The 57,026-nt window shown below is 65.1% G+C and carries 51 protein-coding genes, 2 tRNA genes and 1 rRNA gene (1 of these 54 running past the window's edge); 31 read left to right on the top strand and 23 right to left on the bottom strand.

Annotated elements, in window-relative coordinates; genetic code table 11:
• Positions 1–527: the start of a DNA repair protein RecN gene (recN, locus tag GFD32_RS08525; protein ID WP_163576136.1), read on the bottom strand. 1,150 nt of this gene lie to the left of the window's left edge; the window shows 527 of its 1,677 coding nt (coding positions 1–527); its start codon is at positions 525–527; its stop codon lies beyond the left edge, outside the window.
• Positions 528–756: 229 nt separating this feature from the next.
• On the opposite strand from recN, the gene grpE reads away from it, so the two are divergent.
• From grpE to GFD32_RS08505, 4 genes are all read left to right on the top strand, one after another.
• The gene (gene grpE / locus GFD32_RS08520; RefSeq protein ID WP_163576135.1) at positions 757–1,404 is read left to right on the top strand and encodes a nucleotide exchange factor GrpE; all 648 of its coding nucleotides are present in this window, start codon (positions 757–759) and stop codon (positions 1,402–1,404) included.
• Positions 1,405–1,523: 119 nt separating this feature from the next.
• Positions 1,524–3,461 carry a molecular chaperone DnaK gene (gene dnaK / locus GFD32_RS08515; RefSeq protein ID WP_163576134.1) on the top strand — a complete coding sequence of 646 codons (1,938 nt, stop codon included), beginning with the start codon at positions 1,524–1,526 and terminating at the stop codon, positions 3,459–3,461.
• A 105-nt stretch (positions 3,462–3,566) separates the two neighbouring features.
• A complete protein-coding gene (gene dnaJ, locus GFD32_RS08510) occupies positions 3,567–4,715 on the top strand; it encodes a molecular chaperone DnaJ (RefSeq protein WP_163576133.1) in 1,149 nt (382 codons plus the stop codon).
• A gap of 225 nt (positions 4,716–4,940) precedes the next feature.
• A complete protein-coding gene (locus tag GFD32_RS08505) occupies positions 4,941–5,834 on the top strand; it encodes a DMT family transporter (protein ID WP_163576132.1) in 894 nt (297 codons plus the stop codon).
• Here the strand turns inward: GFD32_RS08505 and GFD32_RS08500 are convergent.
• The 3 genes from GFD32_RS08500 to GFD32_RS08490 are packed head-to-tail and all read right to left on the bottom strand — an operon-like array spanning position 5,812 to position 8,739.
• Positions 5,812–6,561: an ABC transporter ATP-binding protein gene (locus GFD32_RS08500; protein WP_163576131.1), complete on the bottom strand. Its 750-nt coding sequence runs from the start codon at positions 6,559–6,561 to the stop codon at positions 5,812–5,814. The genes GFD32_RS08505 and GFD32_RS08500 overlap by 23 nt on opposite strands.
• Positions 6,555–7,622, bottom strand: a complete 1,068-nt coding sequence (locus tag GFD32_RS08495) for a FecCD family ABC transporter permease (protein ID WP_163576130.1) — start codon at positions 7,620–7,622, stop codon at positions 6,555–6,557. Before GFD32_RS08495 ends, GFD32_RS08500 begins: the two co-directional genes overlap by 7 nt.
• Positions 7,612–8,739 (bottom strand): ABC transporter substrate-binding protein, encoded by a 1,128-nt coding sequence (locus tag GFD32_RS08490; protein ID WP_163576129.1) that lies wholly within the window; start codon positions 8,737–8,739, stop codon positions 7,612–7,614. The genes GFD32_RS08495 and GFD32_RS08490 overlap by 11 nt, the downstream gene beginning before the upstream one ends.
• A 356-nt stretch (positions 8,740–9,095) precedes the next feature.
• On the opposite strand from GFD32_RS08490, the gene GFD32_RS08485 reads away from it, so the two are divergent.
• The 6 genes from GFD32_RS08485 (at position 9,096) to greA (ending at position 16,494) form a co-directional block, all read left to right on the top strand.
• Positions 9,096–9,374 carry a DUF2218 domain-containing protein gene (locus tag GFD32_RS08485; RefSeq protein WP_163576128.1) on the top strand — a complete coding sequence of 93 codons (279 nt, stop codon included), beginning with the start codon at positions 9,096–9,098 and terminating at the stop codon, positions 9,372–9,374.
• Positions 9,371–10,279: an EamA family transporter gene (locus GFD32_RS08480; protein WP_240455584.1), complete on the top strand. Its 909-nt coding sequence runs from the start codon at positions 9,371–9,373 to the stop codon at positions 10,277–10,279. Before GFD32_RS08485 ends, GFD32_RS08480 begins: the two co-directional genes overlap by 4 nt.
• A 70-nt stretch (positions 10,280–10,349) precedes the next feature.
• Positions 10,350–11,153, top strand: a complete 804-nt coding sequence (gene dapB, locus GFD32_RS08475; RefSeq protein WP_163576127.1) for a 4-hydroxy-tetrahydrodipicolinate reductase — start codon at positions 10,350–10,352, stop codon at positions 11,151–11,153.
• A gap of 428 nt (positions 11,154–11,581) precedes the next feature.
• On the top strand, positions 11,582–12,727 hold the full coding sequence (gene carA, locus GFD32_RS08470; protein ID WP_163576126.1) for a glutamine-hydrolyzing carbamoyl-phosphate synthase small subunit: 1,146 nt from the start codon (positions 11,582–11,584) through the stop codon (positions 12,725–12,727).
• Between the two features lie 48 nt (positions 12,728–12,775).
• Entirely contained in the window at positions 12,776–16,021 is a 3,246-nt protein-coding gene (gene carB / locus GFD32_RS08465) for a carbamoyl-phosphate synthase large subunit (RefSeq protein ID WP_163576125.1), read from the top strand.
• Positions 16,018–16,494, top strand: coding sequence for a transcription elongation factor GreA (greA, locus tag GFD32_RS08460; RefSeq protein ID WP_163576124.1), 477 nt, complete (start codon positions 16,018–16,020; stop codon positions 16,492–16,494). The genes carB and greA overlap by 4 nt, the downstream gene beginning before the upstream one ends.
• A 118-nt stretch (positions 16,495–16,612) precedes the next feature.
• Here greA and yhbY read toward each other — a convergent pair whose 3' ends face one another.
• Positions 16,613–16,939, bottom strand: a complete 327-nt coding sequence (gene yhbY / locus GFD32_RS08455; protein ID WP_163576123.1) for a ribosome assembly RNA-binding protein YhbY — start codon at positions 16,937–16,939, stop codon at positions 16,613–16,615.
• 169 nt (positions 16,940–17,108) lie between these two features.
• Here yhbY and rlmE point away from each other — a divergent pair, with 169 nt between their 5' ends.
• The 15 genes from rlmE to pnp all read left to right on the top strand — a co-directional run bounded on the left by rlmE (position 17,109) and on the right by pnp (position 32,593).
• A complete protein-coding gene (gene rlmE, locus GFD32_RS08450; RefSeq protein ID WP_240455583.1) occupies positions 17,109–17,756 on the top strand; it encodes a 23S rRNA (uridine(2552)-2'-O)-methyltransferase RlmE in 648 nt (215 codons plus the stop codon).
• Positions 17,757–17,964: 208 nt separating this feature from the next.
• A complete protein-coding gene (ftsH, locus tag GFD32_RS08445) occupies positions 17,965–19,953 on the top strand; it encodes an ATP-dependent zinc metalloprotease FtsH (RefSeq protein WP_163576122.1) in 1,989 nt (662 codons plus the stop codon).
• A gap of 100 nt (positions 19,954–20,053) precedes the next feature.
• Positions 20,054–20,911 carry a dihydropteroate synthase gene (gene folP / locus GFD32_RS08440; RefSeq protein WP_163576121.1) on the top strand — a complete coding sequence of 286 codons (858 nt, stop codon included), beginning with the start codon at positions 20,054–20,056 and terminating at the stop codon, positions 20,909–20,911.
• On the top strand, positions 20,911–22,260 hold the full coding sequence (gene glmM, locus GFD32_RS08435; protein WP_163576120.1) for a phosphoglucosamine mutase: 1,350 nt from the start codon (positions 20,911–20,913) through the stop codon (positions 22,258–22,260). The genes folP and glmM overlap by 1 nt, the downstream gene beginning before the upstream one ends.
• A 73-nt stretch (positions 22,261–22,333) precedes the next feature.
• Positions 22,334–23,083, top strand: a complete 750-nt coding sequence (tpiA, locus tag GFD32_RS08430; RefSeq protein ID WP_163576119.1) for a triose-phosphate isomerase — start codon at positions 22,334–22,336, stop codon at positions 23,081–23,083.
• A 4-nt stretch (positions 23,084–23,087) separates the two neighbouring features.
• The gene (secG, locus tag GFD32_RS08425; protein ID WP_163576118.1) at positions 23,088–23,447 is read left to right on the top strand and encodes a preprotein translocase subunit SecG; all 360 of its coding nucleotides are present in this window, start codon (positions 23,088–23,090) and stop codon (positions 23,445–23,447) included.
• 24 nt (positions 23,448–23,471) lie between these two features.
• Positions 23,472–23,558: transfer RNA gene (locus tag GFD32_RS08420), tRNA-Leu, on the top strand.
• Positions 23,559–23,693: 135 nt separating this feature from the next.
• Positions 23,694–23,770: transfer RNA gene (locus GFD32_RS08415), tRNA-Met, on the top strand.
• Between the two features lie 211 nt (positions 23,771–23,981).
• Complete coding sequence (gene rimP / locus GFD32_RS08410) at positions 23,982–24,443, top strand: ribosome maturation factor RimP (protein ID WP_163576117.1); 462 nt, start codon at positions 23,982–23,984, stop codon at positions 24,441–24,443.
• A 40-nt stretch (positions 24,444–24,483) separates the two neighbouring features.
• Positions 24,484–25,977 carry a transcription termination factor NusA gene (gene nusA / locus GFD32_RS08405; RefSeq protein ID WP_163576116.1) on the top strand — a complete coding sequence of 498 codons (1,494 nt, stop codon included), beginning with the start codon at positions 24,484–24,486 and terminating at the stop codon, positions 25,975–25,977.
• Positions 25,978–26,005: 28 nt separating this feature from the next.
• Positions 26,006–28,564, top strand: a complete 2,559-nt coding sequence (infB, locus tag GFD32_RS08400) for a translation initiation factor IF-2 (RefSeq protein ID WP_163576115.1) — start codon at positions 26,006–26,008, stop codon at positions 28,562–28,564.
• A 12-nt stretch (positions 28,565–28,576) separates the two neighbouring features.
• Complete coding sequence (gene rbfA, locus GFD32_RS08395; RefSeq protein ID WP_163576114.1) at positions 28,577–28,984, top strand: 30S ribosome-binding factor RbfA; 408 nt, start codon at positions 28,577–28,579, stop codon at positions 28,982–28,984.
• Positions 28,984–29,898: a tRNA pseudouridine(55) synthase TruB gene (truB, locus tag GFD32_RS08390; RefSeq protein ID WP_163576113.1), complete on the top strand. Its 915-nt coding sequence runs from the start codon at positions 28,984–28,986 to the stop codon at positions 29,896–29,898. Before rbfA ends, truB begins: the two co-directional genes overlap by 1 nt.
• 101 nt (positions 29,899–29,999) lie before the next feature.
• Positions 30,000–30,269 carry a 30S ribosomal protein S15 gene (gene rpsO / locus GFD32_RS08385; RefSeq protein WP_163576112.1) on the top strand — a complete coding sequence of 90 codons (270 nt, stop codon included), beginning with the start codon at positions 30,000–30,002 and terminating at the stop codon, positions 30,267–30,269.
• A 191-nt stretch (positions 30,270–30,460) separates the two neighbouring features.
• Positions 30,461–32,593, top strand: a complete 2,133-nt coding sequence (gene pnp, locus GFD32_RS08380; RefSeq protein WP_205599066.1) for a polyribonucleotide nucleotidyltransferase — start codon at positions 30,461–30,463, stop codon at positions 32,591–32,593.
• Positions 32,594–32,723: 130 nt separating this feature from the next.
• Here the strand turns inward: pnp and GFD32_RS08375 are convergent, their stop codons facing one another.
• From GFD32_RS08375 to dksA, 11 genes are all read right to left on the bottom strand, one after another.
• Entirely contained in the window at positions 32,724–33,899 is a 1,176-nt protein-coding gene (locus GFD32_RS08375) for an acetyl-CoA C-acetyltransferase (protein WP_163576110.1), read from the bottom strand.
• 160 nt (positions 33,900–34,059) lie between these two features.
• On the bottom strand, positions 34,060–34,440 hold the full coding sequence (panD, locus tag GFD32_RS08370) for an aspartate 1-decarboxylase (protein WP_163576109.1): 381 nt from the start codon (positions 34,438–34,440) through the stop codon (positions 34,060–34,062).
• A 49-nt stretch (positions 34,441–34,489) separates the two neighbouring features.
• Positions 34,490–35,338 carry a pantoate--beta-alanine ligase gene (gene panC / locus GFD32_RS08365; RefSeq protein ID WP_163576108.1) on the bottom strand — a complete coding sequence of 283 codons (849 nt, stop codon included), beginning with the start codon at positions 35,336–35,338 and terminating at the stop codon, positions 34,490–34,492.
• Positions 35,339–35,357: 19 nt separating this feature from the next.
• A complete protein-coding gene (gene panB, locus GFD32_RS08360; RefSeq protein WP_163576107.1) occupies positions 35,358–36,149 on the bottom strand; it encodes a 3-methyl-2-oxobutanoate hydroxymethyltransferase in 792 nt (263 codons plus the stop codon).
• Positions 36,150–36,260: 111 nt separating this feature from the next.
• Positions 36,261–36,758: a 2-amino-4-hydroxy-6-hydroxymethyldihydropteridine diphosphokinase gene (gene folK, locus GFD32_RS08355; protein WP_163576106.1), complete on the bottom strand. Its 498-nt coding sequence runs from the start codon at positions 36,756–36,758 to the stop codon at positions 36,261–36,263.
• Positions 36,755–38,158: a polynucleotide adenylyltransferase PcnB gene (pcnB, locus tag GFD32_RS08350; protein WP_163576105.1), complete on the bottom strand. Its 1,404-nt coding sequence runs from the start codon at positions 38,156–38,158 to the stop codon at positions 36,755–36,757. The genes folK and pcnB overlap by 4 nt, the downstream gene beginning before the upstream one ends.
• A gap of 828 nt (positions 38,159–38,986) precedes the next feature.
• Entirely contained in the window at positions 38,987–40,381 is a 1,395-nt protein-coding gene (locus tag GFD32_RS08345; RefSeq protein ID WP_163576104.1) for a sigma-54-dependent transcriptional regulator, read from the bottom strand.
• Complete coding sequence (locus tag GFD32_RS08340; protein WP_163576103.1) at positions 40,359–43,331, bottom strand: ATP-binding protein; 2,973 nt, start codon at positions 43,329–43,331, stop codon at positions 40,359–40,361. The genes GFD32_RS08345 and GFD32_RS08340 overlap by 23 nt, the downstream gene beginning before the upstream one ends.
• The gene (locus GFD32_RS08335) at positions 43,321–43,497 is read right to left on the bottom strand and encodes a hypothetical protein (RefSeq protein ID WP_163576102.1); all 177 of its coding nucleotides are present in this window, start codon (positions 43,495–43,497) and stop codon (positions 43,321–43,323) included. Before GFD32_RS08335 ends, GFD32_RS08340 begins: the two co-directional genes overlap by 11 nt.
• Before the next feature lie 14 nt (positions 43,498–43,511).
• Positions 43,512–44,405: a tRNA glutamyl-Q(34) synthetase GluQRS gene (gluQRS, locus tag GFD32_RS08330; protein ID WP_163576101.1), complete on the bottom strand. Its 894-nt coding sequence runs from the start codon at positions 44,403–44,405 to the stop codon at positions 43,512–43,514.
• Between the two features lie 77 nt (positions 44,406–44,482).
• On the bottom strand, positions 44,483–44,920 hold the full coding sequence (gene dksA, locus GFD32_RS08325; RefSeq protein ID WP_163576100.1) for an RNA polymerase-binding protein DksA: 438 nt from the start codon (positions 44,918–44,920) through the stop codon (positions 44,483–44,485).
• Between the two features lie 216 nt (positions 44,921–45,136).
• Between dksA and GFD32_RS08320 the strand changes: the two genes are divergently transcribed.
• Complete coding sequence (locus tag GFD32_RS08320; RefSeq protein ID WP_163576099.1) at positions 45,137–46,297, top strand: aminotransferase class I/II-fold pyridoxal phosphate-dependent enzyme; 1,161 nt, start codon at positions 45,137–45,139, stop codon at positions 46,295–46,297.
• Positions 46,297–47,022: a DNA/RNA nuclease SfsA gene (gene sfsA, locus GFD32_RS08315; protein ID WP_163576098.1), complete on the top strand. Its 726-nt coding sequence runs from the start codon at positions 46,297–46,299 to the stop codon at positions 47,020–47,022. Before GFD32_RS08320 ends, sfsA begins: the two co-directional genes overlap by 1 nt.
• A 12-nt stretch (positions 47,023–47,034) precedes the next feature.
• On the opposite strand, the gene GFD32_RS08310 is transcribed toward sfsA, so the two are convergent.
• The 6 genes from GFD32_RS08310 to GFD32_RS08285 are packed head-to-tail and all read right to left on the bottom strand — an operon-like array spanning position 47,035 to position 51,571.
• Entirely contained in the window at positions 47,035–47,493 is a 459-nt protein-coding gene (locus tag GFD32_RS08310) for a DUF4426 domain-containing protein (protein WP_163576097.1), read from the bottom strand.
• 10 nt (positions 47,494–47,503) lie between these two features.
• Positions 47,504–48,121, bottom strand: a complete 618-nt coding sequence (gene metW, locus GFD32_RS08305; protein ID WP_163576096.1) for a methionine biosynthesis protein MetW — start codon at positions 48,119–48,121, stop codon at positions 47,504–47,506.
• Complete coding sequence (gene metX / locus GFD32_RS08300; RefSeq protein WP_163576095.1) at positions 48,121–49,296, bottom strand: homoserine O-succinyltransferase MetX; 1,176 nt, start codon at positions 49,294–49,296, stop codon at positions 48,121–48,123. The genes metW and metX overlap by 1 nt, the downstream gene beginning before the upstream one ends.
• A 46-nt stretch (positions 49,297–49,342) precedes the next feature.
• Positions 49,343–49,936, bottom strand: a complete 594-nt coding sequence (locus GFD32_RS08295) for a YggT family protein (RefSeq protein ID WP_163576094.1) — start codon at positions 49,934–49,936, stop codon at positions 49,343–49,345.
• A gap of 52 nt (positions 49,937–49,988) precedes the next feature.
• Positions 49,989–50,813 (bottom strand): pyrroline-5-carboxylate reductase, encoded by an 825-nt coding sequence (gene proC, locus GFD32_RS08290; RefSeq protein ID WP_163576093.1) that lies wholly within the window; start codon positions 50,811–50,813, stop codon positions 49,989–49,991.
• A gap of 53 nt (positions 50,814–50,866) precedes the next feature.
• Positions 50,867–51,571 carry a YggS family pyridoxal phosphate-dependent enzyme gene (locus GFD32_RS08285; RefSeq protein WP_163576092.1) on the bottom strand — a complete coding sequence of 235 codons (705 nt, stop codon included), beginning with the start codon at positions 51,569–51,571 and terminating at the stop codon, positions 50,867–50,869.
• A 75-nt stretch (positions 51,572–51,646) separates the two neighbouring features.
• Between GFD32_RS08285 and GFD32_RS08280 the strand changes: the two genes are divergently transcribed.
• Complete coding sequence (locus tag GFD32_RS08280; protein ID WP_163576091.1) at positions 51,647–52,681, top strand: type IV pilus twitching motility protein PilT; 1,035 nt, start codon at positions 51,647–51,649, stop codon at positions 52,679–52,681.
• 34 nt (positions 52,682–52,715) lie between these two features.
• The gene (locus GFD32_RS08275; RefSeq protein WP_163576090.1) at positions 52,716–53,858 is read left to right on the top strand and encodes a PilT/PilU family type 4a pilus ATPase; all 1,143 of its coding nucleotides are present in this window, start codon (positions 52,716–52,718) and stop codon (positions 53,856–53,858) included.
• A 12-nt stretch (positions 53,859–53,870) separates the two neighbouring features.
• Here GFD32_RS08275 and GFD32_RS08270 read toward each other — a convergent pair whose 3' ends face one another.
• A complete protein-coding gene (locus tag GFD32_RS08270; protein WP_163576089.1) occupies positions 53,871–55,001 on the bottom strand; it encodes an anhydro-N-acetylmuramic acid kinase in 1,131 nt (376 codons plus the stop codon).
• 116 nt (positions 55,002–55,117) lie between these two features.
• Between GFD32_RS08270 and tyrS the strand changes: the two genes are divergently transcribed.
• Positions 55,118–56,317 (top strand): tyrosine--tRNA ligase, encoded by a 1,200-nt coding sequence (tyrS, locus tag GFD32_RS08265; protein ID WP_163576088.1) that lies wholly within the window; start codon positions 55,118–55,120, stop codon positions 56,315–56,317.
• Between the two features lie 597 nt (positions 56,318–56,914).
• Positions 56,915–57,026, top strand: a 16S ribosomal RNA gene (locus GFD32_RS08260); the annotation flags it as partial.

Raw genomic sequence — 57,026 nt, 5'->3', positions numbered from 1 at the left:
GTGAGCTGTTTGAGACGGCGTCGGCTCTTCTGCCAGCGGTGGAAAGTGTCGGCGAGTTCGGCGACGGCGGTGCGCTGGCCGGCCACATCGTCGAGCAGGCGCTGGTGGGTCTCCTCGCGCAGCAATGCCTGATGGGCGTGCTGGCCGTGAATCTCGACCAGACATTCGCCCAGCGCCTTGAGGTCGGCAATGGTTGCCGGCTGGCCGTTGATCCATGCCTTGGAGCGGCCGGCGGCGGTAACGACGCGACGCAGCAGGCAGTCATCGACGGGCAGCTCGCGAGCCTCCAGCCAGGCCTTTGCCGCTGGCAGCCCGGCGATCTCGAAGCGGGCGCTGACATCGGCGCGCTCGCAACCGTGGCGCACGCTGGCGCTGTCGGCCCGCTCGCCCAGGCACAGTCCCAGCGCACCGAGCAGGATCGACTTGCCGGCCCCGGTTTCGCCGGTGATGGCGGTCATGCCGCCGGTGAGCTCCAGGTCGAGGCACTCGACGATGGCGTAGTCGCGAATGGCTAGCTGCGTGAGCATCGCTCCCTCCTGGTGTCCGGCCCGTGCCGGGGCCTGGATGTCCGTACACTTGAATTGGTTTTATATACAGTAGTTCAGGAGCGTTCTCAATGCACGCGGGACATCTGCAGTGGAGGCTGCCTTGAGATTGACGCGATGGCCCCCATATAGGCGGCAGATTGCCACCTTAATACCGATACCCGTTCATGGCCCGCCATTACGGGCCGAGACACAGTTGCAGGAGACCTTCATGGCCAAGCAATCCCAGACACCGCTGGAAGACGAGCTGGCGAGGCAGGAGCAGGAGGCCGAGGGGCAGCCCGAGCAGGCGCCGGACGAGGCCGGCGCGATCGAGGGTGCCGACGAGGCCGAGGCGCTCGCCAGCGAGGCCGAACCCGCCGACTCCGAGACGAGCGGCGACAACCCCGAGGCCGAAGTGCTGGCTGCCAAGGTGGAAGAGCTCGAGCAGAGCCTGGCCGATGCCAAGGATCAGGCGCTGCGCGCCGCCGCCGAGGCACAGAACGTGCGTCGTCGCGCCGAGCAGGAGGCCGAGAAGGCGCGCAAGTTCGCCCTCGAGAAGTTCGTCAAGGAGTTGCTGCCGGTCATCGACAGCCTCGAAAAAGCGCTCGATGCCATGGGCGAAGATGCCACCGAGGCGCATCGCGAGGGCGTGTCGATGACGCTGAAGATGCAGCTCGACGTGCTGGGCAAGTTCGGCGTCGAAGTGGTCGACCCCCAGGGCGAGCCCTTCGATCCGCAGTACCACGAGGCGATGGCCATGGTGCCCAACCCCGAGATGGAGCCCAACAGCGTCATGGAAGTGGTGCAGAAGGGCTACCTGCTCAACGGCCGCCTGGTGCGCCCGGCGATGGTCGTGGTCAGCCAGAGCGCTGACTGAAGGGCCCAGCGAAAGGGTGGTGGCGGACTTGAAAAGTCATGCCCCGCCCCCCAGATAGACGACAAACCCGCGGCAAGCGCCGCAGACACGGATCAAGGCAACGAATTCGAGGATTTCCTATGGGACGCATCATCGGTATTGACCTGGGGACCACCAACTCTTGCGTGGCCCTGCTCGAAGGCGACAGCGCCAAGGTGATCGAGAACGCTGAAGGCGCCCGCACGACGCCTTCCATCATCGCCTACACTGACGACGGCGAAACGCTGGTGGGCCAGGCGGCCAAGCGCCAGGCGGTCACCAACCCGCACAACACCCTGTACGCCATCAAGCGCCTGATCGGCCGTCGCTTCAAGGACGACGTCGTCCAGAAGGACATCAAGATGGTGCCCTACAAGATCACCGAGGCCGACAACGGCGACGCCTGGGTGGAAGTGAAGGGCAAGAAGCTGGCTCCGCCGCAGGTCAGCGCCGAAGTGCTGAAGAAGATGAAGAAGACCGCCGAGGACTACCTGGGTGAGGAAGTCACCGAGGCGGTCATCACCGTGCCGGCCTACTTCAACGACAGCCAGCGCCAGGCCACCAAGGACGCCGGTCGCATCGCCGGCCTCGAGGTCAAGCGCATCATCAACGAGCCCACGGCGGCGGCGCTGGCCTACGGCATGGACAAGTCGCGCGGCGACAAGACCATTGCCGTCTACGACCTGGGCGGCGGTACCTTCGATATCTCCATCATCGAAGTGGCCGACGTCGACGGCGAGACCCAGTTCGAGGTGCTGGCCACCAACGGCGATACCTTCCTGGGCGGCGAAGACTTCGACCTGGCACTGATCAACTACCTGGTCGATCAGTTCAAGTCCGACAGCGGCATCGACCTGTCCGGCGACAACCTGGCCATGCAGCGTCTCAAAGAAGCCGCCGAGAAGGCCAAGATCGAGCTCTCCAGCGCCCAGCAGACCGACGTCAATCTGCCCTACATCACGGCGGACAACACCGGTCCCAAGCACCTCAACGTCAAGGTGACCCGCGCCAAGCTGGAGTCGCTGGTGGAGGACCTGGTGAAGCGCTCCATGGAGCCGTGCAAGGTCGCGCTCAAGGATGCCGGGCTGTCCGCTTCCGAGATCGACGACGTCATCCTGGTCGGTGGCCAGACCCGCATGCCCATGGTGCAGAAGTCCGTGGCCGAGTTCTTCGGCAAGGACGCCCGCAAGGACGTCAACCCGGACGAGGCGGTGGCCGTGGGCGCCGCCATCCAGGGCGGCGTGCTGGGCGGCGACGTCAAGGACGTGTTGCTGCTCGACGTCACCCCGCTGACGCTGGGCATCGAGACCCTGGGCGGCGTGATGACTCCGCTGATCGAGAAGAACACCACCATCCCGACCAAGAAGACCCAGACCTTCTCGACCGCGGACGACAACCAGACCGCCGTGACCATCCACGTGCTCCAGGGCGAGCGCAAGCAGGCGGGCGGCAACAAGTCGCTGGGCCGCTTCGACCTGGCCGACATTCCGCCGGCGCCGCGCGGCGTGCCGCAGATCGAGGTCGCCTTCGATCTGGATGCCAACGGCATTCTCAACGTCTCCGCCAAGGACAAGGCCACCGGCAAGGAGCAGTCCATCGTCATCAAGGCCTCCAGCGGTCTGACCGAGGATGAGATCGAGCAGATGGTTCGCGATGCCGAGGCCCACGCTGACGAGGACAAGAAGTTCGAGGAGCTCGTCCAACTGCGCAACCAGGCCGACGGCATGGTTCACGCCGCGCGCAAGACCCTCGAGGAAGCCGGCGACAAGGCCAGCGACGACGAGAAGCAGAAGATCGAGAGCGCCATCGAGGAGCTCGAGGAGGCCGTCAAGGGCGACGATCAGGAAGCCATCCAGGCCAAGCTGGATGCCCTGACCGAGGCCTCGGGCAACCTGGCGCAGAAGCTTTACGCCGAGCAGGCCGATGCCGAGCAGGCGCAGCAAGCCGGTGATGAGCCTGGAGAAGGCGCCAGCAAGCCCGACGAAGACGTGGTCGACGCCGAGTACGAGGAAGTCAACGACGACCAGAAGAAGCAGTAACCGCCGGACCTGGCCCAGGACGACGGCAGCGCGGGGGTATGACTCCCGCGTTGCCGTTTCCGCGGCTCGGGCGGTCACTGCCTAGACCAGGAGGCGCAAGGACTCATGTCCAAACGCGATTTTTACGAGGTGCTGGGCGTCGAGCGGGATGCCGACCAGAAAGACATCAAGAAGGCCTACCGACGCCTGGCCCAGAAATACCATCCGGATCGCAACCCGGATGACGATACGGCGGCGGAGAAGTTTCGCGAAGTCTCCGAAGCCTACGAAGTGCTGGCCGATAGCGAGAAGCGCGCCGCCTACGATCAGTTCGGCCACGCCGGGGTCGACGGCCAGGCCGGTGGGTTCGGTGGCCAGGGTGGCTTCGGCGGTGCCGGTGCCGGCGGTTTCAGCGACATCTTCGGCGACGTTTTCGGCGACATCTTCGGTGGCGGCGGGCGGCGCAACCCCAACGCGCCGCAGCGCGGCAGCGACCTGCGCTACAACCTCGAGCTCGACCTGGAGAGTGCCGTGGCCGGCACCAGCGTGGACATCCGCGTGCCGCGCCACATCGAGTGCGAGCGCTGCGACGGTGCCGGTGCCGAGCCGGGCTCCAGCAAGGAGACCTGCCCGACCTGTCACGGTCACGGCCAGGTACGCATGCAGCAGGGCTTCTTCGCCGTGCAGCAGACCTGCCCCACCTGCCACGGCAGCGGCCAGCACATCAAGGTGCCGTGCCACAAGTGCCACGGCGAAGGCCGGGTACGCGAGACTCGCACGCTCTCGGTGAAGATTCCCGCCGGCGTCGATACCGGCGACCGCATCCGCCTCAACGGCGAGGGCGAGGCCGGGATCAACGGCGGCCCGCCGGGCGATCTCTACGTTCAGGTGCACATCAAGCCGCACCACATCTTCCAGCGCGACGGGCGCCACCTGCAGTGCGAGGTGCCGATCAACTTCGTCGACGCCGCACTCGGCGGCGAGCTGGAGGTGCCGACCCTGGACGGCCGAGTCAAGCTCAAGATCCCGCCCGAGACCCAGACCGGCAAGCTCTTCCGCCTGCGCGGCAAGGGCGTCAAGCCGGTGCGCGGCGGCCCGCCGGGCGACCTGCTGTGCAAGGTGGTGGTCGAGACCCCGGTGCATCTCAACGAGGAGCAGAAGGACTTGCTGCGCAACTTCCAGGAGAGCCTCGACGGCAGCAACAGCCGCCACTCCCCGAAGAAGACCAGCTTCTTCGACGGCGTGAAGAAGTTCTTCGAGGACATGAAGCCGTAACGGCTAGCCTTGGTGGGATGGCTGCACACGGCCCCGACATCTTGCGATGTCCGGGGCCGTGTCGTTTCTGGTCCATGCGTAGCCCAAGGGCTGGCAAGACATAGGGTATGCTGCATTGATAATCGGAGTTATTGGCTTGACGTCTAGGGGCACAGGCAGTGGCGTTGGATAGCTGGTGGGGCGAAAATGCCCTCTTTTTACTCGTACCCGCAGGCAATCGTTTTCATGGACGACCTGGCTGACCGGCCCCTGGCCGGCATTACGCTCCGGCTGTTGTCGGGGGTGCTCTTCACGGCGATGATGGTGTGCGTTAAGGCGGCCAGCACGGTGGCCCCGCTGGGGCAGGCCGTGTTTTTCCGTTCGGCCTTCGCACTGCTGCCCATCGTGGCCTTCATGGCCTGGCGTCGGGAGTTTCCCGCAGGCCTGGCTACCCGTCGGCCTGCGGGACATCTGCTGCGTTCGGGGCTTGGCGCGGCAGCGATGTTCGCCTCCTTCGCGGCGCTGGCGCTCTTGCCCGTGGCCGAGGCGACACTGCTGGCGCAGTTGACTCCTGTATTGATGGCGCTGGGTGGCGTGTTGCTGATGGGGGAGCGGTTTACCGTTCACCGTGGTGGGGCGCTCTTGCTGGCGATGGCCGGCGTGGCCGTTCTGGTGCTGCCTGAATTGGGGGGCGACGGCGCTTCGCTGAAGGGATATGCCCTGGGACTTCTCGCGGCCTTTCTCTCGGCGGGGGCGCTACTGACGGTAAGGCGCATTTCGCGCACCGAAACGCCGGGAGCCATCGCCTTCTACTTCATCCTGGTGTCGGCGCTGGCGGGCTTGGCTACCTGGCCGTTTGGCTGGGCTGCCCTTGCCGGGCCGGAGTTGGGACTGTTGGTGCTTTCAGGCTTGTTCGGCGGTGCGGCGCATATCTGCATGACCTTGGCGCTACGCTATGCCGAGGCTTCGCGGCTGGCGCCTTTCGAGTATTTGGCCTTGATCTGGCCGGTGGTGGCCGACCTGGCGATCTTCGGGCTGGCGCCCTCCGCCGGCTTTCTGCTGGCCCTGCCCCTGGTGCTGGCCGGGGCAGGCCTGGCGGTGCTAGAGGGGCGCAGGATCAGATGGCTTCTTCGACGATGAGCTGGGGCCACCCCTTGGAACAGGCTTCGATGCGCGACTCCACCCGATAGACTCGCCGCAGCAGCTCTGGGGTGACCACCTGGTCCGTGGGGCCGCAGGCGATCAGTCGACCACTCTCGAGTATCATCGCCTGATCGGTAAAGCGCAGGGCATGTCCCAAGTCATGGAGTGCCACCAAGATCAGCATCTTGCGCTCCCGGGCCAGCCGTCGCAGCACCGTCAGCAGGCCGATCTGGCGATTGAGGTCCAGCGCCGAGGTGGGCTCGTCGAGCATCAGGATCTCGGGCTCCTGCACCAGGGCCTGGGCAGCGCTCACCAGCTGTCGCTGGCCGCCGCTGAGATCGCCGATGTCGCGTTCGCTGAGATCTTCGATGCCCAGTTCATTCAGGGCCTGGTCGACCCGAGCCAGATCTTCGGCCCCGACCTTCAGCGCGCGCCCTTGCATGCGTGCCAGCAGCACCGACTCGTAGACCGTCAGCACTGCCTTGGCACCAGTGTCCTGAGGCATATAGGCCACGGGATTCTCAGCGGTGGTGCCGCCGAGCACGACCTCGCCCTCTCCCTTGAGCAGGCCAAGGATACGGCGGAAAAGGGTAGACTTTCCCGCGGCATTGGGGCCGAGCAGGGCAACGACCTGCCCCCCTTCGAAGGGTGGGGTGCTGATCTTCGCCAGGATCTGATGACGACCATAACTGGCTGAAAGGCGGTCTAGCTTGAGCGTTACCATGAAGCCTTCTTACGGTTGAGCACGAGGAACAGGAAGAAGGGGATGCCCACCAGCGAGGTGATGATCCCGATGGGAATGATGGTGCCGGGCAGGATTACCTTCGACAGCACCGAGCCGACGGAGAGAATCAGGGCCCCGCACAGCGCCGAGCCCGGCAGGAAGAAGCGTTGATCCTCGCCCAGTAGCAGCCGGGCGATATGCGGCCCGACCAGGCCGATGAAGCCGATGGTGCCGACGAAGGCCACGGCGATGGCTGCCAGCAGAGAGACGAGCACCAGCACCTCCAGGCGCAGGGCATGCGGCTTCACGCCCAGGCTCTCGGCCTTGGCATCTCCCAGGCGCATGGCGGTGAGCGCCCAGCCGTGGCGCGCCAGAAGTGGCAGTACCGCCATCAGCACTCCCAGGGCGATCCATAGCTTGGGCCAGGTCGCCTTGGTCAGGCTGCCCATGGTCCAGCACACTACCGCGGCCACCGCCTGCTGGCTGGCAAAGAATTGGATCAGCGCCATCAGCGAGTTGAAGATGAACACCATGGCGATGCCCAGCAAGACGATGGTTTCTATGGTGACCCCGCGCCTGAGGCTGAGCGCGTGAATCAGAAAAGCGGTGAGCATGGCCATGACGAAGGCGTTGACCGGCACGACGTACTCGATGGCGCCGGGGATGATCGCCACACCGAAGGCCAGCGCCAGTGCGGCGCCGAAGCTGGCACCGGCGGAAATGCCCAGGGTGAAGGGGCTGGCCAGGGGGTTGCTGAGGATGGTCTGCATTTGGGCGCCAGCGACCGACAGGCTTGCTCCCACCACCAGGGCCATCAGTGCCACCGGCATGCGGATCTCCCAGAGGATCACTCGGACCTGCTGGCTGACGGCGTCGGGGGTGAGTAGGCCGGTGACCACCTCGCCCAGGCTGAAGCGGGCAGGGCCTAGGGCAAGGTCGATGCAGAGGCTCAGGAACAGCGCCGCTACCAAGGTGCCGAGGATGAGCTGGCGCTTGAGCACCATGGCGCGATAGAAATCGCGCCCACGGGAGTCATCGACGGCGGCTAGCTCAGTGGTCATCGAGCGACACCCAATAGCCGGCTTCGTAATCCACAGGCAGGAAGCGCTCGTGCAGCTCCTTCATGGTAGCTTCGGGGTCGAGGTCGGCGAACAGTTCCGGGTGGAACCACTTGGCCAGCCTCTGTACGGCGACGAAGTAGTAGGGGCTGTTGTAGAACTGGTGCCAGATGGCGTGGAAGTTGTCGTTCTCGACGGCCTCGATGCCGGTCATGGCGGTGCGCTCGGTCAGCGCCTCGAGCTTGGTGCGGGCGGTTTCCATGTCGGCGCCGGGGCCCACGCCGACCCAGTCGCCGCCGGGTACGTAGGCGTCCCAGTTGCCGCCGGTCACTACCACCTGCTGCGGGTCGGCGGCGATGATCTGCTCCGGGTTCAGCGTGCCGAAAGTGTTGGGGATGATGCCGTCGGCGATGTTGGTGCCCCCGGCGAGTTCCACGTATTCACCGAAGTTGCCAGGGCCGAAGCTCATGCAGCAATCCTCCGAGTAACCGCCGGCACGGTCGATGAAGACTCTGGGGCGCTCGGGATTGGCCTCGGCGATGACGTCGGTGACGCGGGCCATCTGGGCCTCGGAGTAGGCGATGAAGGCCTCGGCGGCCGCTTCTTCACCCAGCAGTTTGCCCATCAGTCGCATGGACGGGATGGTGTGCTCGAGCGGATCCTCGCGGAAGTCGACGTAAAGAATGGGAATGCCCAGCTCGGCGAGCTTTTCGTCGTAGCCGGCATCCTCGGTGGCCGTCTTGGCCTCGAGGTTCATCAGTACCACGTCCGGCTCCAGGGAGGCGGCCTGTTCCACGTCGAAGGTGCCGTCCTTGAAGCCGCCGAAGGTAGGGATCGACTCCAGCTCGGGGTATTTTTCGGCGTAGACGGCGTAATTGTCCGGGTCGGCCTGAGAAAAATCCTCCCGCCAGCCCACCACGCCGGCAAAGGGATCCTCGGGCTGCAGGGCGCCGAGCAGGTAGATCTGGCGACCTTCTCCCAGGATCATACGCTCCACGGGGACGTCCACGGTGACCTCACGCCCGGTGATGTCGGTGACGGCGATTTCATCGGCCAGGATCGTCGTGCCGGCAAGAGCGACGGCGGTGCCGCAGACGGCGTTCAGCAGCAGTTTGTGCATGTTCAGTCTTGCTCGCTGGTTGAGGGTAGTCTTGGAGCTCTCGATCGCGGAGTGGTACGACGAGTGTCGTGTTTCTTCCATGATGGGATCGAGTTTCACTAGCTAAGGCGCATATTTCTCATTCGTGTATCGGCCATTATGATCGAATCCAGCGTCGTCGTCGAGACGGCCGCCGAGCCGCCCCGGCCTCAGCGGTTACACAGAGGCAGGCGTACTGGCTTCGGGTCAGCCCGGTTGATTGGAGGCACATCGTGTCCGCGTGCATTCAGGCAGCTCGAGAAATGGCGATACGGGCTGGCGCCAAGCCCCCGCCTGGCCTTAGTCTGAGCGCAGAATCCACATGAGCGGAGGCAGCGATGCCGATTTCACGAGCCGAGATTCCCGTCGACGATGCGCCGAGCCTGATCGAGCGGCTGTGCGAGGAGTGGTCCGAGTCGCAGCAGGTGCGCCGCGAGAGCGAGCGGGTGTGCGTCGTCTTCACCGAGGGCACCTGCGTCCTCTATCCCGAGGCGGAGAAACTGATCGTGGCGCTCGAGTCGCTGGAAGACGAGGCGCTGGATCAGCTCGAGGCCAAGGTCGATGGGGCGCTGGAAGCGCTGGACGGTGAGAACCTGGATATCGTCTGGGAGACGTGAGCGGGGCGCTCTCGCCCCGCGCGGCCCACTTCGGCATGCTGCTGTGGGCGCTGCTGGTCGGGCTCTCCTTTCCGGCGGTGGGGCTGATGCGGGAACTGCCGCCACTCACGCTCACCGCACTGCGTTTCGCCATTGCCTGCACCGGGCTGTGGTGCCTGGCGCGGCGTGCGCCGGGTTTCCTGCCTGCCCTGCAGGTGTTGCCTCTCTATGGGATCATGGGGCTGTGCCTGGCCGGTTTCTTCGGCGCCATGTTCTGGGCGGCGCATCATGCCACGGCGCTGGCCATGTCGACGCTCTACGTCAGCGTGCCGCTGCTCGCCTACCTGCTGGGGCTCGGCTTTGGCCTGGAGCGGCTGGCCTGGCGGCTGCCGGCCATCCTGGCGTTGGGTGCCGGCGGTGCCCTGGCCCTGGCCTTCGCCGAGTCGCTGGGTCAGGCAGGCGCATGGCGCTTCGGCCGCGGCGAGGCGGTCTTTTTCCTGGGCTGCATCGCTTCGGCGCTCTATCCGGTGCTCAGCAAGTGGGGGCTTTCCACCGGCCGGCTGGCCGAGTCGGCGGCGGTGCGAACCTTCTGGAGCCTGGGGCTCGGCGGGGTGTTGATCGGATTGCTGGGGCTTGCCATCGAGCCGGTGGCACGGCTGGCGACGATGCGTCTCGGTGATGCCATGCTGCTCGTCTACCTGGGGCTCTTCTCGAGCGCCCTGACCTTCTGGCTGCTACAGCGTGCCACGGCGGTGCTCACACCGGGGGCCGTCACCGCTTACGGCTACCTGGTTCCCTTCGTCTCCATGCTGCTGCTGTTCATCGAGACCCCGGCGCGCCTGGGCTGGGAGTGGCTGCCCGGCAGTTTGCTGGTGCTCGCCGCCATGGCTTTGTTGATGCGCCAGCGCGAGCCTTCGGCCAACTGATGGCGACGGTGTCGGCTCTGGTATACTGCTACCCATTCTCGAACCGCTAGCGCTTTTCTCAGGAGTGAACATGACCCGTATCGCCATCGTGGGTGTCGCTGGCCGCATGGGCCGCACCCTGGTCAATGCCGTGCAGCAGGATGACGGCGCCACTCTGGCCGGCGGCGTCGTCGAGCCGGGCAGTTCGCTGGCCGGGGCGGACGTCGGCGAGCTGGCCGGGCTCGGCAAGCTGGGCGTGGCGGCCGCGGAGTCGCTGGAGGCCATCGTCGATGACTTCGACGTGCTGATCGACTTCACCGCCCCTCGGGTGACGCTGGCCAATCTGGCGTTCTGTGCCGACCACGGCAAGCGCATCGTCATCGGCACCACCGGCCTCGATGAGGCGCAGATCGCCGAGCTCGACGGTTATGGCGACAAGTTGCCCATGGTCTTCGCCCCCAACATGAGCGTGGGCGTGAACTTGACCCTCAAGCTGCTGGAGACGGCGGCCAGGGCGCTGGGCGACGAGGGCTACGACATCGAGGTGATCGAGGCGCATCACCGCCACAAGGTGGACTCCCCCTCGGGCACCGCGCTGAAGATGGGCGAGGTGGTCGCCGAGAGCCTGGGCCGCAACCTCAAGGAGCACGGCGTCTTCGAGCGTGTCGGCCAGTGCGGGCCCCGCGACCCCAAGGAGATCGGCTTTGCGACCGTTAGAGCGGGCGATATCGTCGGCGAGCACACCGTGATGTTCGCCACCGAAGGTGAGCGTATCGAGATCACCCACAAGGCATCGAGCCGCATGACCTTCGCCAAGGGCGCGGTGCGCGCCGCCCGCTGGGTGGCCGGCCAAGACAACGGCCGCTACGCCATGCAGGACGTGTTGGGTCTTTGACCCCAGCGCTGTTGCAGGAAGGCAGGGGCTCGGGGCTGTTCCGTCGACAAGCCTGCCGGGAGGCGCTGTGAATCCCTCCCTGGACGCTACCTTCGCCATCCATGGCGAAGGACCTCCCTTTCGGCTTGTCCCCGGCGCCCCTCGCGATGAGACGCGGAGATTACCTTGGCGTAGGCCCCACGGGGTGGTCGCCGGGCGCCATATCCTGTAACATCCCCAAAATTTTGGCCGGGCGCATGGGTGAAAGCCCCCTTCGCAGCGCTTGTTGCTTCGGCCCAGGCATTCCGAGCGAATGACAACAAGCGGGATGAAACCGGTCTGCATCGGGTTTCGTCCCGCTTTTTTACGACTGCTCGACGGTCGAGCCCGGTCGTCGGCAGATGCACGAGCCGACTAGAATTCCTTGACGAGCATGGGAGGACGTTGCATTGAACAAACCCGCGATACTGGCCCTGGAAGAGGGTAGTGTATTCCACGGCACGGCCATCGGTGCCGATGGACAGACCAGCGGTGAGGTGGTGTTCAATACGGCCATGACCGGTTATCAGGAGATCCTGACCGACCCCTCCTATACCCGCCAGATCGTGACCCTCACTTATCCGCACATCGGCAACACCGGCGTCAATGGCGAGGACGTCGAGTCCGACGCCATTGCCGCTGCGGGGCTGGTGATTCGCGACCTGCCGCTGCTGGCGAGCAACTTTCGCAGCGAGCAGACCCTCGCCGACTACCTGGCCAGCCAGAACGTGCTGGGCATCGCCGATATTGATACCCGTCGTCTGACGCGCATCCTGCGCGACAAGGGCGCCCAGAACGGGGCCATCCTGGCCGGCGCGGACGCCGAGGGTGAGGACGCCGTGGAACGTGCCCTGGCCGCAGCCCGCGACTTCCCCGGCCTCAAGGGCATGGATCTGGCCAAGGTGGTCTCCTGCCAGTCCGCCTACGCGTGGAGCGAGGGCGAGTGGGCGCTGGGCGAAGGCTACGCCGATGCCGCCGCGGGAGAGCGTCCCTTCCACGTGGTCGCCTACGACTACGGCGTGAAGCGCAACATCCTGCGCATGCTCGCCTCCCGCGGCTGTCGGCTGACCGTGGTGCCGGCCCAGACCCCGGCGGCCGAAGTGCTGGCCATGAATCCGGACGGCATCTTCCTGGCCAACGGCCCGGGCGACCCCGAACCCTGCGACTACGCCATTACCGCCATCCGGGAACTTCTCGAGACCCGACTTCCGGTATTCGGCATCTGCCTGGGGCATCAGCTGCTGGCGCTGGCGTCCGGGGCCAAGACGGTGAAGATGAAGTTCGGCCATCACGGTGCCAACCATCCGGTGCAGGATCTCGACAGCGGTCAGGTGATGATCACCAGCCAGAACCATGGCTTCGCCGCCGACGAGGCGACCCTGCCGAGCAACGTGCGTGCCACCCATCGCTCGCTGTTCGACGGCTCGCTGCAGGGCATCGAGCTCACCGACCGTCCGGCCTTCAGCTTCCAGGGACATCCCGAAGCGAGCCCCGGCCCGCACGATGTCTCGCCGCTGTTCGACCGTTTCGTCGCGATGATGCAGGCGCGTCGCTAGAGACCGGCCGCCGCCCCTCGTTCGTCACCTTTTTCTGCGGGAAGCACCATGCCCAAGCGTAACGACATCCACAGCATCCTGATCATCGGCGCCGGCCCCATCGTCATCGGCCAGGCGTGCGAATTCGACTACTCCGGCGCCCAGGCCTGCAAGGCACTGCGCGAGGAGGGCTACCGGGTCATCCTGGTCAACTCCAATCCGGCCACCATCATGACCGATCCGGTGATGGCCGATGCCACCTACATCGAGCCGATCACCTGGCAGGCGGTGGAGAAGATCATCGAGGCCGAGCGCCCCGATGCCATCCTGCCCACCATGGGTGGCCAGACGGCGCTCAACTGCGCACTGGACCTGGACAAGCACGGCGTGCTCGAGCAGTACGGCGTGGAGATGATCGGCGCCAACGCCGATGCCATCAACAAGGCCGAGGACCGCGACCTCTTCGACCAGGCCATGAAGCGCATCGGCCTGGAATGCCCCAAGGCCAAGGTCGCCCACAGCATGGACGAGGCCTGGCAGATCCAGGCCGAGCTCGGTTTTCCGGTGATCATCCGCCCCTCCTACACCATGGGCGGCTCCGGCGGCGGCGTGGCCTACAACAAGGAGGAGTTCGAGGAGATCTGCACCCGTGGCTTCGAGCTCTCCAACAACCACGAGCTGCTCATCGACGAGTCGCTGCTGGGGTGGAAAGAGTACGAGATGGAGGTCGTTCGCGACCGCAACGACAACTGCATCATCGTGTGTGCCATCGAGAACTTCGACCCCATGGGCGTGCATACCGGCGACTCGATCACCGTGGCCCCCGCGCAGACGCTGACCGACAAGGAGTACCAGATCATGCGCGACGCCTCGCTGGCGGTGTTGCGCGAGATCGGCGTCGAAACCGGTGGCTCCAACGTGCAGTTCGGCGTCGACCCGGACACCGGGCGCATGGTGGTCATCGAGATGAATCCGCGGGTGTCGCGCTCCTCGGCACTGGCTTCCAAGGCCACCGGCTTTCCCATCGCCAAGATCGCCGCCAAGCTGGCGGTGGGCTACACCCTGGACGAGCTCGCCAACGACATCACCGGGGGGCGCACTCCGGCCTCTTTCGAGCCGTCCATCGACTACGTGGTCACCAAAATTCCGCGCTTCACCTTCGAGAAGTTCCCCCAGGCCAACGACCGTCTGACCACTCAGATGAAGTCGGTGGGCGAGGTGATGGCCATCGGCCGCACTTTCCAGGAGTCGTTGCACAAGGCACTGCGCGGCCTGGAGACCGGCAACGACGGCCTCGATCCCAAGTTTCCTGATTTCAAGTTCGGTGAGTTCAGCGACGACGCTCTGGCGCACATCAAGGGCGAGCTTCAGGCCGCCGGCGCCGAGCGCATCTTCTACGTGGCCGATGCCCTGCGCTCCGGCATGAGCGTCGACGAAGTCTTTGCCCTGACCCGTATCGATCGCTGGTACCTGGTGCAGATCGAGGAGCTGGTGCGTCTCGAGCAGGACGTGGCCAAGCGCTCGCTCTCCGAGTTCACCCCTCGCGAGCTCTTCCGGCTCAAGCGCAAGGGTTTCAGCGATGCCCGCCTGGCGAGCCTGCTGGGCGTTGCCGAGAAAGAGTTCCGCAAGACCCGCCAGAAGGCCGGTATCCGCCCGGTCTACAAGCGCGTCGACACCTGTGCTGCCGAGTTCGCCTCGGATACCGCCTACATGTACTCCACCTACGAGGAGGAGTGCGAGGCAGAGGTCTCCGGCCGCCAGAAAATCATGGTGCTGGGGGGCGGCCCCAACCGCATCGGCCAGGGCATCGAGTTCGACTACTGCTGCGTGCACGCCGCACTCGCCATGCGCGACGACGGTTACGAGACCATCATGGTCAACTGCAACCCCGAGACCGTTTCCACCGACTACGACACCAGCGATCGCCTCTACTTCGAGCCGGTGACCCTGGAGGACGTGCTGGAGATCGCCGACAAGGAACAGCCCGCGGGGGTGATCGTGCAGTTCGGCGGCCAGACGCCGCTCAAGCTCGCCCGCGAGCTCGAGGCCGCCGGCGTGCCGATCATCGGCACCACGCCGGACGCCATCGACCGTGCCGAGGATCGCGAGCGCTTCCAGCAGATGATCGACAAGCTGGATCTCAAGCAGCCGCCCAACGCCACGGCGCGCAGCTTCGACGAGGCCTTCGCCAAGGCCGAGGCGATCGGCTACCCGTTGGTGGTGCGCCCCAGCTACGTGCTCGGCGGCCGGGCCATGGAGATCGTCTACGACGCCTCCGAGCTGGAGAACTACATGACCCATGCGGTCAAGGTCTCCAACGACTCGCCGGTGCTGCTCGACCACTTCCTCAATGCCGCCATCGAGATCGACATCGATGCCGTTTCCGACGGTGAACGGGTGGTGATCGGCGGCATCATGCAGCACATCGAGCAGGCCGGGGTGCACTCCGGCGATTCGGCCTGTTCGCTGCCGCCCTATTCGCTGCCTGCCGAGGTGCAGGACGAGATGCGCCACCAGGTCGAGAAGATGGCCGTGGAGCTCGGCGTCAAGGGATTGATGAACGTGCAGCTGGCCTGGCAGGACGACGAGATCTACGTCATCGAGGTCAACCCGCGCGCCTCGCGTACCGTGCCGTTCGTCTCCAAGTGCATCGGCACCTCGCTGGCCCAAGTGGCAGCACGCTGCATGGCCGGTACCAGCCTGGCCGAGCAGGGCTTCGAGCGGGAAATCGTGCCGCCCTTCTACAGCGTCAAGGAGGCCGTCTTCCCGTTCAACAAGTTCCCCGGCGTCGATCCCATCCTGTCGCCGGAAATGAAGTCCACCGGCGAGGTGATGGGCTCGGGGGACACCTTCGCCGAGGCCTTCTACAAGGCGCAGCTGGGCGCCGGCGAGGCGATTCCGGCGCTGACCGGCGAGCGCAAGGCGTTCCTCTCGGTGCGCGACCCGGACAAGGCGGGTGTTATCGAAGTGGCCCGTTCTCTGCTAGCATTGGGGTTCGTTCTGGTGGCCACGCGTGGTACCGCCGCCGCCCTGGAAGCGGCCGACCTGCCGGTCGAGATCGTCAACAAGGTCTACGAAGGCCGCCCGCATATCGTCGATCTGCTCAAGAACGACGAAATCGCCTATATCGTGAACACCACCGAGGGTCGTCAGGCGATCAATGACTCCTCGGTCATCCGCCGTACCGCGCTAGCCCGCAAGGTGCCCTACGCCACCACTCTGGCAGGGGCGAGCGCCGTTTGTCTGGCGCTGGAATACGGCAATGCCATCACGGTGCGGCGGCTTCAGGAACTGCATGCAGGAGCAACGCAATGAACAAGGTCCCGATGACCGTTGCTGGGGAAGCGCACCTGCGCAAGGAGCTCGAGGAGCTCAAGAGCGAGGCGCGCCCCAGGGTGATCGCCGCCATCGCCGAGGCCCGTGAACACGGCGATCTCAAGGAGAACGCCGAGTACCACGCCGCCCGCGAGCAGCAGGGCTTCATCGAAGGGCGCATTCAGGAGATCGAGAGCAAGCTCTCCAGCGCCCAGGTGATCGACGTCACCAAACTGCCCAAGACCGGCAAGGTGATCTTTGGCGTTACGGTGGACCTGATCAACCTCGACACCGACGAGGAGGTACGCTATCGCATCGTCGGCGAGGACGAGGCGAACATCAAAGAGGGGCGTATTTCGGTCACCTCGCCCATCGCTCGGGCCTTGATCGGCAAAGAGGAGGGCGACGTGGTGGTGGTCAAGACGCCGGGCGGCGAAGTCGAGTACGAGATCGCCGGGGTCGAGCATCTCTGAGCTACGAGCTACGAGCTACGAGCTACGAGCTACGATCCAGCGAAAGCCCGCGACAATCGATCGCGGGCTTTTTGTGAAGTTGCTCGCCGCCCGGAGCCCGAAGCTCACCGCTGGCGCGTCAGCGCCGTCCGTGATGGTTCTCGAAGCGTTTGACGTTGGAGAGTTTGGGGTTGCCCTGTGGGCTCGCTCGGTAGAGCAGGGCCACCTTGCCGATGGTTTGCACTGTTTCGGCGTTGCTGGCTTTCAGCAACTCGTCGAGCATGGTGGCGCGGTCGTCGCGCTCGGCCAGGGCGAGCTTGACCTTGATCAGCTCATGGTCGGTCAGCGCCCGGTCGAGTTCGGCCAGCACGCCCTCGGAGAGGCCGTTCTCGGAGACCGTGACCACCGGGCTCAAGTAATGCCCGATGCTGCGAAATGCTTTCTTTTGTGCCTGTGACAAGCTCATGGTATCTTGCGTCTTCCCGGTTGCGCGCAGCCCGTCATGGTACGGGGAAACGCCAGCCGGCGAAAGCATGGCGCGGCCTGACTCCGGCCCCCTGTCAGCTCGTATCGAATACCGCCTGTGGGCCGCTGGCCTTCTCACGCTTACCCGTTTCGTAGTCAAGGTGATGTTCGTGGCTCGTTCCACCCCTCCCTCGCGCGATGGCGCCTCGCGTCGTCGATCCGGCTGGCTCAAGGAGCATTTCGACGATCGCTTCGTGCAGCAAAGCTGGCAGGACGGCTATCGCAGCCGTGCCAGCTACAAGCTGCTGGCGCTCGACGCAAAGGACCATCTGTTCCGGCCCGGCATGACGGTGATCGACCTGGGGGCCGCGCCGGGCGGCTGGAGCCAGGTGGCGGCGGAAAAGGTGGGACACGAAGGGTTGGTGATCGCCTCCGACATACTCGAGATGGATGCCCTGGCCGGTGTCGAGTTCATCCAGGGCGATTTCACCGAGGAGACGGTGCTCGAGTCGATTCTCGCTGCGCTGGGCGGTCGCGAGGTGGACCTTGTGATGTCGGACATGGCCCCCAACATGAGTGGTATGGCCGCCATCGACCAGCCCCAGGCGATGTATCTGGTGGAGCTGGCCTTGGACTTGGCCCAGCAGACGCTCAGGCCGGAAGGGCGGTTTCTCGCCAAGGTGTTTCAGGGCGAGGGATTCGACGCTTATCTCAAGGCGCTGCGCGAGCGCTTTCGGCGGGTCGTTACGCGCAAGCCGGAGGCGTCGCGTTCGCGCTCCCGGGAAGTCTACCTGCTGGCAGACGGATTTCGCGGCTGAGCAAGGCTTGGCCGCCCGATGTCGGCGGCCGAGGGCTCGGCTGCCGATAGATACAGACTAATGGCGTAATGGCCGGACAAGGCGGCTCAACTGTGTCACAGTGAGCCTAGATAGCCAGATGGCGATGGCGTGGGAACGTCAACGCCGTGCGCATGGTCCTATACCCAGGCGTCATTGGCAGACAGTTGCTTGTAATGAGGGTACTCCCTTGAATGATATGGCGAAGAACCTGATTCTGTGGTTGGTCATCGCGGCAGTGCTGCTGACGGTGTTCAACAACTTCAGCGTCGACAGCACCCCGCAGACGATGAACTACTCGCAGTTCGTCGAGCAGGTGCAGAATCAGCAGGTACGCAGCGTCACCATCGATGGCTATACCATCAATGGTGAGCGTACCGACGGTTCGCAGTTCCAGACGATCCGGCCGGCGGCGGATGACCCCAAGCTGATGGATGATCTGCTGGCCAACGACGTGACGGTGGTGGGCAAGGAGCCCGAACAGCAGAGTCTGTGGACCCGGCTGCTGATCGCCAGCTTCCCGATTCTGCTGATTCTCGCCATCTTCATGTTCTTCATGCGCCAGATGCAGGGCGGCGGCGGCGGCAAGGGCGGGCCGATGAGCTTCGGCAAGTCCAAGGCCAAGCTGCTTTCCCACGATCAGGTCAAGACCACCTTTGCTGAAGTGGCGGGCTGCGACGAGGCCAAGGAGGAGGTCGAGGAACTGGTCGACTTCCTGCGTGACCCCTCCAAGTTTCAGCGCCTGGGCGGCACGATCCCCCGCGGCGTGCTGATGGTCGGCCCACCCGGTACCGGCAAGACGCTGCTCGCCAAGTCCATCGCCGGCGAGGCCAAGGTGCCGTTCTTCTCGATCTCCGGCTCCGACTTCGTCGAGATGTTCGTCGGCGTGGGCGCCTCGCGCGTGCGCGACATGTTCGAGCAGGCCAAGAAACAGGCGCCGTGCATCATCTTCATCGACGAGATCGACGCCGTGGGCCGTTCGCGTGGCGCCGGCATGGGCGGTGGCAACGACGAGCGCGAACAGACGCTCAACCAGCTGCTGGTGGAGATGGACGGCTTCGAGGCCAACGAAGGCATCATCGTCATCGCCGCCACCAACCGTCCCGACGTGCTCGACCCGGCGCTGCTGCGTCCGGGGCGTTTCGACCGTCAGGTGGTGGTGCCGCTGCCCGACATTCGCGGTCGCGAACACATCCTCAACGTGCACCTGCGCAAGGTGCCGCTTGCCGACGACGTCAAGCCGTCGCTGATCGCCCGCGGCACACCGGGCTTCTCGGGCGCCGACCTGGCCAACCTGGTCAACGAGGCGGCACTGTTCGCGGCGCGGCGCAACAAGCGCCTGGTGGGCATGGAGGAACTGGAGCTGGCCAAGGACAAGATCATGATGGGCGCCGAACGCCGCTCCATGGTCATGACCGAGAAGGAGAAGCTCAATACCGCCTACCACGAGTCCGGGCACGCCATCATCGGCCTGGTGATGCCGGAGCACGATCCGGTCTACAAGGTGACCATCATTCCGCGCGGTCGTGCGCTGGGCGTGACCATGTTCCTGCCTGAGCAGGACCGCTACAGCCTGTCGCGCCAGCAGATCATCAGCCAGATCTGCTCACTGTTCGGCGGCCGCATTGCCGAGGAGATGACGCTGGGGCCCAACGGCGTCACCACTGGTGCCTCCAACGACATCAAGCGTGCCACGGAGCTGGCCCATAACATGGTCGCCAAGTGGGGCCTCTCCGAAGAGATGGGGCCGGTGATGTATGACGAGGACGAGTCGCACCAGTTCCTCGGCGGCGCGGGTCAGGGCGGCAAGCTCAAGTCGGGCGAGACCAACACCAAGCTCGACAAGGAAGTGCGCAAGATCATCGATGAGTGCTACACCAAGGCGAAGCAGATTCTCGAGGACAATCGCGACAAGCTCGATGCCATGGCCGAGGCGCTGATGCAGTACGAGACCATCGATGCCGATCAGCTCAAGGACATCATGGAAGGCCGTACGCCTCGTCCGCCCAAGGATTGGGAGGACGGCGATTCTTCCGGCGGTGGGTCGCCGGTCACCGCCGACGACATTGAGTCGGCCGATGACGAGTCGACGGCCGATGCGGATGACGGGGACGACGAAGAGGACGACGAGCCGCGCCGTCGTCCTTCCGACCCGCTAGGCGGTCCGGCCGGTTCCTGAAGCCGCGAGCCTTGAGCGGCAGGCGCCCTGCGGGGCGCCTGTGCCGTTTGTGGTACCCTTGGCGGATTCTTCGTGACCCTTCTCGCCACAGGAACGAGACATGATGGACAGCGCGTCGCCCACCTGGCTGCCGTGTGGCCGCCACCGGCTCGACCTCTCTTTTCCCCGCGTGATGGGGGTGCTCAACGCCACTCCCGACTCCTTTTCCGATGGCGGGCGTCACAATGCCCGCGACGATGCGCTACGCCATGCCGAACGGTTACTGGCCGAGGGTGCGGCGATCATCGACGTGGGCGGCGAGTCGACTCGCCCCGGGGCTACCCCGGTGCCGGTCCAGCAGGAACTGGATCGCGTGCTCCCGGTGGTCGAAGCGTTGGTCAGTGAGCTCGATGCCCTGGTGTCGGTGGATACCAGCAGTCCGGAGGTGATGCGGGCGGCGGCGCAATCCGGTGCCGGAATGCTCAATGACGTGCGTAGCCTGCAACGCGAGGGCGCGCTGCAGGCTGCGGCCATCAGCGGTCTGCCGGTGTGCCTGATGCACATGCAGGGAGAGCCCGCCGACATGCAGAATGCTCCCCGCTACGACCGGCCCATAGAAGAGGTCGTGGTGGACTTCCTTGCCGATCGGGTGGCCGCCTGCGAGGCGGCGGGATTGCGCCGCGAGCGTCTGCTGCTCGACCCCGGTTTCGGCTTTGCCAAGACCGTGGAGCACAACCTGCGGCTGCTCAACCGGATGGACCGCCTGGAGCGGCTCGGCCTCCCGCTGCTCGTGGGCATGTCGCGCAAGAGCATGATCGGCAAGGTGCTCGCCCGCCCGGTGGAAGAGCGTCTGTCGGGAGGCCTGGCACTGGCGGCGCTGGCCGTCGAGCGCGGGGCGAGGATCGTGCGCGTCCACGATGTGGGGCCTACGCTAGACGCCATCAACATGACCTGGGCCGTACTCAAGGAAGGTTGCTAATGACACGACGCTATTTCGGCACCGACGGTATTCGCGGCACAGTGGGTGACTACCCCATCACGCCGGATTTCATGCTCAAGCTGGGCTGGGCCATGGGGCGCGTGCTGGCGCGGGAATCGGGCCGTGCACGGGTATTGATCGGCAAGGATACGCGCATCTCCGGCTACATGTTCGAATCGGCGCTGGAAGCCGGTCTCTCGGCCGCCGGCGCGGACGTGGCACTGCTCGGCCCCATGCCCACGCCGGGTATCGCCTACCTGACGCGCACCTTTCGCGCCGATGCCGGCATCGTGATCTCCGCCTCGCACAACCCCTTCGCCGATAATGGCATCAAGTTCTTTTCGAGCGCCGGCACCAAGCTCGATGACGGCATCGAGGAGCATATCGAGGCCATGCTCGAAGAGCCGTTGTCCACGGTAGCGGCGGATCGGCTGGGCAAGGCGATGCGCATCGACGATGCCGCGGGGCGCTATATCGAATTCTGCAAGTCGACCATACCCAATCGGGTCAGTCTGCATGGACTCAAGGTCGTACTCGACTGTGCCCATGGTGCCACCTACCACATCGCGCCCAGCGTGTTCCGCGAACTGGGTGCCGATGTCAGCCTGGTGGGGGCCAATCCCGACGGGCTCAACATCAACCGCGAGGTGGGCTCCACCTCGCCGGCCAGCCTGCGTGCCGCGGTGATCCAGCAGAGTGCCGATCTGGGCGTGGCCTTCGACGGCGACGGGGATCGCGTGTTGATGGTGGATGCCGATGGCCGCGAGATCGACGGTGACGACATCCTCTACCTGATTGCCAGCGATCGCCACGGGCGCGGCCTGATGGTGGGTGGCGTGGTGGGCACCCTGATGACCAACTTCGGCCTGGCCATGGCCCTCGAAGGCATGGGAATCCCCTTCGAGCGCGTCAAGGTGGGCGACCGCTACGTGGTGGAGCGGATGGCGGCCAACGGCTGGCAGCTGGGTGGCGAGTCCTCCGGCCACATCGTGTGCGCCGACGTGCAGACCACCGGCGACGGTATCGTTTCGGCGCTGCAGGTGCTGGCCATCATGGTCAACGAAGCCAAGCCGCTGGCCGGTCTGCTGGCCGGTCTGGAGAAGGTGCCCCAGGCGCTGGTCAACGTGCGCTTGACGCCAGGTACCGATGCACAGGCGCTGATGCGCTGCGAGGCGGTGCAGCGCAGCGTCGCCGCCGTGGAGGAGGTGCTGGGTAGCGAAGGGCGCGTGCTGCTGCGCCCTTCGGGCACCGAGCCGCTGCTGCGCGTGATGGTCGAGGGGCGGGCGCATTTCGACGTCGATGCCCTGGCGCGGCGAATCGCCGATGAGGTAACGCGCGAACTGGCTTGACCGCCCCTCTCCATGGTTGTGTTGACACGGGGGCTCCTATACCATTTCGCACCACTTTGAAAGAGGATCGAGCATGCGAACGCTGCTGATCGCCGGCAACTGGAAGATGAACGGCTCCCTGGCGCTGGTCGATGCTTTCGCCCGGGCCTTTGCGAGCGTCAAGCTCCCGGCTCGAGTGGAGGTGGCGCTGATGGTGCCCTTTCCCTATTTGGGTGTCGCGGCCGAGACCTTCCAGGAAACGCCGTTGACGGTGGGTGCTCAAACCTTGAGCGATCGTTCGAGCGGCGCCTTCACCGGCGAGGTGAGCGGTGCCATGCTGGTCGATGTGGGGGCGCGCCTGGTGCTGGTCGGCCACTCCGAGCGGCGCAGCCTGTTCGGGGAAGACGATGCGGCGGTGCTGGCGCGCGTCCAGGCGGCGCTCGAGCATGGTTTGAGGCCGGTGCTGTGCCTTGGCGAGACGCTCGAAGAGCGCGAAGCCGGGCGTACCGAGTCCGTCGTGATTGGTCAGCTCGCCGCGGTTTGCGATGCCCTGGACCCTGCCGAGCGCGCGCGCCTGGTGCTGGCCTACGAGCCGGTGTGGGCCATCGGCACCGGCAGAACCGCCAGCCCCGAACAGGCCCAGGCAGTGCACTCAGCGATTCGTGGGCGCCTGGCGGCCTACTCCCCGGCTCTCGCCGAAGGCATGCAGATCCTCTATGGCGGTAGCATGAAAGCCGCCAATGCGGGCGAGTTGCTCGCCCAGCCGGACATCGACGGTGGCCTGGTGGGCGGTGCCGCTCTCCAGGTCGACGACTTCCTAGCCATTTGCCAGTCAGCAGGTTGAAACCATGCAAGTTGCCATTCTCATGATCCATGTGGTGATTGCGATCGCCCTGGTCGCTCTCATCCTGCTGCAGCAGGGCAAGGGTGCCGAAGCCGGTGCCGCCTTTGGCGGCGGTGCCTCGCAAACCGTCTTCGGCTCGCGTGGTTCGGGCAGTTTTCTGTCGCGCGCCACGGCAGTGCTTGCTGCAGCCTTCTTTGCCACCTCGCTGGTGCTCGCCTACTTCGCTTCCCAGGCCGGTGAGGCTCCCGAAGCGGGGATACCCGATGCCGAACTGATCGATCAGCAGCGCAATACGCCGACTCTTGACGACGAAGGCGGCGACGTGGATAATACTGCGCCAGTGCTGGAGGAAAGCAGCGACTAAGCTGCCGTTCCAGCAGCATTATTTGCCGAAGTGGTGGAATTGGTAGACACGCTATCTTGAGGGGGTAGTGGCCTTATGGCCGTGCGGGTTCAAGTCCCGCCTTCGGCACCATCTGTATCCCGAAGCGCGCCGCTGGCGAGTTTCGGTCGTCGCAACGCAGGATTGGCACCAGAAAGATTGTAGCAAAGGCGCCGCTTTATCTTGACGCTTTCCCGTCAAGTGCCTACAATCGCCGACCTGGAATGATGCGGGGTGGAGCAGCCTGGTAGCTCGTCGGGCTCATAACCCGAAGGTCGTCGGTTCGAATCCGGCCCCCGCTACCATCTTCCCGATGGCTTGCAAGTGGCAAGCGCATGTCGAGAAGTGGTGTAACAGGTTTCTTGTGAAAGGCCCCTTCCTGCGAAGGGGCTTTTTGTTAGCGGCCCATCCTCGTCAGTGAGTGATGAGTCGGTTCGGGCAACGCCAATCAGCCACCTAGCTTTCCTGTTCACTCCCGGCCAGGTGCCTGATGCAACGGCTGTAGGAGCTTTCTCTGTGGCACTCAAGGACGCCGCGCTGCATGCGCTGATCGAGCCGGTGGTCACCGCCATGGGATTCGAGCTATGGGGCATCGACTACCTGTCCCAGGGCAAACATTCACGGCTGGTGATCTACATTGATCATGCCGAGGGCGTGACTGTCGAGCACTGTGCCGACATCAGCCGTCAGGTGAGTGCCTTGCTCGACGTCGAGGATCCCATTGCCGGCGAATATCGCCTGGAGGTGTCTTCGCCGGGCATGGATCGTCCGCTCTTCACGCTCGATCAGTTCTCTCGTTTTCGCGGTCACCTGGTGGCCTTGCGGTTGCGGGTACCGTTCGAGGGACGCCGCAAGTTTCAGGGGTTGCTGGCCGGCACTGAAGGTGAGGACGTTCTGCTGCAATTCGACGGAGAGGAATATTGCTTTCCCATCGATATCATCGACCAGGCACGCATCGTGCCCTCTTTCGAGTCGTAAGGCCGATGGATAAGGACAGGTTTTCTGGCGAGGCAAAGGCATGAGTAAAGAAATTCTGACGGTCGTTGATGCGATCTCCAACGAGAAGGGCGTGCCCCGTGAGGTGATCTTCGAGGCCGTCGAGGCAGCATTGGCCAGCGCGTCACGCAAGCGCTTCGATGGCCAGGAAGTCAGCGTGCGGGTCAAGATCGATCGCCAGACCGGCGATTACGAGACGTTTCGCCGCTGGGTGGTGGTCGAAGACGACGAGTTCGAAAATCCCGACGCCGAGATCAAGCAATCCTTCGCCGAGCGCCGCGATCCGCCGCTGACGCTGGGTGACGTGGTCGAGGAGCAGATCGAGAACGCCGCATTCGGGCGTATCGCTGCCCAGACCGCCAAGCAGGTGATCGTGCAAAAGGTGCGCGAAGCGGAACGCGCCGAAGTGGTGCGTCAGTACGCCGAACGCGAGGGCGAGCTGGTTGCCGGCATCGTCAAGAAGACGACGCGTGACGGGCTGATCATCGACCTGGGCGACAACGCCGAGGCCTTTCTGCCGCGCAGCGAGATGATCCCCGGCGAGCGCTACCGAATGAACGATCGTGTCCGGGCGCTGCTCACCAAGGTCGATGCCGAAGCGCGTGGCGCTCAGCTGATCTTGTCGCGCACCTGCCCGGAACTGATCATCGAGTTGTTCAAGATCGAGGTGCCGGAGATCGCCGAACAGCTCATCGAGATCAAGGGCGCGGCTCGTGATCCCGGGTCGCGGGCCAAGATCGCGGTGAAGACCAACGATCGCCGCATCGATCCGGTGGGTGCTTGTGTGGGTATGCGCGGTTCGCGGGTCCAGGCGGTTTCCAGCGAGTTGCAGAACGAACGCGTGGACATCGTGCTATGGGACGACAACCCGGCGCAGCTGGTGATCAACGCCATGGCGCCGGCGGATGTCGGCTCGATCCTCGTCGACGAAGACACCCATGCCATGGACGTGGCCGTCGCCGAGGACAACCTGGCCCAGGCCATCGGTCGTAGCGGCCAGAACGTGCGCCTGGCTTCCGAACTCACCGGCTGGCGACTCAACGTCATGACGGAGAGCGAGGCCGAGGACAAGCGCGAGCAGGAAATCGACGATCTGGTCGAGTACTTCATCCAGCACCTGGACATCGAGGAGGATCTCGCCCGGCTGCTGGTCGAGGAGGGGTTCACCACGCTGGAGGAGATCGCCTACGTGCCCCTCGAGGAGATGCTCGAGATCGAAGAGCTCGACGAGGATCTGGTGGAAGAGCTTCGAGCGCGGGCCAAGGATGAGCTGCTCAACCTGGCGATTGCCTCCGAGGAAGAGCTGGACGGTGCCCAGCCGGCCGAGGATCTCCTTGAAATGGACGGCATGGAGCGCCACCTGGCCTTCATTCTGGCCAGTCGAGGCATCATCACCATGGAGGATCTGGCCGAGCAGTCCGTCGATGATCTGATGGACATCGAGGACATGGACGAAGAGCGCGCTGCAGCACTGATCATGACTGCCCGTGCGCCATGGTTCGAAGGCGAACAGTAAAACGGGTCACGGGCTGAGGAGGGTCAACATGTCGGAAATGACCGTTAAGGATTTTGCAGCGAAGGTGGGCCGCGATGTGCCCCGCCTGCTGGAACAGATGAAAGAAGCCGGGCTCGCCCACAAGTCCGAGAGCGATGCCGTCTCCGAGGAGGACAAGCGGCAGTTGCTGGATTACTTGACCAAGAGCCACGGTGGAGGCGGTGCGGGCGCCCGTAATCGCATCACCCTGACGCGCAAGACGCGCAGTCGCATCAAGACCGGCGACCGGGGCAAGAGCATCGAGGTTCAAGTGCGCAAGAAGCGCACCTATGTGAAGCGCGAAGACGCCCAGGACGATGAGCAGCCGGCACCGGAAGAAGAGACCGGGCCGCGGCAGCTGGTCGGCGATATGGCCGATTCGCAGCAGGCAGAGGCCGAGCGCGAGGCCGAGCAGGCGCGGGCGAGTGCCGCCGAGGAGTCCGCACGCGAGGCGGCCGCCAAGGTGGAGGCCGAGAAAGCCCAAGCCGAGCAGGCCCCGGCCGCGCCGGCGGAGCCCGAAGTTCCGGTGCCGGAGCTCGACAGCGAGGCTCCCGCGCCGGAAGACGCGCCGGCGCCGCCCAAGGAGGGGCGTCCCGAGCCGCGACGCGCAGCGGTCAAGAAGGCCAGCGGCAAGGGCGGCAAGAAGGGGCGTCACGAGCGAGAGGATGACGATCGCGGCGATCGCGAGGAACGTCGTCGGGGCGGCAAGAAGGCCAAGCGCGCCGAGCGTCGCGGTGGCCGTCGTGGCGGCACCCAGGGCGGCGGCAAGCACGGCTTCCAGAAGCCGACTCAGCCGATCGTGCGTGAGGTGTCGATTCCCGAATCGATCAGCGTTGCCGATCTGGCCGACAAGATGTCGATCAAGGCCAATGAAGTCATCAAGACCATGTTCACCATGGGCGCGGCAGTGACCATCAACCAGACCATCGACCAGGATACCGCGGCCATCGTGGTCGAGGAGATGGGCCACAAGCCCAAGCTGGTCAAGGATGACGCTCTGGAGACCGAAGTTCTCGAGGCGATTTCCTACGAAGGCGAGGAGGTCACCCGCGATCCGGTGGTCACGGTGATGGGGCACGTCGACCACGGCAAGACCTCGCTGCTCGATTACATCCGCAAGGCCAAGGTGGCCACCGGGGAGGCGGGGGGCATTACCCAGCACATCGGTGCCTACCACGTGCAGGGCGATCAGGTGAAAGGCAATCATGGCAGCGGCGTAACCTTCCTGGACACGCCCGGCCACGCTGCGTTCACCGCCATGCGTGCACGCGGTGCCAAGGCCACCGACGTGGTCATCCTGGTGGTGGCCGCCGACGATGGCGTGATGCCGCAGACCATCGAAGCCGTCGAACACGCCAAGGCCGCCGAGGTACCGCTGGTGGTGGCGGTCAACAAGATGGACAAGCCGGGCGCCGACCCGGACCGCGTCAAGAACGAGCTCTCCCAGCATGGCGTCATTTCCGAGGAGTGGGGTGGCGACACGCAGTTCGTCCACGTGTCGGCCCACACCGGTGAAGGCGTTGAGGAGTTGCTGGAAGCCATTCTGCTGGTTTCCGAGGTGCTCGAGCTCAAGGCCGTGCCCGAGGCGCCCGGCAAGGGTGTGGTCATCGAGTCGCGGCTCGACAAGGGGCGTGGCCCCGTGGCCACCGTGCTGGTGCAAAACGGCACCCTGAAGAAAGGCGACATCGTGCTCGCCGGCCTGCACTACGGTCGCGTCCGGGCGCTCACCAACGAGCTCGGCAAGCAGGTCGACGAAGCCGGGCCGGGTATGCCGGTAGAGATTCAGGGCCTCGACGGTACGCCCGAGGCGGGCGACGACTTCATGGCCGTCGCCGATGAGAGGAAGGCCCGCGAAGTGGCCAACTTCCGTCAGGGCAAGTACCGCGAGGTGCGCCTGGCCCGTCAGCAGAAGGCCAAGCTGGAGAACATGTTCAGCCAGATGGGTCAGGAAGAGGCTGCCAAGCTCAACATCGTGCTCAAGGCCGACGTCCAGGGCTCCCTGGAGGCGATCAGGGGCGCACTGGAAGAGCTCTCCACCGACGAGGTGCAGGTTTCCGTGGTCTCTTCCGGCGTGGGCGGCATCACCGGTACCGATGCCAACCTGGCACTGGCCTCCGAAGCCATCGTCATCGGCTTCAACGTACGCGCCGACGCCGCGGCCCGCGAGATCATCGAGCGCGAAGGGCTGGAGCTGCGCTATTACAGCGTCATCTACCAGTTGATCGATGACGTCAAGAAGGCCATGAGCGGCATGCTCGAGCCGGAATGGAAGGAAGAGATCGTCGGCGTGGCCGAGGTTCGCGACGTCTTCCGGGCGCCCAAGATCGGTGCCGTGGCCGGCTGCATGGTCGTCGAAGGCAACGTCTACCGGAACAAGAAGATCCGCGTTCTGCGTGACAACGTGGTCATCTACGAAGGCGAACTCGAGTCGCTGCGCCGCTACAAGGACGACGTCCAGGAAGTGCGCAACGGCATGGAGTGCGGTATCGGTGTGAAGAACTACAACGACGTCCAGGTCGGCGACAAGATCGAGGTCTTCGATCAGGTCAAGGTCGAGCGGACGCTCTAAGCGGAGCCGAGCATGCGCGAGTTCAAGCGGACCGACCGGGTCGGCGACCAGCTGCAGAAAGAATTGGCGGTGCTGATCCAGCGCGAGATCAAGGATCCGCGCCTGGGGATGGTCACCGTCAGTGGCGTCACCGTCAGCCGCGACCTGGGCTATGCCGACGTCTACGTGACGCTGCTCGGCGAGGAGACCCCGGCACACGTGCAGGAGAACCTCCAGGTACTGCGCAGGGCCTCAGGCTTTCTGCGCAGCCAGATCGCCCGGCGCATCAAGTTGCGCCACGTGCCGGAACTGCGTTTCCATTTCGATGAGAGCGTGGTGCGTGGCCAGCGGTTGTCGTCATTGATCGACGAGGCGGTCGAGAGCGACCGTGCCCGTCACGAGGGCGACGAGGACGGCAACGGCGGGGGAGAGCGCGGCTGATGGCGCGTCGCCGTCGTGGCCTGCCGGTGGACGGGGTGCTGCTGCTCGACAAGCCCCAGGGCGTATCGAGCAACCATGCCCTGCAGCGTGCCAGGCGCCTGCTGCAGGCGCAGAAAGCTGGGCATACCGGTACGCTCGACCCCATGGCTACCGGGCTGCTGCCGGTGTGCTTCGGCGAGGCGACCAAGTTCTCTGCCTTTCTGCTCGATGCGGACAAGGTCTATCATACTCGAGTGGAACTGGGTGTGGTCACCGACACCGGCGACGCCGAAGGCGAGGTGGTCGAGCGCCGCGCGGTGCCCCGGCTGACCGAGGCCGACGTCGAGGGCGTGCTGGAGCGCTTCCGCGGCGAGATCGATCAGGTGCCGCCCATGTACTCAGCGCTCAAGCACCAGGGCCGCAAGCTCTACGAGCTGGCCCGCGAGGGCAAGTCGGTTGCGCGTGCAGCGCGCCGCGTGACGGTGTATGATGCCCGGCTTCTCGCCTTCATGGGGGATGCCTTCGAGCTGGAGGTGAGGGTCAGCAAGGGCACCTACGTTCGCACGCTCGCCGAAGACATCGGCCAGGCACTGGGCTGTGGGGCGCACATCAGCGCATTGCGGCGGCTTGCTACCGGACCGTTCACCGGCGATGGCATGGTGACGCTCGAGGCGTTGGAGGCACTGCCCGAACAGGCAACCCGCGAGGCGACGCTGCTGCCCGTCGATGTGCTCGTCGAGCATCTGCCGCGACTGGCGGTCGACACCGAAGCGGCCCATCGGCTCGCCCATGGGCAGCCGGTCCGGGTGGCTCACGGCCTGGTCGAAGGCGAGACGCCGAGACTCTACTGCGACGGGGCTTTCATGGGCCTCGGCGTGGTAACGACGCCACAGGAAGTGGCGCCTAAACGGCTGCTCAGTGGAGCAGCCCGTTGACGAAGCCGCCATGCGGCTATCAGGGAGCAACGCCGAGACTGCAAATATGCGTGGTCTCACTCATTCACATCATTCAGGCATATTGCTGATTGGAGAGACAGATGGCACTGACAGCCGAACAGAAGGCCGAGATCGTCAAGCAGTACGGCCAAGGCGAGAACGACACCGGTTCCCCCGAAGTACAGGTGGCTCTGCTGAGCGCCAACATCGACGGTCTGCAGGATCACTTCAAGACCAACAAGCAGGATCACCACTCTCGCCGTGGCCTGATCCGCATGGTCAACCAGCGTCGCAAGCTGCTGGACTACCTGAAGCGCAAGGACTTCGAGCGCTATCAGTCGCTGATTCAGCGTCTGGGCCTGCGTCGCTAAAGGGAGAGGGGGAGCGCGAATCCCGCCTTTTCTTGAAGTATCAAAGAAACGGGTAGCCCCATGGGCTGCCCGTTTTGCGTTTTTGGACGCCAGAAGGCGTTAACCGGTGGCCCCGGCGCGCGTCAACCCCTAAAATGGTCGCCGAGTCGAAACGACCCATACATGAGATCGAAAAGTTGAAGGAAGTCGCCGTGAATCCGGTCAAGAAAACGTTTCAGTACGGTCGCAGCACCGTCACCCTGGAAACCGGGCGCATCGCCCGCCAGGCCACCGGTGCCGTGATGGTCACCATGGACGACACCGTGGTGCTGTGCACCGTGGTAGCGAAGAAGGAAGCCAATCCCGGCCAGCCCTTCTTCCCGCTGGCAGTGTTCTATCAAGAGAAGACCTATGCGGTCGGCAAGATCCCCGGCGGTTTCTTCAAGCGCGAGGGACGCCCCACCGAGAAGGAAACCCTCACCTCGCGGCTGATCGACCGCCCGATCCGTCCGCTCTTCCCCAAGGGCTTCATGAACGAGGTGCAGGTGATCTGCACCGTGCTCTCCACCGACCGCAATCATGACCCGGACATTGCCGCGATGATCGGCACCTCGGCGGCGCTGGCCGTCTCTGGCGTGCCATTCAATGGCCCCATCGCCGCTGCGCGGGTTGGTTTCACCGAGGACAAGGGCTACTTCCTCAATCCCACCGTCGAGGAACTCACCTCCTCCGAGCTGGATATGGTGGTGGCCGGTACCGAGAAGGCCGTGCTGATGGTCGAGTCCGAGGCCAAGGAACTGCTCGAGGACGAAATGCTCGGAGCGGTACTCTTTGCGCATCAGGAAATGCAGGTTGCCATCGGCGCCATCAACGAGCTGGCCGCCGAGGCCGGCAAGCCCAAGTGGGATTGGCAGCCGCCGGCCGAGAACACCGCGCTCAAGAGCGCGGTGGCCGAGGCCTTCGAGGCCAAGGTCGGCGAGGCCTACCGCATCACCGACAAGCTGGACCGCCAGGAAGCGCTCTCTGCCCTCAAGGCCGAGGCAGTCGAGAAGCTGGCCGATGAGGAAGAGGGTCAGTTCGATGCCGCCGAGGTGAAGGGTGCCTTCGAGAGCCTCGAAAAGCGCGTGGTGCGTTCTCGCGTCATCAAGGGCGAGCCACGCATCGACGGCCGCGACAACCGCACCGTACGACCGTTGGCCATCGAGGTGGGCACCCTGCCCAAGACCCATGGCTCGGCGATCTTCACCCGCGGGGAGACACAGGCGATCGTCATCGCCACCTTGGGGACGCTGCGCGATGCCCAACTGATCGAGTCGTTGGAAGGTGAGCGCAAGGATCGCTTCCTCCTGCACTACAACTTCCCCCCCTACTGCGTGGGCGAAGCCGGTTTCATGGGCGGTCCCAAGCGTCGCGAGATCGGCCACGGCCGTCTGGCCCGGCGCGGCGTGGAAGCCATGCTGCCCAGCGACGATGAGTTCCCCTATACCATTCGCGTGGTTTCCGAGATCACCGAGTCCAATGGCTCGAGCTCCATGGCCTCGGTGTGCGGTTCCTCACTGGCACTGATGGACGCCGGCGTGCCGATGAAGGCGCCAGTGGCGGGCATCGCCATGGGTCTGGTCAAGGACGACGACGGCTTTGCCGTGCTCACCGATATCCTCGGCGACGAGGATCACCTCGGCGACATGGACTTCAAAGTGGCCGGCTCCGCCGAGGGCGTTACCGCCCTGCAGATGGACATCAAGATCGAGGGGATCAACGAAGAGATCATGGAGCAGGCACTCCAGCAGGCAAATGAAGCGCGCCTGACCATTCTCGAGCAGATGAACGCGGTGATCGGTCAGAGCCGTGCCGAAGTCTCCGAGAATGCGCCCTCCATGGCCACCATCAAGATCGACCCGGACAAGATCCGCGACGTCATCGGCAAGGGTGGCGCCACCATTCGCAAGATCTGCGACGACACCGGCGCCTCCATCGACCTGGACGACGACGGTACCGTGCGCATCTACGCCGAGGACAAGGCGGCAGCCAAGAAGGCCATCGACACCGTGCTCGCCATCACCGCCGAGGCGGAGATCGGCAAGCTCTACCGCGGCAAGGTGGTGCGTATCGCTGACTTCGGCGCCTTCGTCAACATCATGCCTGGCACCGACGGTCTGGTGCACATCTCGCAGATCGTGCCCGAGCGGGTCAATGACGTGCGCGATTTCCTCAACGAGGGTGACGAGGTAGTGGTCAAGGTGCTCGACATCGACAACCGCAATCGCGTCAAGCTCTCCATCAAGGAGATCACGCCGGAAGAGAAGGCCGCCTTCGAGGCTGAAGCGACCGGTGCCGAGCTGTAAGCCACCTTCGACGAGCTGAAAGCTAGAAGCTGGAAGAAAAACCGCCCCCGCAGCCTGGCTGCGGGGGCGGTTCTGTTTAGGCTCTTCTTCGAGCTTCGAGCTTCGAGCTTCGAGCTCGCGCGCAGCGCCGTTACCGCTCGATGGCCAGCGCCACGCCCTGCCCTCCGCCGATGCACAGCGTCGCCAGACCCTTCTTGGCGTCGCGGGCCATCATCTCGTGGACCAGGGTGACCAGGATGCGGCAGCCGGAGGCGCCGATGGGGTGGCCGATGGCAATGGCGCCGCCGTTGACGTTGATCTTGTCGGTGTCCCAGCCGAGCTCCTTGTTGACGGAGAGCGCCTGGGCGGCGAAGGCTTCGTTGGCTTCGACCAGGTCGAGATCGTCCAGGCTCCAGCCCGCCTTTTCCAGGCAGCGGCGGGTGGCCGGCGCCGGGCCGATGCCCATGATTGCCGGGTCTACGGCGGCGTTGGAGTAGGCGGCGATGCGCGCCAGCGGCTCGAGGCCCAGCTGCTTGGCCTTCTCGGCAGAGCAGATCATCACCACGGCGGCACCGTCGTTGATGGACGAAGCATTGCCGGCGGTGACGGTACCGTCCTTCTTGAAGGCCGGCTTCATGCCGGACAGCTTCTCAGCAGTCACTTCGCGGGGGTTCTCGTCGGTGTCGAAGACCAGCGGGTCGCCCTTGCGCTGCGGAACCTCCACGGGAACGATCTGCCCCTTGAACTTGCCTTCCTTGATGGCCGCGGAAGCTTTCTGCTGGGATGCGGCGGCGAAAGCGTCCATGGCCTCGCGGGTGATGCCGTACTTTTCGGCCAGGTTTTCGGCGGTGACGCCCATGTGGTAGTTGTTGAAGGCATCCCACAGACCGTCGTGGACCATGGAGTCGATGGCCTTCCAGTCGCCCATGCGTTGGCCTGTGCGCGAATTGGGCAGCAGGTGCGGGGCCAGCGACATGTTCTCCTGACCGCCGGCGAGGATCAGTTCGGCGTCGCCGCAGCGAATCGCCTGGGTAGCCAGGTGCAGTGCCTTCAGGCCCGACCCGCACACCTTGTTGATGGTCATGGCGGGCACTGCATCGGGCAGCCCGGCCTTGATGGAGGCCTGGCGCGCCGGGTTCTGGCCGACGCCGGCCGTCAGCACCTGGCCGAGCAGCACTTCGTCCACCTGGTCGCTGGCGACACCGGTGTTGGCGAGAATGTCCTTGATCACCAGGGCGCCTAGGTCGCTGGCGGGAATGCCGGCCAGAGAGCCGCCAAAGGCGCCGACGGCGGTGCGGCGGGCGGCAACGATCACCACTTCTTGCATGAGAAGAACCTCCTGAACGTGAGTACGGGCGTCTGCCTTGTCAGCATAGGGGAGTCTTGTGCGGTGCGGCAACGTCCCGGGGGCCGAAACAGCGAGCGTTACGACCTTTGAGTTACGGTCTTTGAGTATAGCGGGGTGGCTCGAAGCGTGCTTGGGTCGATCAGGCGAGCTGTACGGGAATGGCGTTGCTGGTGTGGCTGATGGCGTTGCCTTCCTGGAGATAGACCAGTGCCGGGGCGTGCGCTTCGAGCTCCGCCTCGCTGTAGTGGGCATAGCTGCAGATGATCACTCGGTCGCCGGCAGCGGCGAGATGCGCCGCGGCACCGTTCACCGAGATGACCTTCGAGCCTTCCTCGGCACGGATGGCGTAGGTGGTGAAGCGCTGGCCGTTCTCCACGTTGTAGATCTGGACCTGCTCGTTCTCGCGAATGCCGGACATGTCGAGCAGCTCGCCGTCGATGGCGCAGGAGCCTTCGTAGTTGAGCACGGCGTGGGTGACGCGGGCCATGTGCAGCTTGGCCTTGAGCATGACGGTGTACATCGGTGGCAAGTCCTCGTGAAGGCGCGTTGGCGTAGGGAAAAGGGCCGCTTCAGGACGGCAATGTCAGAATCAGGTTGTCGATCAGGCGCGTCGGGCCGAGCCGGGCCGCGGCGAGCAGCACGGCCTCACGGGTCGTCGCGGTGACGGGGCCCAGGTCTCGGGCGCGCAGCTCGAGGTAGTCGGGCGTGAATCCCGATTGGCGCAGTGTCTCGTTGGCTTGGGCGAGCACCGGTTCGGGGGCCTCGCCAGCTTCCAGAGCGTTGCGGGCCTGACACAGGGTGCGGTAGAGCATTGGCGCCACCAGGCGCTCGTCCTCGGAGAGGTAGCCGTTTCGCGAGGACAGCGCCAGGCCATCCTCGGCGCGCACGATGGGCACGCCGAGGATCTCGATGGGAAAGTGCAGGTCGGCGACCAGCTTGCGGATCACCGCTAGCTGCTGATAATCCTTCTCGCCGAAGCAGGCGAGGTGTGGCTGCACCAGGTTGAAGAGCATGCTGACCACGGTGGCCACGCCGTCGAAGTGGCCGGGGCGCGCGCCACCGCACAGCCCCTCGCTCACTCCCGGCACGCATACCTGGGTCTGCTCGGTCAGGCCGTGCGGATAGAGCGTGGCGGTGTCCGGGGTGAACAGCAGGTCGCAGCCGGCGGCCTCGAGCCGGGCCTGATCGTCGGTGAGGGTCCGCGGGTAAGCGTCGAGGTCCTCGCTGGGGCCGAACTGCAGTGGGTTGACGAAGATGGTGGCCACCACCACGTCGGCTTGGCGACGGGCAGCCTCTACCAGGGCCAGATGGCCAGCGTGCAGGTTGCCCATGGTGGGCACCAGGGCGATGCGCTGGTCGCGTCGGCGAACGGCGTCGAGCGCTTCGCGCAGATCGGGAATCTCTCGCAGGGTGCGCATGATAGGCAGGCTCCGAAAGCTAGAAGCAGTGCTCTGGGGCCGGAAAGCGGCGTGCCTTGACGTCGTCGTGGTAGCGGCGAAAAGCCCCTTGGATCGAGTCGGACTCGGCCATGAAGTCCTTGACGAAGCGTGGCTTGCGTCCGCCGGTGACGCCCAGCACGTCGTGCATGACCAGGATCTGGCCATCGGTGTCGGGGCCGGCACCGATACCGATCACCGGTACCTCCAATGCTTCGCTCACAGCGCGACCGAGACTTGCCGGCACGCATTCCAGGAGGATGGCCGAGGCACCGGCTTCGACCAGGGTACGAGCGTCCTCCAGGATCTGGGCGGCATGCTCGCTGTCGCGGCCCTGTACCTTGTAGCCGCCCAGCTGGTAGACGGTCTGCGGAGTGAGGCCCAGGTGGGCGCACACCGGCACGCCGCGACGGGTCAGTTCGCGGATACCGTCGGCCATCCACGCCTCGCCCTCGACCTTGACCAGTTCGGCGCCGGCACGCATCAGTTCGCCAGCATCGTTCAGCAGCGTGGCGAGGGTGGCGTTGCTCATGAACGGCAGGTCGACCATCAGCAGACTCGATCCCTTGGCGCGCGCTACGCAGCGCGTGTGGTAGCTGATGTCGTCGAGGGTTACCGGCAGAGTGCTGACATGTCCCTGCAGCACCATGCCCAGGGAGTCGCCCACCAGCAGCACCTCGATGCCGGCATCGTTGGCGGTTCGGGCAAAGCTGGCGTCATAGGCAGTGAGACAGCTGAAGGGCTCGCCCGCTTGCTTGCAGGCTTTCAGCGTGCTCAGGGTCACGGTTGTCATGGCGTGCTCTCATCGTTGTCGTCGGGGCCGTTACCCATTGGCCTCCATGTAACCTGGAATTGTTACTTGAAAGCCCTCGAGGTGTCGATAGGTAACAGTTGATGGGGCGTGTCAGTCGTCCGGTAACACCGGATGAAGGCCCTGTTTATCCATTGCGGCAGCCGCTCGAGCGACGCTACGGCCGTCGGGGAGACGGCGCTGCGCGGCCAGCTCGGCCAGCGGCACCAGTACGAAAGGGCGACGAGACATCTCGGGATGAGGCAGTGTGAGACGTGCCAGGCACAGCTGCCATGATCCGTAGAGTAGCAGGTCGAGATCCAGTGTCCTGGGCCCCCAGCGCAGCCCGCGCACGCGGCGATGGCGCTGCTCGAGCGCCTGTAGCTGATCGAGCAGGGCGAGTGGCGAGAGCCGGGTTTCTAGCCGGGCCACGGCGTTAATGAAATCGGGCTGTTCCTGTGGGCCCTGCGGGCGACTGACGTAGAGACGTGAGGCGCCGAGTCGTCGCGTGAGCGGCAGCGAGTCGAGTTCGTCCAGCGCCCGAGTGACGTGGCAGCAGGGGTCGTCGAGATTGCTGCCAAGCCCGACGTAGACGTGATCTTCGAGGCTCATGCGTTGGGCGGGGCGTTGCGCCGTCGACGCTTGCGAGGCCGACGGCGGCCACGTCCGTTACTGCCCGAACCGTTATCGCCCCGCGCCTTGTCGAGTAGTCGGCCACGTTCGTGATCGTCGCCCTCCTGGTAGGCGGTCCACCAGTCGCCAAGGCCCGGAGCGATCTCGCCGGCCGCTTCGCGCAGCAGCAGGAAATCGTAGGCGGCACGGAAGCGTGGGTGCTCGCGGGTCTGAGCGGCGCGCTTGCCGCTGCGTTTGGGCAGGCGCTGCTGCAGTTCCCAGATGTCGCGCATGGGCAAGCTGAAACGCTTGGGAATCGCGATATGCTGCAGTTGGCGCGAGATGACCTGCTGAGCAGCTGCCTGCTGGGCGGGAATCGGCGGCATGCCGTCGGCCTCCAGCACCGCCTGGCGCTGCTGGCTGGGCCCCCACAGCAGAGCGGCGAACAGGAATGCCGGCGTTACCGGTCGCTCTTCGTGGATGCGCTTGTCGGTGCTGGCCAGCGCCGCTTCGATGAGCGGCTCCGCCCAGGGCTGTTCGGACATGACCTCCTCGGTTTCCGGGAAGAGCATGGCGAACAGGCCATAGTGGCGCAGCAGGCGGAAGGTGGCAACACCATGACCGGCCATGAACAGCTTGAGGATCTCGTCGAACAGGCGCGCTGGGGGAATCTGCAACAACAAGGGCGCGAGTTGGCTGATGGGCGCTTCGGTGGCCGGTGCCAGTTGGAAGTCGAGCTTGGCGGCGAAGCGCACGGCCCTCAGCATGCGCACCGGGTCTTCCCGATAGCGGGTTTCCGGGTCGCCGATCAATCGCAGAGTGCGGGTCTCGATGTCATGGACGCCATCGGCGAAATCGTGAATCGAGAAGTCGGCGATGCTGTAGTACAGGGCGTTGATGGTGAAGTCGCGGCGCAGGGCATCTTCCTCGATGTTGCCCCAGACGTTGTCGCGCAGCAGCAAGCCTTCCTCGGACTGCTGGGCGATATGGTCGCCATGGTCATCGCCGTGGCGGCCCCGAAAGGTGGTCACCTCGATCACCTCGCGACCAAAGCGCACGTGCACGATGCGAAAGCGCCTGCCGATGATTCGCGAATTGCGGAACAGGTCGCGAAGCTGTTCCGGCGTGGCATCGGTGGCCACGTCGAAGTCCTTGGGCATTCGCCCGAGCAGGGAATCGCGGATGCAGCCCCCCACCAGATAGGCTTCGAAACCGGCGTTGTGCAGACGGTAGAGTACCTTGAGGGCGGATTCACTGAAGTGCTGGCGCGACACGGTGTGGTCGCTACGGGGAATGATGCGTGGCTCGGAACGACTGCCGGCTGCGGCTTCTTCGGGGCCGAAGAGAGTGCGCAGGTGGGTGCCCGGGCTCTGTAGAAAGCGGGTAAATCCTTTGAACATGCGGCGATATCGCCTCGCGGTGTGCGAAAACACTAGAGTGTAGCCCACCCCCGACACCTTGGGAAACACCGTAGGGGCGCGCACAGCAAAAGAGGAGGCCCGTGGGCCTCCTCTGACAGGTCGTAAACGCTGCATCCATGCGGCTGTTTCTTCTTCGTGATGGCGCATCGCCTTGAATACGCACCACAGTCACCAAGGAGTTCACAGGCAAGCAAGGTTGTTGTGATTGTTGACGTTCCTGGTGGCGACCGCCTCGTATTCAAAACAATAATCCAACCACGACGGCATTCGGAATTGCCTTCCTTCGGCTTGTTGATGTTGTTTGCCGAAGGTGCGCCGTGACGGCCGTTGTTCTTGTTGGTGGCCGGGTGAGCGCGTCGCGTCCTGATGGATCCGGTGCTTCGCTGCTTGTTGTTGTTAGGGAGCGAAGGGCGGAAAGCGTCGGGGCCCGTGTTGTTGTTGTTGCGCCCGCTTCCGCGTCATTCCACAACCCATGATTGTTGTTGTTGGCATGGGCGCCGTCTCGCCTGACCGCCTGGTTGTTGTTGTTGGCGCGGGGACAGCCGGATGTTGTTTTTCTTGCCAAGGTAGTTGCATGGGGTGTGCCACTGTCATTTTAATCGTTTGATATCAAGAGCTTGTGATATTTCGTCAAGATGGTGCCAGTCCTGCCGCTGCCGTGTGTTACCGCATTTGCGCCAATCTGGCGCGCTGGCTGTGTGGGAAGGTAACACCTGGTGCAGAAGCTGCCGATACAGCATGGCAAACACGCCCGGCGATGCGATGTGCCGGGTCTTAAACCATGGTCGTAGGGGGTGTGTCACAGGGTCAGCTGACGTTTCGGCGCGCCGGTTTCTTGCGTGGAATGCCCAGGCGCTGGCGGCGCTCCCACAGGCACTTGCGGCTGATGCCGAGTTTCTGGGCGAGCTCGGTCTCGCTCATGTGGTCCTGGTGCTCGAGCACGAAATGCTGGAAGTAATCCTCGAGCGACAGGTCGTCATCGTCTTCGGCAGGGTCCGCCGGGGCGGGCTCGGCGGAACGCAGCGACGGTTCGGCGGGGGAGCGGGCGGCGCTGGCCGGCGATGGGGTGAGGCCCAGGTCGTCGGGATGGATCAAGTGGCCTTCGGCAAGGATGACGCCCCGTTCCAGAGCGTTCTCGAGCTCGCGGACGTTGCCCGGCCAGGGGTACTGGCGGATTTCTTGCCGAGTGGCACGCGACAGGCGCAACCCGCTGCGCTCATGGCGGCGGCAGGCCTTGTCGAGCAGCACGTCGGCGATCATCAGGATGTCGTCCTCTCGGTCGCGCAGTGGCGGCAGGTCGATCTGCATCACGTTGAGGCGGTAGTAGAGGTCGAGGCGGAACTCGCCGGTCTTGGAGAGCGCGCGCAGGTCGCGGTGAGTGGCGGCGATCAGGCGCACGTCCACGTGGCGGGTTTCCACCGAGCCGATGCGCCGGATCTCGCCCTCCTGCAGTACGCGCAGCAGTCGGGCTTGGGCGTCCAGCGGCAGCTCGCCGATTTCGTCGAGAAACAGGGTGCCGCCATCGGCGGCTTCGACCAAGCCCGTGCGCGTGGCACTGGCACCGGTGAAGGCCCCCTTCTCGTGGCCGAACAGCTCGGATTCGATCAGCGTCTCGGGAATGGCCGCGCAGTTCACGCAGATCAGCGGCGCATGGGTGCGCCGGCTCTGTTGATGTAGGGCCCGGGCCACCAGTTCCTTGCCGGTGCCCGACTCACCCTGTATCAACACGGTGACGTCGGCCGGAGCGGTCTTGCGAATGCGAGTGTAGACCGCCTGCATGGCCGGGCATTCGCCGATCATCTGATGGCGGGCACCGGCATCGTCGGTGATGTCGGGTGGCTGGGAGTGACGTGCTGCCTGCTGGTGCAGCACACGCGCCACGGTTTCCAGCAGTTCGTCGTGGTCGAAGGGTTTGGCGACGTAGTCCACGGCCCCCTGCTTCAGGGCGTCGACTGCCGAGCGCATGCTGGCGTAGCTGGTCATTATCAGCACCGGCGTCGGTGCGGATTTGGCGATCAGTTCGGTGCCCGGTTCGCCGGGCAGGCGCAGGTCGCTGATCACCAGGTCGAAGCCGTTCGGCTCCAGGGCCAGGGCGTCGTCTACGGAGCCGGCCTCGCTGACGCGATAGTCGTGGCGTTCGAGCAGCCGGCGCAGCGCCGTACGGATGATGGCTTCGTCTTCAACGATCAGTATCCGGCTCATCGGGCGTGTCACTATCCTCTCGTTGGGTAGGCAGCCAGAGGCTGATACGAGTACCGCGCAGCCGATCGGGTGGCGGCGAGTCGATCTCGATGCGCCCATGGTGTTCGGCAATGATGCTGTAAACCAGCGGTAGCCCCAGGCCCGTTCCCTCGCCCGGCGGTTTGGTGGTGGTGAACGGCTCGAACAGGTGCTCGCGCACCCGGTCGTCGAGGCCGTGGCCATCATCGGTGATGCTGACCAGAACCCAGTCGCCGTCGCGTCTGGCGTCAACGGTGACCTCTCCTCCGGGCTCGCTGGCATCACGGGCATTGCTGAGGAGGTTGATCATCACCTGCTGCAGCCGCTGGGCGTCGCCAACCGCCTCCAGATCGGGCGGGCAACGGTTGCGATAATGGACATCCTCGCCCGAGCGCGCCAAGCGGATCAAGTGCAGTGCCTCATCGGTCACTGCTGCGATGGCCACTGGCGTGAAGCGACTGCCGCCTACGTGGCGTCCGCCGTGGGCGAAACCGACCAGCGAGGAGACGATGCGTGAGACGCGGTCAGTGAGCTGCTGGATTTGCTCGGCCGTTTCCAGGACTCCGGGGTCGTCGGTATCGTAGCGCAGGTTCTGGGCCAGCGAGGAGATGCCGGTGATGGGGTTGCCGATCTCGTGGGCCACGCCGGCGGCCACCTGACCGATGGAGGCGAGACGGGCTGCGTGGACGAGTTCGTCCTCCAGCCACTTGAGCTCGCTATGTTCCTCGACCAGGATCACCGTGCCGCCACGCAGGTCGTCATCGGCGGGCAGTTCGGCGCGGTGCAGCGTCAGGTAGCGGGTGGTGCCGCCGAGTTCGACCGGCTGCTTGTAGAGGTGGTCGCACTGCTCGACGAGCAGGCGGCCGAGGAGTTCGCCCCAGGGGGCGGGCAGACCGTCACGACGGGCGCCGACCACGCTCGTGCCGTCGATGCCGGAAAGCTCGGCCAGGGCATCGTTCCACATCAGCAACTCGTCGTCGACGCCGAACAGGCATAGCCCGACCGGTAGGCGAGTGAGGATCCGCCGGTGATAACGGCGCAGGCCATCGAGCTCGCGGGCCAGGCCGGTGAGTCGCGAACGGTAGGCTTCGAGGCGGTTTTCGACGAAATGGATGTCGTCGGTGGCCTCCTCGCTGTCGTGGCGGTAGGGCAGGTAGCGGTCGACGATGTCCTGGGCGACCGACGGGCCCATCAGGCCGGAAAGGTTGGCCTGGATGCGGTCGCGCAGTCGTCTCAGGGCGTAGGGCCTTCCGTCGAGGGGCGACAGGCCGAGATCGGACAGGGCGCGCTCCACCTCCCGTTCGGCGACTTCCTCGCCCAGCGCACGGGCCAGGTGGCGTTTGAAGTCGGCACCGGTGGCGGCCAGCAGCGGCAGGCGTTTGGGGCGGATCACTGCATCCACCGAACAGGCTTCGGCGGCGGCGCGTTCGCCGGCGGAAGTGCGGGTGGCCAGTGATACGAGAATGAGCGTCATGCTGTTGGCGGCCAGCGACACCAGGGCAACGATGTACCAGATAGGTTCTCCGGCCAATGCTTCCAGGCCCAGCGGGACGATGATCAGCGCCGGTAGGCCGGTGAGCAGGGGAACCCATAGCCCGGCAAGCCAGGTCAGGGTGCCGATGACCAGGCCCGAAACCATGCCCTTGCGGTTGGCGCCCGGCCAGTAGAGCAGAGCCAGCAGACCCGGCAGGCACTGCGCCATGCCGACGAACGCCGCGAGCCCCAGGGTGGTCAGGTCGTGGTGAACGCCGATCAGGCGATAGAACAGCCAGCCGCCGAGGATCACTGCGACGATCAACGCTCGACGTAGCCAGCGCAGCCAGCGATAGAGGTCTGGCTGTGCCTCGGGAGGATGGGCGACCAGCAGCACGTGATTGAGGATCATGCCCGACAGCGCCAGGGCGATGATGATCATGGTGCCGCTCGCTGCGGCCAGGCCTGCCAGGAAGGCTAGTGCCCCTATCCAAGGCGTGTCGGTGAGCACGAAAGCCAGGTAGGCGCTGGCGACGGCCTGATCCTGCCCCTGGGCCTGAGCAGCCCACAGGATCAGCGGTACCGGGATCGCCATCAGCAGCAGGAACAACGGTAGCGTCCAGCTCGCCTGCAGCAGCGTGCGTCGAGACAGCGTTTCGGCGAAGGTGATGTGGAACATGTGCGGCATGAGCAGCGCCGCGGCAAAGAACAACAGCAGCAGCGTGCGCCAGTGGGCGGCATTCGGCTGGGCGCTGGCGGCCTGGTGCAGCTGGCCGGGGCCATCGAGCCAGGCCTGGAGATCGGCGGGGCCATTGAAAATGCCGAACAGGGCGATCCCACCCAGGGTGAGCATGGCGCCCAGCTTGATCACCGACTCGAAGGCGATCACTGCCAGTAGCGTGTCGTGGCGGGCATGCAGGCGGCTGTGACGAGCCCCGAAGAGCATCGCGAACAGCGCGATCAGGGCGCAGAAGGCGAGTGCCAGCAGGCCCGGCGAAGCGGCGCCGGTCAACAGGTGAATGCCGTCGCCCAGCGTTTGCACCTGCAGGGCGAGCAATGGCAGTACGGCGAGCAGACTGACCACGGTGATCAGGGTGCCCACCCAGCGCGAGCGAAAGCGAAAGGCGAAGAGGTCGGCCAGGGAGGCGAGCTGGTAGGTGCGCGTCATGCGCTGAATGGGGACCAGCAGTACGGGAGCCAACAGGAAGGCGCCGGCCACGCCCAGGTAGTAGGCCAGGTAGCCGTAGCCGCTGGTGGCGGCGAGCTCCAGGCTGCCGTAGATCGCCCAGGCGCTGGCGTAGACGCCGAGAGCCAGCGTGTAGACGGCGGGGTGGCGGGTCACTGTCTGGCTGACCCAGCCGCGTTCAACGGCCATGGCGAGCAGGAACAGCACCAGCAGATAGCCGGTACCCAGGAGGAACAAGCTGGCCGGGGAGAGGCTGGCCTGTTCAGCGTTCATCGAGCTTCCTCTTCTGTTCCAGCCATAGGGTGAGAGCGATCAGTACGCCCCAGATGGCGAACGGACGGTACCAGGCCACGCCGGGACTCGACCAGCCGCTCATCAGCAACGGCGAGAGCAGGTAGCCACCGAATACCAGCAGCAGCATGATGCGGTAGACGTACATGGCGGTTCTCTCCCTCAGTCGCCATGCGGTGCGTCGTGTCGCATGGCTTGCGGACGAATGCGTGCCACCGACCAATGGGACAGGGCCCAGCTCAGCTGTTCGCTGACTGGCGACTCGGCCAGTGCGTCGGGTGGTGCTTGATCCAGCGCCACGAGAGCCGCATGCAGCAGCGGGCGAGCAGCGTGCTCGCTTTCCGGCAGCGGCGGGGCGTGGTTCTGCTTCGACAGCTTCTGGCCATCGGGTCCGAGAATCAATGGCAGATGCAGGTAGCGGGGCTCGGGGAGACCGAGGGCATGCTGTAGCTGGCGCTGCCAGGGAGTGTTGTCGAGCAGATCGAAGCCGCGCACTACATCGCTGATGCCCTGTGCCGCGTCGTCGACCACCACGGCGAGCTGATACGCCCAGAGGCCGTCCTTGCGCTTGAGTACCACGTCGCCGAACAGCGCTGGGTCGAAGTGCTGGTGGCCGAACAGCCGGTCTTCCCAGGTGACCGGGCGCAGGCCGCGGTCGCTGCGCAGCCGCCAGGCGACCGGCTTGTGCGGCTCGCGGACGCCGTCGCGACACCAGCCGGGATAGATGGCATGCGCGCGCCATTGTCGGCGCGAACAGCTGCAGCGATAGGCCAGCCCCTGGGCGATGAGGGCGTCGAGCGCGGCTTGATACGCGGCATCGCGCTCGTGCTGCCAGTGGATGGGGCCATCCCAGTGCAGGCCGAACGCTTCCAGCTGTTTCAGGATGATGTCGGCAGTGCCGGGCGGGCAACGGGGTGGGTCGATGTCCTCGATGCGCAAGAGCCATTCACCGCCGGCGTGGCGGGCATCCAGGAAGCTGGCCAGAGCGGCGACCAGCGAGCCGAAGTGCAGCGGTCCGGAGGGCGTAGGGGCGAAGCGGCCGCGGTAGCGAGGCATGGGCGACTCCTGGGGCTGGCCATCACGCAAACGGGCACCCTGGGGTGCCCGTCACGAGAGTGCATCGCAGCAGCGGCTCAGCCACCGAGCTGCTTCTCCTTCAGCTCGGCGAGGGTCTTGCAGTCGACGCACAGCGTCGCGGTGGGGCGGGCTTCCAGGCGGCGGATGCCGATCTCCACGCCGCAGGCTTCGCAGAAGCCGTAGTCTTCCTCGTCGATCTTCTCGAGGGTCTCGTTGATCTTCTTGAGCAGCTTGCGTTCGCGGTCGCGGGTGCGCAGCTCGAGACTGAAGCCTTCTTCCTGGGTGGCTCGGTCGGCAGGGTCGGCGTAGTTGTTCGCCTCTTCCTGAAGGTGGCGCACGGTGCGATCCACCTCCTCCATGAGCTCCTGTTTCCAGCCCAGCAGGATCTGTCGGAAGTGCTCCAGCTGCTGCTCGTTCATGTACTCTTCACCCGCTTCCGCTTCGTAAGGGGTGAACTTCTTGGGCGCTTCCGTCTTGGTGTCGGCTACTGGCATGGGAGTGCCTCGTGTCTTGAGTGACTGCTGATCGATATCCGGCCTCTGGCCAGGTATCTCACGCCAAAGGGATGCTTGTTTAGCGGAAAAAATCCGGTTTTGCAACCTCTGTGATGTCTGGGTTTAGGCGTGATCGGACAAAGTCGCTAGAATGCTCTTGATTTTCGGCGGGCCGTGAACGCCTGCCTCGCCTTCGTTACTGCCAAGGAGCCTGCCATGCTCTGGAATCCGCGTGTCGCGCGCGTCGCTCCCTTTCGTGTGATGAGCCTGCTGGAGGTGGCTCAGGCTCGAGAGGCCGCCGGCCATGACGTCATTCACCTGGAGGTGGGCGAGCCGGACTTCGCCACGCCGGATCCGGTGGTGGCGGCGGGGCAGGCCGCACTCGCGGCAGGCCACACTCGATATACGCCTGCAGCCGGACTCCCGGCGCTGCGCGAGGCGATCGCCGGCCATTACGCCGAGCACTTCGGGGTGACGGTCGACCCGACGCGCATCCTGATCACCCCCGGGGCGTCCGGAGCCCTGCTGCTGGCCAGCCAACTGCTGGTCGGGGCCGGCGACCGGGTGTTGATGGCCGATCCCAACTACCCCTGCAACCGCCATTTCATGGCCCTGGCCGGTGCCGAGGTGGATGCCGTGCCGGTGGACGATACCAGTGCCTGGCAGCTCGATGCCGAGCGGGTGGCCAATCACTGGGCGGACGCTACCCGTCTGGCCATGCTCGCCACGCCTTCCAATCCTACCGGCCACATGCTCGATGCCGGACAGCTGAATGCGGTCGCCGAGACGGTGGCGGCACGTGGCGGTCATCTGCTGGTCGACGAGATCTATCAGGGGCTGTGCTATGACCTCGATCCGCTGTCGGTGGCATCGATCAGCCCGGATGCTTTCGTGGTCAACAGCTTCTCCAAGTATTTCGGCATGACCGGCTGGCGCCTGGGCTGGTTGCTGGCGCCCGAGGCGGCGGTGGAGCCGCTCACCCGGCTGGCGCAGAACGTCTTCCTGGCCGCTTCCACGCCGGCCCAGCATGCCGCCCTGGCGGCCTTCACGCCCGAGTGTCGCGACATCCTGGAACAGCGACGTAGCGAGCTGGGGCGCCGCCGCGATGCGCTGCTCGCCGGGCTTGCCACGCTGCAACTCGCGCCGAGCCTGCCGCCCCAAGGCGCCTTCTACCTGTGGCTCGACATCTCCCGCTACAGCCGTGACAGCGAGGCCTTCTGCCGAGCGCTGCTCGAGGAAGAGAACGTTGCCATCACGCCGGGGACCGACTTCGCCGTCACCGGCGGCGAGCATCACGTGCGCATCGCTTTCACCACCGGTATCGCTCGGTTGGAAGAGGCGGTGGCGCGTCTCGAGCGATTCCTGGCGCGCCGCTGATGGACTACCCGGAACTGATGCCCGGCACCCTGCTGCGCCGCTACAAGCGCTTTCTCGCCGACGTGCGCCTCGATGATGGGCGTGAAGTGGTGGCCCACTGTCCCAATACCGGCTCGATGCGTGCGGTCGACGTGCCGGGATGCCGGGTATGGCTGGCGCCGAGTACCAACCCGGCGCGCAAGCTGGCCTGGACCTGGGAGCTGATCGAACTGCCCCAGCCCGATGGCACCACGGCATTCGCCTCGGTACATACCGGCCGCGCCAACCGCATCGTCGAAGAGTCACTGCGTGCCGATTGCCTTCCCGGGCTTTCCGGCTATGCCTCCCTCAAGCGCGAGGCGGTGGTGACGGGGGCGCGGCTCGACTTTCGCCTAGACGACCCGGTCCGCGGTACGGCCTACGTGGAGGTCAAGCAGGTCACGCTGCGCGAGGCCGACGGCCACGGCTACTTCCCCGATGCAGTGAGCGCGCGCGGTCGCAAGCACCTCGAGGCACTGGCGGCGCTGGTTGCCCAGGGACAGCGTGCCGTGCTGCTGTTCTGCGTGGCCCATGGGGGCATTCGTGACGTGGCACCGGCGGCCCATCTCGACCCCGCGTATGCGGCGACGCTATCGCGGGTGGCCGAGGCCGGTGTCGAAGTGCTGGCCCATGGCTGCGAGGTGGAGTGGCGCCACGGCGTGCCCGTGGCGATCCGTCTGGGCGAGGCATTGCCGGTGCGGCTGTGAGCCGGTCCTGGCTCAGCGCTCGATATAGAAGCGCTGGATGAAGCTCACCTCGGCAGGCTCGGCGTTGCGGTCGTAGCGTACGTCGAGGTCGAAGCGCATGGGGGCGTCTGCGTGGATGCGGAACACGGCGATCTGCGATACCACGTCGTCGCCGTCACGCAGGGTACGGAAAGCTAGGGGTGAGCCGTCATCGCTGCCCAGCTCGCTGACCGTCCCGTTGACCTGGGCGTTCACCGGCCGGGTGGTGCCGTCATCGCGCTCCTCGAGCACGCTGACGTTGAGCAGTGCCATGGCTTCGCTGCGCGGGATGTCGTGGGTCTGGGTGATCTCGGCGCTGAGAAAGCGGGTGCTCACGGCGCTGTAGTGGATCTGGTAGTCACCCACCTGTTCGAACTGTTGGGCTGCGAGCGGCAGGGAGAAGCCGAGTAGCAGGACGGCGATCAAGCGACCCAGGACGATGCGATGCCTCATGGTGCGTTCCTCATTTGGCAGCCGCGGTGCCGCCGGGCTGGCGGCCGACGCGGAAGATGGCGATCTCGCCGAACAGATTCGGCCACAGGCGCGAGCTCCAGTGACCTTCGTGGTCGCGGATGCCCACGGCTCGATCGGTAATGCTCAGACCCTTGTCACGGCACAGGTGTTCAAAGTCGTTGAAGGTCGAAAGGTGAATGTTGGGGGTGTCGTACCAGGCGTGGGGCAGCGACTTGGAAACCGGCATGTAGCCACGAATGCCGAGATGCACCCGATGGCGCCAGTAGGCGAAGTTGGGAAATGTGATGATGCACTCGTCGGCGACGCGCAGCATCTCGTCGAGCATGCGGTCAGGACGGCGCAGTGCCTGCAGTGCCTGGGTCATCACCACCAGGTCGTAGCTGTCGTCCTCGAAGTTGGCGAGGCCGTCATCGAGATTCTGCTCGATGACGTTGACGCCCTTGGCGATGCAGGCAGTGATGCCCTCGGGGTCGATTTCCAGGCCGTAGCCGGTCACGCTCTTGTCGCGCGCCAGGGCGGCCAGCAAGGTACCGTCGCCGCAGGCCAGATCGAGGATATGGGCCCTCTCGGGCACCCAGCGGTGGATCAGTTCGAGGTCGGTGCGCATCAGGTCGTCTCCTCCGTCCTCGATGGCGAAGCCAGGCCCAGATCGCGTGCCGCGCGGCTCATGAAGGCCGAGAAGATTGCCTGGTAACGGGGTTCCGGCAGCAGGAAGGCGTCGTGACCGTGGGGCGAATCGATATTGACGTAGCTCACCGGCTTGCCGGCATGGATCAGAGCATTGACGAGTTCGCGCGAGCGCGACGGTGGAAAGCGCCAATCGCTGGTGAAGCTGACGACCAGAAACGGGCAGCTGGCAGGAGCCAGAGCACGTGCCAAATCACCGCCGTGTGGAGCGGCGGGGTCGAAGTAGTCGAGCGCCTTGGTCATCAGCAGATAGGTGTTGGCGTCGAAGGCGTTCGAAAAAGCATCTCCCTGATAGCGCAGGTAGGACTCGACCTGGAATTCCACGTCGTAGCCGAAGTTGAGGTCGTCGGTGCGCAAGTCACGCCCGAACTTGCTGCCCATGGCATCTTCGGAGAGGTAGGTGATGTGCCCCACCATGCGTGCCAGCTTGAGGCCGCGGCGCGGCGCGGTGTCGTGCTCCGCATACCAGCCGCCGTGGTAGTCGGGGTCGGAGCGGATCGCCTGGCGTGCGACTTCATTGAAGGCGATGTTCTGGGCCGACAGCTTCGGCGTGGCGGCGATGACCACGGCGTTGGCGATGCGCTCCGGGTAGGTGAGCGTCCACTGCAAGACCTGCATGCCGCCGAGGCTGCCGCCGACCACGGCGGCGAAGCGCTCTATCCCCAGGCGGTCGGCCAGGCGTGCCTGACTGTGGACCCAGTCGCCCACCGTCACCATGGGGAATTCCGGCCCCCACAGGCGGCCGGTGTCCGTATTGACGCTGGCTGGGCCGGTGCTGCCGTGGCAACCGCCCAGGTTGTTCAGCGAGACGACGAAGAAGCGGTCGGTGTCGATGGACTTCCCCGGGCCGATATGCGCATCCCACCAGCCGGGCTTGCGCTCGTCGTCGCTGTGATAGCCGGCAGCGTGGTGGTGGCCCGACAGCGCATGGCAGATCAGCACGGCATTGTTGCGCTGGGCGTTGAGCGTGCCGTAGGTCTCGTAGACCAGGTCGTAGGCCGGCAGCGTCCTGCCGCAGGCCAGGGTCAGGGGGTCGTCGAAGTGCGCCGTTTGCGGCGTCACCAGGCCGACCGAGTCATCGGGAAACTCGGGCATGGGGCGTGGATGTCCCGTCGTTGGTGTTCAGCTGGGCCGGGGTGGCTTACAGGCCGACCAGCGCACCGGCGATACCGGCGGCACGAGTCAGCGAGCCCACCACGATACCATCGATCAGGCTGATGGCGATGAAGACCACGATGGGTGACAGGTCGATCATGCCGAGCGGCGGAATCACCTTGCGCACCGGGGCCATGATCGGCTCCACCAGCTGCATGACCAGCAGCGCACCGGGGTGACTGGCATTGGGGGCGACCCAGCTCAAGATGATCATCACGATCAGCGCGAAGAAGTAGATCTTGAGGATGGCGTTGGCCACTGCCGCCACGCTGCCGATGGCCACGCCGGCAATGGGGGGCATGCCGAAGCCGGCCACCTGCAGGATCACCACGATGGTGATCGCCTTGAGCACGAAGCCCGCGGCCAGGGTGGCCAGGTCGAAGCGACCCATCACCGGGCCCAGGAAGCTCTGGAAGGGGCCGACTACCGGCTGGGTGATCTTCACCACCGACTGGCTCAGCGGGTTGTAGTAGTCGGCGCGAGATGCCTGCAGCAGAAAGCGCAGCATCAGCAGGAACAGGTAGATGTTGATCAGGGTGTTGACCAGCAGCAGGCCGGCGTTTCCCAGTTGACTGCCCATGTGGGCTCCTCCGTGTCGTCGATCGGGCACCGACCTGCGGTGCCTCGTTGGGCTAGTGCGTGCCGAGTTCCTCGGCCATTTCGCGGGCGCGGGCGGCGCAGGCATCCATGGCATCGAGCAAGGCCTGGCGCAGGCCGGCCTGCTCGAGGTGCTCGATGGCGCGCTCGGTGGTGCCGCCGGGGGACATCACGTTGCGCTTGAGTTGCTCCGGCGCCTGGTCGCTCGTCTGCGCCATGCGGGCGGCACCCAGTGCCGTCTGGATGGCCAGGCGGCGCGCCGTCTCGGCGGGCAAGCCGAGCTTGACGCCGGCTTCCTCCATGGCCTCGAACATCAGGAAGAAGTAGGCAGGGCCGCTGCCGGAGACGGCGGTGACGGCATCGAGCAACGCTTCGTCGTCGACCCATTCGACCAGGCCCACGGCTTCGAGCAGTTCGGTGGCCAGGCGGCGCTGGGCTTCACTGACGTGCGCATTGGCGTAGAGTCCGGCGGCACCGGCGCCCACCAGCGACGGGGTGTTGGGCATGCAGCGGATCAGCGGCAGGCCTCCGCCGAGCCAGTGGTCCAGGGTCTCGGCGGTGAGGCCGGCGGCCACCGAGATCACCAGCGGACGCTGGCGCTGCAGGCTGTCGCGCAGGCCCTCGCATACGTCGCGCATGACCTGAGGCTTGACGGCCAGCACCACGACATCGGCATCGCGTACGGCGGCGACGTTGTCGGTGTCGGTATGGATGCCGAAGCGCTCATGCACCGGCGCCAGGAAGGCATCGCTCGGCGAGGTGGCGGTGATGGCGGTGGCGGGATGGCCATCGTCGATCATTCCGCCGATGATGGCGCTGGCCATGTTGCCGGCGCCGATGAAGGTGACTCTGCTGGCCATGCGTTGTGTCCTTTTTCCAGTTCATGGTGGTTCGCCTGCGGCGTTCCCGAGCCCTAGCGCTGGCTGCGCTCCCCGAAGATGGCCGTGCCCAGACGAACCAGAGTGGCGCCTTCCAGCACGGCGGCCTCCAGGTCGGCCGTCATGCCCATGGAGAGCGTGTCCAGCTGAGCGCTCGGCAGGCGCCGACGCAGCTCCTGCAGCGCTTCGTGCAGCCGCGCGAAGGGCAGACGCTGCTCGGCGAGTCCCTCGGCCGGTGCGGGAATCGCCATCAGGCCGCGCAGGCGCAGGTTGGGTAGTGAGGCGATGCGCTCGGCGAGCGGGCCGAGCGCTTCCAAGCCGACCCCCGCCTTGGTGGCCTCGCCGCTGACGTTGACCTGCAGGCACACGTTGAGCGGTCCCAGTGCGGCAGGCCGTTGATCGTTCAAACGAACGGCGATCTTTTCCCGGTCCAGGCTATGTACCCATGCGAAGTGTTCGGCAACGGCTCGCGTCTTGTTGGATTGCAGCGGCCCGATGAAATGCCAGACGATGCCCTCGAGGTCGGCCAGCGCTGCCTGCTTGTCGAGGGCTTCCTGGACGTAGTTTTCGCCGAAGTCGCGCTGCCCGAGCTGCCAGGCCGCGCGGATCATTGCTGCCGGCTTGGTCTTGCTCACGGCCAGCAGGCGCGCCCCATCGGTGGGGCGCCCGGCATCGGCCAAGGCCCGCGCGAGGCGCTCGCGAGCGGCAACCAAGGACTTGCGAAGCATGGGATCCGTCATCTCAGTCACAGGCCGTCCGTGATGTCGAATGCTCTGGCATACTGAAGGGAACCTTACCTGGAGCAGGGGAAGTGCATGGATATTACCGAACTGCTGGCGTTCTCGGCAAAGCAGAACGCTTCCGATCTCCACCTTTCGGCGGGTTTGCCGCCGATGATCCGCGTCGACGGCGACATCCGCCGCCTCAATGTGCCGGCCATGGATGACCGTGAGGTTCGCAAGCTGATCTACGACATCATGGGCGATCGCCAGCGCCGTGACTACGAGGAGTTCTTCGAAACCGACTTCTCCTTCGAGGTGCCCGGGGTGTCGCGCTTTCGTGTCAATGCCTTCAACCAGGCGCGTGGCGCCGGGGCGGTATTCCGTACCATTCCCAGTGACATCTTGACCATGAACGACCTGGGGATGGGCGACGTCTTCCGCCGTCTGGCGCTGCTGCCGCGTGGCCTGGTGCTGGTCACCGGTCCCACCGGTTCCGGCAAGAGCACCACCTTGGCGGCGATGATCGATCACATCAACGACAACCGCTACGACCATATCCTCACCATCGAGGATCCAGTGGAGTTCGTGCATCGCAGCAAGCGCTGCCTGATCAACCAGCGCGAGGTGCATCGCGATACCCAGAGCTTTGCTCAGGCGTTGCGTAGCGCTCTGCGTGAGGATCCCGACGTGATCCTGGTCGGCGAGCTGCGTGACCTCGAGACGATCCGCCTGGCGCTGACGGCTGCCGAAACCGGCCATCTGGTATTGGGAACGCTGCACACGACCTCGGCGGCCAAGACGATCGACCGTATCATCGACGTCTTCCCCGGCGAGGAGAAGGCCATGGTGCGCTCGATGCTCTCGGAGTCGCTGCAGGCGGTGATTGCCCAGACCCTGCTCAAGCGTCGCGGGGGCGGTCGGGTCGCTGCCCACGAGATCCTCGTCGCCACCGCAGCGGTGCGCAATCTGATCCGCGAGGACAAGGTGGCGCAGATTTATTCGGCCATTCAGACTGGTGGCAACCTGGGCATGCAGACCCTGGATGCCGGCCTGGCCAAGTTGGTGAGCGATAACCTGGTGACTCGCGACGAGGCCCAGGCTCGTGCCAACGGCACGCTGTCGCCGTGAGGCGGCCAACACCCACTGATGCAGGAGCAGGGAGATGACCGCACGCGAATGGCTGGAACAGCTGCTGGGCATCATGGCCCAGAAGGAGGCCTCGGATCTGCTGATTTCGGTCCAGGCGCCACCCACCATGAAGATCGCCGGCCAGCTGATCGCCCTGGGCGAGCAGCGCCTCTCCGTCGAGCAGGTGCGCGAGCTGGTGGCGGCGGCGCTACCCGAAGGTCACCGGGAGCGTTTCCAGGAAGATCGCGAGGCCAACTTCGCGTTGAGCCTGTCGGGACGGGGGCGCTTCCGGGTCAGCGCCTTTCAGCAGCGCAACCAGCTGGCCATGGTGATCCGGCGCATCGGCTTCGATATCCCGCACCTGGATGAGTTGTCTCTGCCCCCCGTGCTGGGGGAGCTGGCCAACATCAAGCGCGGCCTGGTGTTCGTGGTGGGTGGCACCGGTACCGGCAAGTCGACCACTCTGGCGTCGATGATCCAGCAGCGCAACGAGACCGTGGGTGGACACATCATCAGCGTCGAGGATCCCATCGAGTACGTTCACCCGCACAAGAAGGCGATCATCAACCAGCGCGAGGTGGGCATCGACACCGAGTCCTTCGAGGTGGCGCTGAAGAACACCTTGCGTCAAGCGCCGGACGTGATCCTGATCGGCGAGGTGCGCACCCGCGAGACCATGGAGCACGCCCTCACCTTTGCCGAGACGGGCCACCTGTGTCTGGCAACGCTGCATGCCAACAACGCCAACCAGGCGCTGGATCGCATCATCCATTTCTTTCCCCACGAGCGTCACGACCAGATCTGGCTCGACCTGTCACTCAACCTGCACGCCATCGTCGCCCAGCAGCTGTTGCCGACGCGTGACGGGGGACGAACGCCGGCCATCGAAGTTCTGCTGCGCACGCCGCTGGTCGCCGACCTGATCCGCAAGGGCGAGGTGGGCGAGATCAAGAACGTCATGTCGCGCTCGCGCGATCTGGGCATGCAGACCTTCGATCAGGCGCTTTTCGAGCTCTTCAAGGCGGGCACGATCAGCGAAGAGGTGGCGATGGTGCATGCCGATTCGGCCAACGACCTGCGCATGATGATCAAGTACGAGGATTCAGGCAGTGAGGCGCTGACCAAGGCGCACGATACGGCTCAGAAGCTGTCGCTGCGCGACGAAGACGATTTCTGAGCCAGCGTTCGTTCAGCAGGAGTAGAGCCCGCCCAGCACGCGCGGGCCGGCGGCACCGGTGACGCTGGGCAGGTTGCCGGGCAGTCCTTCCAGGCGTCGCCAGGCGAGCCAGGCGAAAGCGCCGGCTTCCAGCCAGTCGGCCGGCCAGCCCCAATCGTCGCTGGCTACCAGTGGGGTCTCCGGCAGGAGGCGTGCCAGACGTGCCAGCAGATCTTGGTTGTGAGCGCCGCCGCCGCAGGGGATCAAAGCCTCGGCCGGAGGGGCGTCCAACGGCTCGCGGGCCATGCCCACGCCCAGGGCTACGCTCACGGCGGTAAGCTCGGCCAGGGTGGCTTGTACATCGATCGGACGTTCGCTGCCACTGAGATGACCCTCCAGCCACCCCAAGTGGAAATGCTCCCGGCCGGTGCTGCGCGGTGGCGGCCGATGGAAGAAGGGGTCGGCGAGCAGGCGCTCGAGTAGGGCCTCGTCGATTCGCCCGGAGGCGGCCCAGGCGCCGTTTTCGTCGAATCTTCCGCCGCGCTGCCGGCCATGCCAGGCATCCAGGAGGACGTTGGCCGGGCCGGTGTCGAAGCCAATCACCGCGGCATCGCTGCCTGTCGGCGGCAGCAGCGTGAGGTTGGCAAACCCGCCCAGGTTGAGTACCAGTCGCCAGCCCTCGCCACTGCGAAACAGCGCTTGATGAAAGGCCGGTGCCAGGGGCGCTGCCTGACCACCGGCCGCCAGGTCGCGGCGGCGCAGATCGCCCACCACGGTACAGCCGGTCAGTTCGGCCAGCAGGCTGGGGTTGTCCAACTGCAAGGTATAGGGCGGCCCGCTGTCGTGTCCGGCCGGAGCATGCTCGATGGTCTGACCGTGGCTGCCGATGGCCGTGACCGCTTCGCGCGGCAGCCGGCTGGCGGCGAGCAGATGGCTCACGGCCTCGGCCTGCAAGTGACAGAAGGCATTCTCGGCGGCGGCCAGTTCACGGAAGGCGATCCGGTCGGCGTGGCAGAGTTGCCACAGCGTCTCTCTTAGCGTGCCGGGCATGGGTTCGGCATGAGTGGCAATCAGCCGTGGGCGCTGGTCCGTTTCCAGCTCGACCAGGGCGGCGTCGATGCCGTCCAGGCTGGTTCCTGACATCAGTCCGATGAAGAGGGGCATGGCGTTCTCCGAATCGCGGCAGCGCCTTCGCAAGGCGCCAAGACATGCTAACATCCTGCCCCATTCCAAGGGGCCTGCGTACAGGACCGTCAACCGTATTTGTGGAGTTGGAGACGATGACCGATGTCGCGAGCGCGCTGGCGCTGCTCAAGCGTGGCACCCATGAAATCCTGGTCGAGGAAGAGCTGGTCGAGAAGCTCGAGTCCGGACGCAAGCTGCGCATCAAGGCGGGGTTCGATCCCACGGCGCCCGACCTGCACCTGGGGCACAGCGTGCTGCTGACCAAGATGCGTCAGTTTCAGGATCTGGGGCACGAGGTCATCTTTCTGATCGGCGACTTCACCGGGCGCATCGGTGATCCGACCGGCAAGAACGTCACTCGCAAGCCCCTCACCGAAGAAGAGGTCAAGGCCAACGCTCAGACCTATCGGGATCAGGTATTCAAGATACTCGACCCGGAGAAGACCGAGGTGCGCTTCAACGCCGAGTGGTTTTCGTCAATGAGTGCTGCCGATATGATCGAACTGGCCGGCCAGAGCACCGTGGCGCGTATGCTCGAGCGCGATGACTTCGACAAGCGTTACACCTCCGGTCAGCCGATCTCCATCCATGAATTCCTCTATCCGCTGGTACAGGGCTACGACTCCGTGGCGCTCGAGGCCGACGTAGAGCTGGGCGGAACCGACCAGAAGTTCAACCTCCTGATGGGGCGCGAGATCCAGAAGCACTTCGGCCAGGCGCCCCAGGTGGTTATCACCATGCCGTTGCTCGAAGGGCTCGATGGTGTGCAGAAGATGTCCAAGTCGCTCAACAACTACGTGGGTGTGGATGAAGCGCCCGGGGCGATGTTCAACAAGCTGGTCTCCATGCCCGATAGCCTGATGTGGCGTTATTTCGAGCTGCTTTCGCTCGAGTCCAACGAAGCGATCGAGTCGCTCAAGCGTGATGTCGAGGAGGGGGCCAACCCGCGCGATATCAAGATGGTGCTGGCTCGCGAGCTGATCGGCCGCTATCACGGTGAAGAAGCTGCGGCACAGGCCCACAAGTCCGCCGGCAACCAATTGGCCGAAGGTGAGTTGCCTGAAGACCTGCCCGAGGTCGAGGTCGATTTCTCGGACGGCGCTCAGGCGCCGATCGCCGCGGTGCTCAACCGCTCGGGACTGACCAAGAATAGTGCCCAGGCCAAGGACATGCTGGGCAACGGCCGGGTCAAAGTCGATGGCGAGGTGGTCGCGCGTGACCACATGCTCGAATGCGGCAAGAGCTACGTGATACAGGCCGGCAAGAAGCGCTACGCGCGCGTCACCCTCACGTAGCTCGCGGCTTCGTCGTTGGTCACCCAATGCCCGCTTCGTGCGGGCATTGTGCTGTCTATCCGTCGGCCTCTGAGTCACCCACACCCCCCATTGCGAAGCGCAGGGTGTGGATAAGTGGCGCGGGCCTGTCACGGGCCTGAAAGATTTTTACAGAACCTCTTGCGTCGTACCCGGGTTGCCCGTAAAGTACGCATCCGCTGCCGGCGACGGGTCACGTTGCCAGCGGTGGGAAGTGGCGGAAGCGCTTGATGCGGCGAGGATTTTGCCGGCATTGCGCGGGTTTCGTCACTGGCGTGGATCGGCCGCTGAGCGATGCGATCGCTCTTGACAGGCGGCACCGATCACGTAGAATACGCCTTCCTCGCTAGGCGCTGACGGCACGGCCGACGGCAGCAGCGGGACGCTCCACGCTTTGTTTTATGCGAGAGTCTGGAGCCGCTCTTTAACAATCGATCAGGTAATTCATGTGGGCGCTTGTCGATGAGACAGTGAGCAGTCACTGATCATCAAGGCAAGCGACTCGTCAAAGAGACGTTTGACCCTTGAGCCGAGATTGATCCACTACCTTCTTCGGAAGGGTACGGATCACGATGATTTGAACTGAAGAGTTTGATCATGGCTCAGATTGAACGCTGGCGGCAGGCCTAACACATGCAAGTCGAGCGGAAACGATGGAAGCTTGCTTCCAGGCGTCGAGCGGCGGACGGGT

Source organism: Halomonas faecis (assembly GCF_010993975.1).
Classification (GTDB): Bacteria; Pseudomonadota; Gammaproteobacteria; order Pseudomonadales; family Halomonadaceae; genus Halomonas; species Halomonas faecis.
The sequence above is the reverse complement of the archived record's forward strand: the minus strand, read 5'-3'. Positions and strand labels throughout refer to the sequence as shown.

Coding starts and splice junctions, on each gene's coding strand:
- grpE (WP_163576135.1), top strand. CDS start 757: ATGGCCAAGCAATCCCAGACACCGCTGGAAGACGAGCTGGCGAGGCAG.
- dnaK (WP_163576134.1), top strand. CDS start 1,524: ATGGGACGCATCATCGGTATTGACCTGGGGACCACCAACTCTTGCGTG.
- dnaJ (WP_163576133.1), top strand. CDS start 3,567: ATGTCCAAACGCGATTTTTACGAGGTGCTGGGCGTCGAGCGGGATGCC.
- GFD32_RS08505 (WP_163576132.1), top strand. CDS start 4,941: ATGGACGACCTGGCTGACCGGCCCCTGGCCGGCATTACGCTCCGGCTG.
- GFD32_RS08500 (WP_163576131.1), bottom strand. CDS start 6,561: ATGGTAACGCTCAAGCTAGACCGCCTTTCAGCCAGTTATGGTCGTCAT.
- GFD32_RS08495 (WP_163576130.1), bottom strand. CDS start 7,622: ATGACCACTGAGCTAGCCGCCGTCGATGACTCCCGTGGGCGCGATTTC.
- GFD32_RS08490 (WP_163576129.1), bottom strand. CDS start 8,739: ATGCACAAACTGCTGCTGAACGCCGTCTGCGGCACCGCCGTCGCTCTT.
- GFD32_RS08485 (WP_163576128.1), top strand. CDS start 9,096: ATGCCGATTTCACGAGCCGAGATTCCCGTCGACGATGCGCCGAGCCTG.
- dapB (WP_163576127.1), top strand. CDS start 10,350: ATGACCCGTATCGCCATCGTGGGTGTCGCTGGCCGCATGGGCCGCACC.
- carB (WP_163576125.1), top strand. CDS start 12,776: ATGCCCAAGCGTAACGACATCCACAGCATCCTGATCATCGGCGCCGGC.
- greA (WP_163576124.1), top strand. CDS start 16,018: ATGAACAAGGTCCCGATGACCGTTGCTGGGGAAGCGCACCTGCGCAAG.
- yhbY (WP_163576123.1), bottom strand. CDS start 16,939: ATGAGCTTGTCACAGGCACAAAAGAAAGCATTTCGCAGCATCGGGCAT.
- folP (WP_163576121.1), top strand. CDS start 20,054: ATGATGGACAGCGCGTCGCCCACCTGGCTGCCGTGTGGCCGCCACCGG.
- glmM (WP_163576120.1), top strand. CDS start 20,911: ATGACACGACGCTATTTCGGCACCGACGGTATTCGCGGCACAGTGGGT.
- tpiA (WP_163576119.1), top strand. CDS start 22,334: ATGCGAACGCTGCTGATCGCCGGCAACTGGAAGATGAACGGCTCCCTG.
- secG (WP_163576118.1), top strand. CDS start 23,088: ATGCAAGTTGCCATTCTCATGATCCATGTGGTGATTGCGATCGCCCTG.
- nusA (WP_163576116.1), top strand. CDS start 24,484: ATGAGTAAAGAAATTCTGACGGTCGTTGATGCGATCTCCAACGAGAAG.
- infB (WP_163576115.1), top strand. CDS start 26,006: ATGTCGGAAATGACCGTTAAGGATTTTGCAGCGAAGGTGGGCCGCGAT.
- rbfA (WP_163576114.1), top strand. CDS start 28,577: ATGCGCGAGTTCAAGCGGACCGACCGGGTCGGCGACCAGCTGCAGAAA.
- truB (WP_163576113.1), top strand. CDS start 28,984: ATGGCGCGTCGCCGTCGTGGCCTGCCGGTGGACGGGGTGCTGCTGCTC.
- rpsO (WP_163576112.1), top strand. CDS start 30,000: ATGGCACTGACAGCCGAACAGAAGGCCGAGATCGTCAAGCAGTACGGC.
- GFD32_RS08375 (WP_163576110.1), bottom strand. CDS start 33,899: ATGCAAGAAGTGGTGATCGTTGCCGCCCGCCGCACCGCCGTCGGCGCC.
- panD (WP_163576109.1), bottom strand. CDS start 34,440: ATGTACACCGTCATGCTCAAGGCCAAGCTGCACATGGCCCGCGTCACC.
- panC (WP_163576108.1), bottom strand. CDS start 35,338: ATGCGCACCCTGCGAGAGATTCCCGATCTGCGCGAAGCGCTCGACGCC.
- panB (WP_163576107.1), bottom strand. CDS start 36,149: ATGACAACCGTGACCCTGAGCACGCTGAAAGCCTGCAAGCAAGCGGGC.
- folK (WP_163576106.1), bottom strand. CDS start 36,758: ATGAGCCTCGAAGATCACGTCTACGTCGGGCTTGGCAGCAATCTCGAC.
- pcnB (WP_163576105.1), bottom strand. CDS start 38,158: ATGTTCAAAGGATTTACCCGCTTTCTACAGAGCCCGGGCACCCACCTG.
- GFD32_RS08345 (WP_163576104.1), bottom strand. CDS start 40,381: ATGAGCCGGATACTGATCGTTGAAGACGAAGCCATCATCCGTACGGCG.
- GFD32_RS08340 (WP_163576103.1), bottom strand. CDS start 43,331: ATGAACGCTGAACAGGCCAGCCTCTCCCCGGCCAGCTTGTTCCTCCTG.
- GFD32_RS08335 (WP_163576102.1), bottom strand. CDS start 43,497: ATGTACGTCTACCGCATCATGCTGCTGCTGGTATTCGGTGGCTACCTG.
- gluQRS (WP_163576101.1), bottom strand. CDS start 44,405: ATGCCTCGCTACCGCGGCCGCTTCGCCCCTACGCCCTCCGGACCGCTG.
- dksA (WP_163576100.1), bottom strand. CDS start 44,920: ATGCCAGTAGCCGACACCAAGACGGAAGCGCCCAAGAAGTTCACCCCT.
- GFD32_RS08320 (WP_163576099.1), top strand. CDS start 45,137: ATGCTCTGGAATCCGCGTGTCGCGCGCGTCGCTCCCTTTCGTGTGATG.
- sfsA (WP_163576098.1), top strand. CDS start 46,297: ATGGACTACCCGGAACTGATGCCCGGCACCCTGCTGCGCCGCTACAAG.
- GFD32_RS08310 (WP_163576097.1), bottom strand. CDS start 47,493: ATGAGGCATCGCATCGTCCTGGGTCGCTTGATCGCCGTCCTGCTACTC.
- metW (WP_163576096.1), bottom strand. CDS start 48,121: ATGCGCACCGACCTCGAACTGATCCACCGCTGGGTGCCCGAGAGGGCC.
- metX (WP_163576095.1), bottom strand. CDS start 49,296: ATGCCCGAGTTTCCCGATGACTCGGTCGGCCTGGTGACGCCGCAAACG.
- GFD32_RS08295 (WP_163576094.1), bottom strand. CDS start 49,936: ATGGGCAGTCAACTGGGAAACGCCGGCCTGCTGCTGGTCAACACCCTG.
- proC (WP_163576093.1), bottom strand. CDS start 50,813: ATGGCCAGCAGAGTCACCTTCATCGGCGCCGGCAACATGGCCAGCGCC.
- GFD32_RS08285 (WP_163576092.1), bottom strand. CDS start 51,571: ATGACGGATCCCATGCTTCGCAAGTCCTTGGTTGCCGCTCGCGAGCGC.
- GFD32_RS08280 (WP_163576091.1), top strand. CDS start 51,647: ATGGATATTACCGAACTGCTGGCGTTCTCGGCAAAGCAGAACGCTTCC.
- GFD32_RS08275 (WP_163576090.1), top strand. CDS start 52,716: ATGACCGCACGCGAATGGCTGGAACAGCTGCTGGGCATCATGGCCCAG.
- GFD32_RS08270 (WP_163576089.1), bottom strand. CDS start 55,001: ATGCCCCTCTTCATCGGACTGATGTCAGGAACCAGCCTGGACGGCATC.
- tyrS (WP_163576088.1), top strand. CDS start 55,118: ATGACCGATGTCGCGAGCGCGCTGGCGCTGCTCAAGCGTGGCACCCAT.